General features: G+C 65.3%; 53 protein-coding genes (2 of these 53 running past the window's edge). 18 read left to right on the forward strand and 35 right to left on the reverse strand.

From position 1 onward, the window contains the following. The 9 genes from atpD to ACREB4_RS02190 all read right to left on the reverse strand — a co-directional run. Window positions 1-598 carry the beginning of a F0F1 ATP synthase subunit beta gene (atpD, locus tag ACREB4_RS02150; RefSeq protein WP_431586545.1) on the reverse strand. Its footprint begins 815 nt before the window's first position, so the window shows 598 of its 1,413 coding nt (coding positions 1-598); the start codon lies at window positions 596-598; its stop codon lies beyond the left edge, outside the window. 29 nt (window positions 599-627) lie between these two features. Continuing rightward, complete coding sequence (atpG, locus tag ACREB4_RS02155) at window positions 628-1,494, reverse strand: F0F1 ATP synthase subunit gamma (protein ID WP_431586546.1); 867 nt, start codon at window positions 1,492-1,494, stop codon at window positions 628-630. A gap of 13 nt (window positions 1,495-1,507) precedes the next feature. Beyond that, window positions 1,508-3,061, reverse strand: coding sequence for a F0F1 ATP synthase subunit alpha (gene atpA / locus ACREB4_RS02160; RefSeq protein ID WP_431586547.1), 1,554 nt, complete (start codon window positions 3,059-3,061; stop codon window positions 1,508-1,510). Window positions 3,062-3,157: 96 nt separating this feature from the next. After that, window positions 3,158-3,691, reverse strand: a complete 534-nt coding sequence (locus tag ACREB4_RS02165; protein WP_431586548.1) for a F0F1 ATP synthase subunit delta — start codon at window positions 3,689-3,691, stop codon at window positions 3,158-3,160. Window positions 3,692-3,693: 2 nt separating this feature from the next. After that, window positions 3,694-4,164, reverse strand: coding sequence for a F0F1 ATP synthase subunit B (locus ACREB4_RS02170; protein WP_431586549.1), 471 nt, complete (start codon window positions 4,162-4,164; stop codon window positions 3,694-3,696). A gap of 37 nt (window positions 4,165-4,201) precedes the next feature. Beyond that, window positions 4,202-4,450, reverse strand: coding sequence for a F0F1 ATP synthase subunit C (gene atpE / locus ACREB4_RS02175; RefSeq protein WP_230180239.1), 249 nt, complete (start codon window positions 4,448-4,450; stop codon window positions 4,202-4,204). Between the two features lie 72 nt (window positions 4,451-4,522). Further along, a complete protein-coding gene (gene atpB / locus ACREB4_RS02180) occupies window positions 4,523-5,413 on the reverse strand; it encodes a F0F1 ATP synthase subunit A (RefSeq protein ID WP_431586550.1) in 891 nt (296 codons plus the stop codon). A 12-nt stretch (window positions 5,414-5,425) separates the two neighbouring features. Next, window positions 5,426-5,947: an ATP synthase subunit I gene (locus ACREB4_RS02185; RefSeq protein ID WP_431586551.1), complete on the reverse strand. Its 522-nt coding sequence runs from the start codon at window positions 5,945-5,947 to the stop codon at window positions 5,426-5,428. 105 nt (window positions 5,948-6,052) lie between these two features. Then, entirely contained in the window at window positions 6,053-6,568 is a 516-nt protein-coding gene (locus tag ACREB4_RS02190) for a GNAT family N-acetyltransferase (protein ID WP_431586552.1), read from the reverse strand. Window positions 6,569-6,778: 210 nt separating this feature from the next. Between ACREB4_RS02190 and ACREB4_RS02195 the strand changes: the two genes are divergently transcribed. The 3 genes from ACREB4_RS02195 to ACREB4_RS02205 all read left to right on the forward strand — a co-directional run bounded on the left by ACREB4_RS02195 (window position 6,779) and on the right by ACREB4_RS02205 (window position 10,450). Further along, the gene (locus ACREB4_RS02195) at window positions 6,779-7,654 is read left to right on the forward strand and encodes a hypothetical protein (RefSeq protein ID WP_431586553.1); all 876 of its coding nucleotides are present in this window, start codon (window positions 6,779-6,781) and stop codon (window positions 7,652-7,654) included. Between the two features lies 1 nt (window position 7,655). Then, window positions 7,656-9,290 (forward strand): GH3 family domain-containing protein, encoded by a 1,635-nt coding sequence (locus ACREB4_RS02200; protein ID WP_431586554.1) that lies wholly within the window; start codon window positions 7,656-7,658, stop codon window positions 9,288-9,290. A gap of 62 nt (window positions 9,291-9,352) precedes the next feature. Further along, window positions 9,353-10,450 (forward strand): hypothetical protein, encoded by a 1,098-nt coding sequence (locus tag ACREB4_RS02205; protein ID WP_431586555.1) that lies wholly within the window; start codon window positions 9,353-9,355, stop codon window positions 10,448-10,450. A 10-nt stretch (window positions 10,451-10,460) separates the two neighbouring features. On the opposite strand, the gene ACREB4_RS02210 is transcribed toward ACREB4_RS02205, so the two are convergent. Next, complete coding sequence (locus ACREB4_RS02210) at window positions 10,461-11,831, reverse strand: hypothetical protein (protein ID WP_431586556.1); 1,371 nt, start codon at window positions 11,829-11,831, stop codon at window positions 10,461-10,463. A gap of 116 nt (window positions 11,832-11,947) precedes the next feature. Here ACREB4_RS02210 and hemE point away from each other — a divergent pair, with 116 nt between their 5' ends. Next, on the forward strand, window positions 11,948-13,054 hold the full coding sequence (gene hemE, locus ACREB4_RS02215; protein ID WP_431586557.1) for a uroporphyrinogen decarboxylase: 1,107 nt from the start codon (window positions 11,948-11,950) through the stop codon (window positions 13,052-13,054). A gap of 31 nt (window positions 13,055-13,085) precedes the next feature. Here hemE and ACREB4_RS02220 read toward each other — a convergent pair whose 3' ends face one another. Together ACREB4_RS02220 and ACREB4_RS02225 are read right to left on the reverse strand one after the other, a co-directional pair. Continuing rightward, on the reverse strand, window positions 13,086-13,955 hold the full coding sequence (locus ACREB4_RS02220; protein ID WP_431586558.1) for a DMT family transporter: 870 nt from the start codon (window positions 13,953-13,955) through the stop codon (window positions 13,086-13,088). Beyond that, window positions 13,955-14,989 (reverse strand): septal ring lytic transglycosylase RlpA family protein, encoded by a 1,035-nt coding sequence (locus ACREB4_RS02225; protein ID WP_431586559.1) that lies wholly within the window; start codon window positions 14,987-14,989, stop codon window positions 13,955-13,957. The genes ACREB4_RS02220 and ACREB4_RS02225 overlap by 1 nt, the downstream gene beginning before the upstream one ends. 167 nt (window positions 14,990-15,156) lie before the next feature. Here ACREB4_RS02225 and ACREB4_RS02230 point away from each other — a divergent pair, with 167 nt between their 5' ends. Then, a complete protein-coding gene (locus tag ACREB4_RS02230) occupies window positions 15,157-16,368 on the forward strand; it encodes an alpha/beta fold hydrolase (protein WP_431586560.1) in 1,212 nt (403 codons plus the stop codon). A 74-nt stretch (window positions 16,369-16,442) separates the two neighbouring features. Here the strand turns inward: ACREB4_RS02230 and ACREB4_RS02235 are convergent, their stop codons facing one another. Continuing rightward, window positions 16,443-17,087: a PEP-CTERM sorting domain-containing protein gene (locus ACREB4_RS02235; protein WP_431586561.1), complete on the reverse strand. Its 645-nt coding sequence runs from the start codon at window positions 17,085-17,087 to the stop codon at window positions 16,443-16,445. Between the two features lie 198 nt (window positions 17,088-17,285). On the opposite strand from ACREB4_RS02235, the gene ACREB4_RS02240 reads away from it, so the two are divergent. From ACREB4_RS02240 to ACREB4_RS02250, 3 genes are all read left to right on the forward strand, one after another. Next, complete coding sequence (locus ACREB4_RS02240) at window positions 17,286-19,481, forward strand: ATP-dependent helicase (protein ID WP_431586562.1); 2,196 nt, start codon at window positions 17,286-17,288, stop codon at window positions 19,479-19,481. A gap of 82 nt (window positions 19,482-19,563) precedes the next feature. Then, window positions 19,564-20,184 carry a PEP-CTERM sorting domain-containing protein gene (locus tag ACREB4_RS02245; RefSeq protein ID WP_431586563.1) on the forward strand — a complete coding sequence of 207 codons (621 nt, stop codon included), beginning with the start codon at window positions 19,564-19,566 and terminating at the stop codon, window positions 20,182-20,184. Between the two features lie 243 nt (window positions 20,185-20,427). After that, window positions 20,428-20,850, forward strand: coding sequence for an OsmC family protein (locus ACREB4_RS02250; RefSeq protein ID WP_431586564.1), 423 nt, complete (start codon window positions 20,428-20,430; stop codon window positions 20,848-20,850). Window positions 20,851-20,872: 22 nt separating this feature from the next. Here ACREB4_RS02250 and coq7 read toward each other — a convergent pair whose 3' ends face one another. From coq7 to ACREB4_RS02280, 6 genes are all read right to left on the reverse strand, one after another. Then, on the reverse strand, window positions 20,873-21,544 hold the full coding sequence (gene coq7, locus ACREB4_RS02255; RefSeq protein WP_431586565.1) for a 2-polyprenyl-3-methyl-6-methoxy-1,4-benzoquinone monooxygenase: 672 nt from the start codon (window positions 21,542-21,544) through the stop codon (window positions 20,873-20,875). Between the two features lie 10 nt (window positions 21,545-21,554). Beyond that, complete coding sequence (rodA, locus tag ACREB4_RS02260) at window positions 21,555-22,715, reverse strand: rod shape-determining protein RodA (protein ID WP_431586566.1); 1,161 nt, start codon at window positions 22,713-22,715, stop codon at window positions 21,555-21,557. Further along, window positions 22,712-24,769, reverse strand: a complete 2,058-nt coding sequence (gene mrdA, locus ACREB4_RS02265; protein ID WP_431586567.1) for a penicillin-binding protein 2 — start codon at window positions 24,767-24,769, stop codon at window positions 22,712-22,714. Before mrdA ends, rodA begins: the two co-directional genes overlap by 4 nt. 22 nt (window positions 24,770-24,791) lie before the next feature. Further along, the gene (mreD, locus tag ACREB4_RS02270) at window positions 24,792-25,307 is read right to left on the reverse strand and encodes a rod shape-determining protein MreD (RefSeq protein WP_431586568.1); all 516 of its coding nucleotides are present in this window, start codon (window positions 25,305-25,307) and stop codon (window positions 24,792-24,794) included. Beyond that, a complete protein-coding gene (mreC, locus tag ACREB4_RS02275) occupies window positions 25,304-26,320 on the reverse strand; it encodes a rod shape-determining protein MreC (protein WP_431586569.1) in 1,017 nt (338 codons plus the stop codon). Before mreC ends, mreD begins: the two co-directional genes overlap by 4 nt. A gap of 62 nt (window positions 26,321-26,382) precedes the next feature. After that, entirely contained in the window at window positions 26,383-27,426 is a 1,044-nt protein-coding gene (locus tag ACREB4_RS02280; protein WP_230180222.1) for a rod shape-determining protein, read from the reverse strand. 287 nt (window positions 27,427-27,713) lie between these two features. On the opposite strand from ACREB4_RS02280, the gene gatC reads away from it, so the two are divergent. From gatC to gatB, 4 genes are read left to right on the forward strand one after another with little or no spacing between them, the layout of a single operon-like run. Next, window positions 27,714-28,013 (forward strand): Asp-tRNA(Asn)/Glu-tRNA(Gln) amidotransferase subunit GatC, encoded by a 300-nt coding sequence (gene gatC / locus ACREB4_RS02285; protein WP_431586570.1) that lies wholly within the window; start codon window positions 27,714-27,716, stop codon window positions 28,011-28,013. Further along, the gene (gene gatA, locus ACREB4_RS02290; protein ID WP_431586571.1) at window positions 28,010-29,518 is read left to right on the forward strand and encodes an Asp-tRNA(Asn)/Glu-tRNA(Gln) amidotransferase subunit GatA; all 1,509 of its coding nucleotides are present in this window, start codon (window positions 28,010-28,012) and stop codon (window positions 29,516-29,518) included. The genes gatC and gatA overlap by 4 nt, the downstream gene beginning before the upstream one ends. Beyond that, window positions 29,515-30,366, forward strand: a complete 852-nt coding sequence (locus ACREB4_RS02295; protein ID WP_431586572.1) for a metal-dependent hydrolase — start codon at window positions 29,515-29,517, stop codon at window positions 30,364-30,366. Before gatA ends, ACREB4_RS02295 begins: the two co-directional genes overlap by 4 nt. A 31-nt stretch (window positions 30,367-30,397) precedes the next feature. Continuing rightward, the gene (gene gatB, locus ACREB4_RS02300) at window positions 30,398-31,885 is read left to right on the forward strand and encodes an Asp-tRNA(Asn)/Glu-tRNA(Gln) amidotransferase subunit GatB (protein WP_431586573.1); all 1,488 of its coding nucleotides are present in this window, start codon (window positions 30,398-30,400) and stop codon (window positions 31,883-31,885) included. Window positions 31,886-31,900: 15 nt separating this feature from the next. Here the strand turns inward: gatB and ACREB4_RS02305 are convergent, their stop codons facing one another. Genes ACREB4_RS02305 through pyrE form a run of 3 tightly spaced genes read right to left on the reverse strand, consistent with a single transcriptional unit; the run spans window position 31,901 to window position 33,841 of the window. Continuing rightward, window positions 31,901-32,596, reverse strand: coding sequence for a hypothetical protein (locus ACREB4_RS02305; protein ID WP_431586574.1), 696 nt, complete (start codon window positions 32,594-32,596; stop codon window positions 31,901-31,903). Continuing rightward, window positions 32,583-33,137: a hypothetical protein gene (locus ACREB4_RS02310; RefSeq protein ID WP_431586575.1), complete on the reverse strand. Its 555-nt coding sequence runs from the start codon at window positions 33,135-33,137 to the stop codon at window positions 32,583-32,585. Before ACREB4_RS02310 ends, ACREB4_RS02305 begins: the two co-directional genes overlap by 14 nt. A gap of 26 nt (window positions 33,138-33,163) precedes the next feature. Continuing rightward, window positions 33,164-33,841, reverse strand: a complete 678-nt coding sequence (gene pyrE / locus ACREB4_RS02315; protein ID WP_431586576.1) for an orotate phosphoribosyltransferase — start codon at window positions 33,839-33,841, stop codon at window positions 33,164-33,166. A 14-nt stretch (window positions 33,842-33,855) separates the two neighbouring features. On the opposite strand from pyrE, the gene ACREB4_RS02320 reads away from it, so the two are divergent. The 3 genes from ACREB4_RS02320 to ACREB4_RS02330 all read left to right on the forward strand — a co-directional run bounded on the left by ACREB4_RS02320 (window position 33,856) and on the right by ACREB4_RS02330 (window position 37,761). Further along, window positions 33,856-34,668 (forward strand): exodeoxyribonuclease III, encoded by an 813-nt coding sequence (locus ACREB4_RS02320; RefSeq protein WP_431586577.1) that lies wholly within the window; start codon window positions 33,856-33,858, stop codon window positions 34,666-34,668. A gap of 249 nt (window positions 34,669-34,917) precedes the next feature. Continuing rightward, window positions 34,918-35,586: a hypothetical protein gene (locus ACREB4_RS02325; RefSeq protein WP_431586578.1), complete on the forward strand. Its 669-nt coding sequence runs from the start codon at window positions 34,918-34,920 to the stop codon at window positions 35,584-35,586. Window positions 35,587-35,808: 222 nt separating this feature from the next. Further along, window positions 35,809-37,761, forward strand: a complete 1,953-nt coding sequence (locus ACREB4_RS02330) for an ATP-binding protein (protein ID WP_431586579.1) — start codon at window positions 35,809-35,811, stop codon at window positions 37,759-37,761. Here the strand turns inward: ACREB4_RS02330 and ACREB4_RS02335 are convergent. Next, window positions 37,744-39,909 (reverse strand): ATP-binding protein, encoded by a 2,166-nt coding sequence (locus tag ACREB4_RS02335; protein ID WP_431586580.1) that lies wholly within the window; start codon window positions 39,907-39,909, stop codon window positions 37,744-37,746. The genes ACREB4_RS02330 and ACREB4_RS02335 overlap by 18 nt on opposite strands. Window positions 39,910-40,004: 95 nt before the next feature. Here ACREB4_RS02335 and ACREB4_RS02340 point away from each other — a divergent pair, with 95 nt between their 5' ends. Then, window positions 40,005-41,498 carry an amidase gene (locus ACREB4_RS02340; RefSeq protein ID WP_431586581.1) on the forward strand — a complete coding sequence of 498 codons (1,494 nt, stop codon included), beginning with the start codon at window positions 40,005-40,007 and terminating at the stop codon, window positions 41,496-41,498. Window positions 41,499-41,500: 2 nt separating this feature from the next. Here ACREB4_RS02340 and ACREB4_RS02345 read toward each other — a convergent pair whose 3' ends face one another. The 5 genes from ACREB4_RS02345 to ACREB4_RS02365 all read right to left on the reverse strand — a co-directional run bounded on the left by ACREB4_RS02345 (window position 41,501) and on the right by ACREB4_RS02365 (window position 47,023). Further along, a complete protein-coding gene (locus ACREB4_RS02345; protein ID WP_431586582.1) occupies window positions 41,501-42,694 on the reverse strand; it encodes a GGDEF domain-containing protein in 1,194 nt (397 codons plus the stop codon). Continuing rightward, window positions 42,691-43,836, reverse strand: coding sequence for a GGDEF domain-containing protein (locus tag ACREB4_RS02350; protein ID WP_431586583.1), 1,146 nt, complete (start codon window positions 43,834-43,836; stop codon window positions 42,691-42,693). The genes ACREB4_RS02345 and ACREB4_RS02350 overlap by 4 nt, the downstream gene beginning before the upstream one ends. 78 nt (window positions 43,837-43,914) lie before the next feature. After that, window positions 43,915-45,339 (reverse strand): DHA2 family efflux MFS transporter permease subunit, encoded by a 1,425-nt coding sequence (locus ACREB4_RS02355; RefSeq protein WP_431586584.1) that lies wholly within the window; start codon window positions 45,337-45,339, stop codon window positions 43,915-43,917. Then, window positions 45,339-46,100, reverse strand: coding sequence for an ABC transporter permease (locus ACREB4_RS02360; RefSeq protein ID WP_431586585.1), 762 nt, complete (start codon window positions 46,098-46,100; stop codon window positions 45,339-45,341). Before ACREB4_RS02360 ends, ACREB4_RS02355 begins: the two co-directional genes overlap by 1 nt. Beyond that, on the reverse strand, window positions 46,097-47,023 hold the full coding sequence (locus tag ACREB4_RS02365; RefSeq protein WP_431586586.1) for an ABC transporter ATP-binding protein: 927 nt from the start codon (window positions 47,021-47,023) through the stop codon (window positions 46,097-46,099). The genes ACREB4_RS02360 and ACREB4_RS02365 overlap by 4 nt, the downstream gene beginning before the upstream one ends. A 217-nt stretch (window positions 47,024-47,240) precedes the next feature. Between ACREB4_RS02365 and ACREB4_RS02370 the strand changes: the two genes are divergently transcribed. Further along, complete coding sequence (locus tag ACREB4_RS02370; RefSeq protein ID WP_431586587.1) at window positions 47,241-49,094, forward strand: ATP-binding protein; 1,854 nt, start codon at window positions 47,241-47,243, stop codon at window positions 49,092-49,094. 69 nt (window positions 49,095-49,163) lie between these two features. Further along, entirely contained in the window at window positions 49,164-50,057 is an 894-nt protein-coding gene (locus ACREB4_RS02375; protein ID WP_431586588.1) for a DMT family transporter, read from the forward strand. Here ACREB4_RS02375 and ACREB4_RS02380 read toward each other — a convergent pair. The 7 genes from ACREB4_RS02380 to ACREB4_RS02410 form a co-directional block, all read right to left on the reverse strand. Next, on the reverse strand, window positions 50,054-51,193 hold the full coding sequence (locus ACREB4_RS02380) for a sensor histidine kinase (protein ID WP_431586589.1): 1,140 nt from the start codon (window positions 51,191-51,193) through the stop codon (window positions 50,054-50,056). The genes ACREB4_RS02375 and ACREB4_RS02380 overlap by 4 nt on opposite strands. Window positions 51,194-51,205: 12 nt before the next feature. After that, window positions 51,206-51,925 carry a response regulator transcription factor gene (locus ACREB4_RS02385; RefSeq protein ID WP_431586590.1) on the reverse strand — a complete coding sequence of 240 codons (720 nt, stop codon included), beginning with the start codon at window positions 51,923-51,925 and terminating at the stop codon, window positions 51,206-51,208. Beyond that, window positions 51,900-52,235 carry a 4Fe-4S dicluster domain-containing protein gene (locus tag ACREB4_RS02390; protein ID WP_431586591.1) on the reverse strand — a complete coding sequence of 112 codons (336 nt, stop codon included), beginning with the start codon at window positions 52,233-52,235 and terminating at the stop codon, window positions 51,900-51,902. Before ACREB4_RS02390 ends, ACREB4_RS02385 begins: the two co-directional genes overlap by 26 nt. Then, window positions 52,232-52,669 (reverse strand): Spy/CpxP family protein refolding chaperone, encoded by a 438-nt coding sequence (locus ACREB4_RS02395; protein WP_431586592.1) that lies wholly within the window; start codon window positions 52,667-52,669, stop codon window positions 52,232-52,234. Before ACREB4_RS02395 ends, ACREB4_RS02390 begins: the two co-directional genes overlap by 4 nt. 73 nt (window positions 52,670-52,742) lie before the next feature. Beyond that, complete coding sequence (locus ACREB4_RS02400; RefSeq protein WP_431586593.1) at window positions 52,743-53,420, reverse strand: GntR family transcriptional regulator; 678 nt, start codon at window positions 53,418-53,420, stop codon at window positions 52,743-52,745. Window positions 53,421-53,442: 22 nt separating this feature from the next. Next, the gene (locus ACREB4_RS02405) at window positions 53,443-54,891 is read right to left on the reverse strand and encodes an efflux transporter outer membrane subunit (RefSeq protein ID WP_431586594.1); all 1,449 of its coding nucleotides are present in this window, start codon (window positions 54,889-54,891) and stop codon (window positions 53,443-53,445) included. Then, window positions 54,888-55,684: the 3' portion of an efflux RND transporter periplasmic adaptor subunit gene (locus ACREB4_RS02410; protein ID WP_431586595.1), read on the reverse strand. Its footprint extends 394 nt past the window's final position; only the last 797 of its 1,191 coding nucleotides appear in the window; its start codon lies beyond the right edge, outside the window — the gene reads right to left on this strand; the stop codon is at window positions 54,888-54,890. Before ACREB4_RS02410 ends, ACREB4_RS02405 begins: the two co-directional genes overlap by 4 nt.

Consider the following 55,684-nt stretch of genomic DNA (forward strand, 5'->3'; position numbering starts at 1 on the left):
CGGAATCGGCCATCTCGTGATAGAAGTCGTTGCCCTCACGGGTACGCTCGCCCACACCAGCGAACACCGACAGACCGCTGTGGGCCTTGGCGATGTTGTTGATGAGTTCCATCATGTTCACGGTCTTGCCGACGCCGGCGCCACCGAACAGACCCACCTTGCCGCCCTTGGCGAACGGGCACACCAGGTCGATCACCTTGATGCCGGTTTCGAGCAGCTGTTGCGAAGGCGACAGCTCGTCGTACGCGGGAGCCTTGCGGTGGATGGAGGCGGTTTGCGCCTGGTCCACGGGACCACGCTCGTCGATGGGCGCGCCCAGCACGTCCATGATGCGGCCCAGGGTCGCGGGACCCACGGGCACGGTGATCGCCGCCTTGGTGTTGTACACCATGATGCCGCGGCGCAGGCCGTCGGACGAGCCCAGCGCAATGGTACGCACCACGCCGTCGCCCAGCAGTTGCTGGACTTCCAGGGTCAGTGCCGAACCGTCCATCTTCAAGGCGTCATACACCTTGGGCATCTGGTCGCGGGGAAACTCCACGTCCACCACGGCGCCAATGCACTGAACGACCTTACCTACAGCTTGAGTGTCAGCCATTTTGGTTCCTTCAATCAATTAAATCTGGGTCAGACCGCAGCCGCACCGGCCACGATTTCGGACAATTCTTTGGTGATCGCCGCCTGGCGGGTCTTGTTGTAGATGAGCTTGAGCTCAGCGATCACAGAACCAGCGTTGTCGGTTGCGGACTTCATGGCCACCATGCGCGCCGATTGCTCGGACGCCATGTTCTCGGCCACGGCCTGGAAGATCAGCGCCTCGACGTAGCGAATCAGCAGGTCATCGATCACCGACTTGGCATCGGGTTCGTAGATGTAATCCCACTGATGGGCAGGCTCGGAAGCCAACGTCTCGGCTTTCAAGGGCAGCAACTGTTCGACCAGGGCTTCCTGCTTCATCGTGTTGATGAAGCGGGTGTAGCAGATCTGAACCGAAGCCAGCTCGCCCGCCGCGTAGGCGTCGAGCAGCACCTTGACGGGACCGATCAGCTTGTCGAGGTGAGGCGTGTCACCCAACTGGGTCACGTGGGCCACCACCTTGGCGCCGATGCGGTTGGCAAAGCCGAAGCCTTTGTTGCCAATGGCCACGATCTCGGCAGACTTGCCTTGCGCGTCCAGCTCTTTCAGCGTCGTCGTCACACCACGCAGCACGTTGGTGTTGAGGCCACCGCACAGGCCCTTGTCCGTGGTCACCACGATCAACCCGACCTTCTTGGCGCCGGTGTTGGCGATTTGGAAGGGGTGGATGTACTCGGGGTTGGCCTTGGACAAGTGCGCTGCGATGTTGCGCACCTTTTCAGCGTAAGGGCGGGCGGAACGCATGCGTTCCTGCGCCTTGCGCATCTTCGAAGCCGCGACCATTTCCATGGCCTTGGTGATCTTCTTGGTGTTCTCTACGCTCTTGATCTTGCCGCGTATTTCCTTGCCTGCCGCCATGGCGTGCTCCTAATCAGGCGAACGACTTCTTGAACGCGACGATGGCAGACTGAAGCTCGGCTTCAGCGTCCTTGTCGAGAGCCTTGGTCTGTTCGAGTTTGGCCAACAGGGCAGCGTGGCTGGTCTTGAGGAACTGGTGCAGGCCAGATTCAAAAGCCAGGATCTTCTTGACGTCGACGTTGTCCATGTAGCCCTTGTTCACGGCGAACAGAGTGGCGCCCATCAAGGAGATCGGCAGCGGCGAGTACTGAGCCTGCTTGAGCAGTTCGGTCACGCGGGCACCGCGGTCCAGTTGCTTGCGGGTGGCTTCGTCCAGGTCGGAAGCGAACTGCGCGAAGGCAGCCAGTTCACGGTACTGGGCCAAGTCGGTACGGATACCACCGGACAGGTTCTTGATCAGCTTGGTCTGGGCAGCACCACCGACGCGCGACACCGAGATACCGGCGTTGATGGCGGGGCGGATACCGGCATTGAACAGCGACGTTTCCAGGAAGATCTGGCCATCGGTGATCGAGATCACGTTGGTGGGCACGAAGGCCGACACGTCACCGGCTTGCGTTTCGATGATGGGCAGTGCCGTCAGCGAACCCGTCTTGCCCTTGACTTCACCCTTGGTGAAGGCTTCGACGTAGTCGGCGTTCACGCGGGCTGCACGTTCCAGCAGGCGCGAGTGGATGTAGAACACGTCGCCAGGGAAGGCTTCGCGACCGGGGGGGCGGCGCAGCAGCAGCGACACTTGGCGGTAAGCCACGGCTTGCTTGGACAGGTCGTCGTACACGATCAGGGCGTCTTCGCCGCGGTCGCGGAAGTACTCGCCCATCGCGCAACCCGAGTAGGGAGACACGAACTGCATGGCGGCAGATTCGGAAGCCGAAGCGGCCACGATGATGGTGTATTCCAGGGCGCCGGCGTTTTCCAGGGCGCGCACCACGTTCTTGATCGACGAAGCCTTCTGGCCGATCGCGACGTAGATGCAGGTGACGCCTTGGCCCTTCTGGCTGATGATGGCGTCGATCGCGACGGCGGTCTTGCCGGTCTGGCGGTCGCCAATGATCAGCTCGCGCTGGCCACGGCCCACGGGCACCATCGAGTCGATGGACTTCAGGCCGGTCTGCAGAGGCTGCGACACGGATTCACGGGCGATCACGCCAGGGGCGATCTTCTCGATGGGCGAGGTGACCTTGGCGTTGATGGGGCCCTTGCCGTCGATCGGCTGACCGAGGGCGTTGACCACGCGGCCGATCAGTTCGGGGCCCACGGGCACTTCCAGGATGCGGCCCGTGCACTTCACGGTGTCGCCTTCGGAGATGTGCTCGTACTCGCCCAGGATCACGGCGCCGACGGAGTCGCGCTCGAGGTTCAGGGCCAGGCCGAAGGTCGGGGTGCCGCTGGCGGTGGCTGGGAATTCCAGCATTTCGCCCTGCATCACATTGGACAGGCCATGGACACGGACGATACCGTCGGTCACCGACAGAACGGTGCCTTGGTTGCTGAGGTCCGTCGAGGTGCTCAAGCCCTCGATGCGGCTTTTGATCAGTTCAGAAATTTCGGCGGGATTCAATTGCATGCTTAGCTCCCAGTTGGGTCAATCTGTCTCAAGTGCACACCTGAGACAACCCGACGGATAAGGTCGATCCAGTTGTGTCGATGCGGCGCGGCGCGATCAGGCGGTCAAGGCGGCCTTCATGCGTTCCAGTCGGGCTTTGACCGAGGTGTCCAGGGCTTCGTCACCGACGACCACACGGATGCCACCGATCAATTCGGGCTCGACTTCCACGGTGGCGACCAGCTTGCGGCCAAAGCGCTTTTCGAGCGCGCTGACCACGTTGGTGAGCTGAGCCTGGTCCAGCGGATAAGCGCTGAAGATCTTGGCGTCAGATACACCGGAACTGGCGTTCACCAAGGCGTGAAACTGCCCGATGATTTCAGGCAACGCTGCCAGACGGCCGTTGTCGATCAGCACATGCAGGAAGTTCTGCAGTTGCGGATCAAGCGGCTGGTTGGCGGCGGCCGTCAACACATCGAACACCTGCGTGGGCAGGGTCTTGGGGTTGTCGGCGAACGCACGCAGCTGAGCATCAGCCGCGACGTTGGCCAGCGCCTCCACCTGCCCAGTCCAGCTTTTCAGATCACCTTTGCGGGCGACCTGAAAAAGGGCTTCGGCATAGGGGCGCGCGATGGTTGCCAGCTCAGCCATGGTCAGAGCTCCGTCTGCAGGCGGGCCAACAGGTCGGCGTGAACGCCAACGTTGACTTCCTTTTGCAGGATCTGCTCGGCGCCCTTGACGGCCAGCGTGGCCACTTGTTCGCGCAACGCTTCACGGGCCCGGATCACTTGCTGCTCGGCCTCGGCCTTGGCAGCAGCGATGATCTTGGCGCCTTCGTCTTCGGCGCGCTTTTTCGCGTCGTCGACGATGGCCTGGGCACGCTTTTCAGCGTCGGCGATGCGCTTCGTGCTCTCTTCGCGGGTCTGGGCGAGTTGCTCCTCGACACGCTTGTTGGTCACGGCCAGTTCGGACTTGGCTTTGTCAGCCGCAGCCAGACCGTCCGCGATCTTGCGAGCACGTTCGTCCAGGGCCTTGGTCAAAGGCGGCCAGATGAAGCGCGTGGTGAACCACACCAGGATCGCAAAGACGATGGCCTGGAGGAAGAGTGTTGCGTTGATATTCACGGCGCGAGCCTTTCAGTCGTGAAAGGTTCGGGGTGACTCAAGCCAGCACGAACGGGTTGGCGAAAGCAAACAGCAGGGCAATGGCCACGCCGATCAGGAAGGCAGCGTCGATCAGACCAGCCAAAATGAACATCTTGGTTTGCAGTTCGTTGATCAGCTCAGGTTGACGAGCCGACGACTCGAGGAACTTGCCGCCCATCAAAGCGATACCGATCGAAGCGCCGATAGCGCCCAGACCAACGATGATGCCGCATGCCAGTGCCACGAGACCGAGAACATGTTCCATGATGACTCCTAAGTAGAAAAATGAAAGAGAACGAAAGGGAAAGGGAAAACCGGAAAAACGACGACAGATCGATCAGTGATGATCGTGTGCCTGACCCACGTAGATCAGCGTCAGCATCATGAAGATGAAGGCTTGCAGCGTGATCACGAGGATGTGGAACAGGGTCCAGATGGTGCCGGCGGCCACGTGGCCGATGCCCAGCCAGAAGTAACCTTCGGTCGGGTTGAACTGCCAGGACCAGACGCCACCCATCAAGGCGATCAGCATGAACACCAGTTCGCCAGCGAACATGTTGCCGAACAACCGCATGCCGTGCGAGACGGTCTTGGCGGTGAATTCGATCAGCTGCATCAGGAAGTTGATGGGGTACAGCAGGAAGTGGTCACCGAAAGGCGCGGCCACGAGTTCGTGGGACCAGCCTCCGACGCCCTTGATCTTGATGTTGTAGAACAGGCAGATCAGCAGCACGCTGGACGACAGGCCCAGGGTGGTGGACAGGTCGGCCGTGGGCACGACGCGGAAATACTGGTCGTAGCCCAGCGCAGGACCTGCGTGGTGCCAGGCTTGCGGCAGCAGGTCGACCGGCAGCATGTCCATGAAGTTCATCAGGAAGATCCAGACGAACACGGTCAGGGCCAGGGGCGCGACGATCTTGCGGCTGTTGGCGTTCTTGATGATGCCCTTGGCCTGGTTGTCGACCATTTCGAACAGCATCTCGATGGCGGCCTGCGCACGGCCAGGCACACCGGAGGTGGCGCGGCGCGCGATCGACCACAGCAGGAACGAACCGATCACACCGATGAGCAGCGACCAGAACAGGGAGTCGATGTTGAAGACGGTGAAGTCGACAATCTTGGCCTGCTTGACATTTGCCCAGTCGAAGTTCTTTTGCAAGTGCTGCAAGTGGTGCGTGATGTAACCACTGGCGGTCAGGGCGTGCTCTTCTTGTCCTTCAGCTGCCATCGTTGATCTCAGTTAGCGGTTGTCGCTCGCGACGTTTTTCTTCACCCGACCTTGCATGAACAAGGCCAGCCAATTCAGCTTGATGCACACAACCAGGGCCACCAGAAAGGCAGGCCAGCTCAATTGCGGCACCACTTTGATGGCGGCCACCAGCATGATGACTGCCACACCTATCTTCACAAACTCCCACAGCATGAAGCCGAAGACGGCCACACCGGGATTGATCGCAGACACCTGCCGGCCCATTCCGTAGGCGAACAGCGCACCAGGCACCACCACGCAGGCCGCACCGTATAACGCTGACCAAACCACATTGCTGCGGTACCCACCAAGCCACCAGGACACCAAAGCGAGCAACACGCCCGCCAGCACCTGGATTCCAAGCACCCGCCACAAGGACACGACCGGCTGCCGGGCCTTCAGGGCCGCGACTTCATCGCGAGTCCATGGCCTGATCGGAGGTTCCGAATCCTCGTTGGAGTCTTCAAAGACTTCCTCGATTTTTCGGCTGTCATCCAAGGCTGACGAGTTCATGGTGTCGACAAAACCTAAAGATTATACGCGCTTACTTATGTTGAATCCAGTCTTACGTCATACACAAGACAAGAACCCCTCAAGCGCGGGTCGAACCACACTGGATCAGTAGCGGCTGATCGCCCCATCCAGGTCGACGCGGAAGTAGTGCGCCCCGGGCAGTGGGTTGAAGTAATAAGGCTCGGTGGGCTCGAAGCCCAGGCTGCTGTAGAGCTCCCGGGCCGCCTCCATGTCGCTGAGGGTGTCCACGAACATGGTGCCGAAGCCGGACTCGCGCGCTCGGTGCATCAAGGTCTCCACCAGCATCCGCCCCAAGCCGAAACCGCGGAAGGCAGGACGCACGTACAGGCGTTTCATTTCGCAGGCATTGGCCACGTCCACATCGGCCAGGGCCCGAAGGGCGCAACACCCAGCCACCGCGTCATCGACCGTGGCAAGCAGGAAGACTTCATCGGCGCCCGAATAGCTCCCCGCCAGGTCGGCCAGTTCGCCCTCGAAAGATTGGAAAGCGAGGTCCACCCCCAGGGAGGCGCCGTACTCGGCCAGGATGTCGGCGGCGTGCTCCCAGTCTTGTTGAGTTTGCGCGGCGCACAGGAAAATTGAGGGGGTGTAAGCATCCATGTGTGATGGTCAGTGTATATCGGACAACCCCCTCGATTGGGGGGTCTCCTCGGGCAAGCCCCATGCCGAATTTTGGACAAGAGCGGCATCCTGATCAACAGGCAAGTAATTGCAACATTTTGTTTCCCAGCCGACCCCACACACCTCCGCCATCGGGGAGGTTGCCGGGTTTGTTGTCCTGACCCTGGGCGCCCCGGTGGAGTGATTTTTATGTCCGCAGCAATCAAAAAAGAGAAGGTGAGCACCTTCTTCAGGCCCATCAGCTCCGTGACGGTCACCAACATCAAGCAGATGTACGACCTGTACGCGAAGTACTACGAGAACACCTCGCTCGACGTCTTCCTGAGCGACTTGTCCAAGAAGTCTGGCGTGATCCTCGTGACACGCGCCGTGGACGACCAGATCGTGGGCTTCTCGACCCAGACTTTTTTCGACCTGAAGGTCGACGGCAAGCGCGTGCGCGGCATCTTCAGCGGCGACACGATCATCGAGCAAGCCTACTGGGGCAACAACGCCCTGGCCAACACCTTCTACCGCCGCCTGATCATCGAGCGTCTGAAGCGCCCCTTCGTGCCGTTCTACTGGTTCCTCATCTCCAAGGGTTACAAGACCTATTTGCTGATGACGAACAACTTCTACAACTACTACCCGAACGTGAATGGCAAGGACGACCAGTACCGCCGCGTCACCGAGGCGTATTGCCAGCAGCTGTTCCCCGATGCCTTCGACCGCGAGAAGATGCTGCTGGACTTCGGCGAAAGCTATGTGCGCCTGAAAGGCGACGTGGCCTCGATCACGCCCGAACTGGTGGCCGCCAACCCGCACATCGCCTTCTTCGAGAAGGTGAACCCGAGCTGGCGCCGTGGCACCGAGGTGCCTTGCCTGGCCGCCTGCGATTACGAAAGCCTGTTCCGCTCCATCGTCGACGTGCCATGGAAGTGGATCAAGAAGCACATCCTGGGCACGCACCGCCCGGAAGGTCTGGAACTGGCCAAGCGCCAGGCCGGAGCCTCATCGAACAGCGACAGGAACACATGGCTGGACGTGGACGCCGACGAGGCGATCGAGCGGACCAAGGCCTCCTGACATGGGGGCCAGTCATACCCTAGGACACCACCTTCTCAAACTGCTGGTCGCTCCAGGCCGGCGCCGTTTTGAACGGCATCTTGGCGAACTGGAATCCATCCAGCGCGCCAGGCTGTCGCGTTGGTTGTCGGCCGCCTCGCGGTCACCTGAAGGCCAGAAGCGCGGCATCCGCGCGGACTGGTCCTGGGAAGAGTTCGCGCGCCAGCAGCCGGTCACCGCCTACAGCGACTACGCCGACCTGCTGCTGCAGCAACGCGAGCGCAAGCAGAGCTTGCTGATCGATTCGCCGGTGATGCGCTACCAGCCCACCAGCGGCTCGACCTCGGCGGTGAAGTGGATCCCCTACACCAAGATGTTCCTGGACGAGCTGGACCAGGTGATCACGGCCTGGGTGGGCGACCTGTACCGCCAGTTCCCCGGGCAGGCCAATGGCACGCACTATTGGTCGCTGTCGTGGATCCCCACCGACATGCGCAGCCAGACCGCTGGCGACATCAACGACGACATGAAGATGCTGTCCTGGGGCAAGCGATTGCTGGCCTACTTGACGCAAGCCGCGCCGCAAGAGATTGCGCTGGCCGAGACCTCGGACGATTCGCTGTTCGCCACACTGGCCTACCTGGTGGCCGACGAGGCGCTGGGCTTCATCTCGGTGTGGAGCCCCACCTTCGGCCTGGGCCTGCTGGAGCAGATGGGCCGCTGGCGCGAGGAGCTGGCCGATGCCTTGTCGCGCGGCCACTGGGGCGCACGCACTTCGCACATGGCCGGCCTGCCGTGCCCGCAGTCGCCACGTGCCGCGCAACTGCTGCGCGAGTGGAATGGCGCGATGAACGCCGAGTTCTTCGCCAAGCTGTGGCCGCAACTGGCCGTGCTCAGCGCGTGGGACACGGCCGCCGCAGCTCCCTGGGCCCAGAAGCTCAAGTCGCTGATGCCGCACGCCAACTTCCAGGGCAAGGGCTTGTGGGCCACCGAAGGCGTCGTGACCTTTCCCTTCCAGGGCCGGTACCCGCTGTCCTACCTGAGCCACTTCTACGAGTTCCAGGACGCGCAGGACGGCCGCGTGCTGGCCCCATGGCAACTGCGCGAAGGCCAGGACGTGATTCCCATCATGACCACTGGCAGCGGTTTCTCGCGCTACAAGATGAGCGACGTGATCCGGGTCGATGGCCACCTGGGCCAGGTGCCCTGCTTCACCTTCCTGGGCCGCAACGACGGCGTGGACCTGGTGGGCGAGAAGATCAGCGCCACCACGGCGCAACAGGTGCAGGACGGCCTGCTGATGGGCAATGCCTTGCCCGTGACCCTGCTGGCCCTGGACCACAGCACGCACCAGTCGCCCGGCTACGTGCTGCTGGTGGAATGCGCGCCCGAGGTCGACCGCGATGCGCTGCAGCAGTCGCTGTCCATCCAGCTTGAGAAGGCGCTGCAAGGCAACTTCCATTACAAGCTCGCGCGCGAGCTGGGCCAGTTGCAACCCGCCGCCTGCATCGCCCTGCCCCACATGCGCGAGATCTACCTCGACCAGTGCCGTGTGCGCGGCATGATCGAAGGCAACATCAAGATCGAACCGCTGCGCCATTGGCGTGGAGAAGTGCCGGCCGTGCTGCGCGACGTGCTGGACGCGGTCACCATCTGAGCGCTGCGACGCGCTGATCTGCTTCAGAATCCACTCAACTCAAGCTTCATTCTCATCAAGCCATGGCCATCACCGTAAGACTGGGCACGCCCGCCGACAACGCCAAGATGCAGGACCTGATCACCAAGATCACGATGCCGGGTGTGGCGCAGATGTGCTTCCAGCGGGACCCGGACTTTTTCGTGGGCGCCAAGGTGATCGGCGACGAGTTCGTCCTGACGGTGGCCGACGATTCGGAGCGCCCCGACGTGCTGGCAGGCCTGACGGTGATCTCGGGCCGCGAGCTGTTCATCAGTGGCAAGAAGCGCCGCGTGTACTACTCGGGCGACACGCGTGTTGATCCGTTCTACCGCCGCCGCGGCATCGCGTCCAACCTGTTCATCGAGCAGAAGAAGTTCCGCTCGACCGAGGACCTGCTGCAGGGCATTGTGCTGAAAGAGAACACCGCCCCGCTGGACGCCGCCGCCAACTCGGCCGATGGCGTGCTGTTCCGCTACTGGATCAGCCACGCGATCGAGACCAGCTTCATCTTCACGCGCAAGATCAAGCCGCGCATCCCCAACGGCGTGCAGATCCGCGCGGCCACCACGGCCGATGTGCCGGCCATGCAAGCCTTCTTCGACCGCGAGGCACCGCGCCGCAACGGTTACCCGGTGTACGACTTCAGCAAGCTGGTGGCGGGCGATCCCTACTATGCGGGCCTGTCGATCGGTGACTTCGCCCTGGCCACGCGCAACGGCGAGATCATCGGCTTCCTGGCCGGATGGAACCAGAAGGCCTACAAGCAGACGCGCATCGTGGGCTTCAAGCCCATCGTCAAGCTGTTGCGCCCGCTGTACAACCTGTACGTGGGCGTCACTGGCGGCTTCAAGCTGCCCGCCATTGGTGGCACGCTGAACTACCTGTCGCTGTACAACATCCTGGTGGCCAAGGACGACCCTGAGGTGCTGCAAGGCCTGATCGACTGGATCATGGCGAACCAGGGCCAGAAGTACGACGCGCTGGCCATCGGCATCACACAGACCGATCCGCTGGCCGAGGTGCCGCGCCGCTACAAGCGCCAGAAGCTGTTCTCCAGCCACTTCTGGCTGAGCTATGGCGAAGACCCGCGCCCCGGCATCGACGACCGGCCACTGTACGTGGAGCTGGGCCGCCTCTGATCGAAGCGGGTCAGGCGGGATCGATGCCCGCCTCGCGCACCAGCCGGACGATGGTCTGGTCCAGGCGGGCGGTGTAGGCGTCGATCTCTTCGACCGTGTTGTCGCTGCGCTGCCAGGACACGGGCATGTAGAAGACGCCGTCCAACTCGGTCATCACCATCAGCAGCGCGATGCTGGTCACGATGGGGATGAACTCGGTGACCTTGATGGCCGCGCCCGGCGCGTTGATGTGGCTCACGTCGCCCAGGCTGGTGCAATGGCAGCTGATCTTGGGGAAGCGGTTCTTGCGCTTGAGCTGGTGGGCGATGTGGCCGATCAGCGTGCGGCCCAGCAGGGGCATGGACTCTTCGAGCAGGTAGGTCCAGAACATCTCGCGCCGGGTGAAGCGGTCCAGGCCCTCCTTGACGTGGGCGCCCACGGACTTCACCCGCTCGGGCAATGATTTGCGCGGGTCGTCTTCGGTCACGAGGAAGGCACCGACGTGGTTGCCCCACAGCGGGCCGAAGCCGCGCGACTCGGGATAGTGCTTGCGCATGTCCACCGAGATGCGGATCACGGCGGCGGCCTGGGGATCGTCCTTGGCCAGGTCCAGGAAGCTCTGCGCCACGGCCGACACCATGAAGGTGTTGAGCGACACCCCCAGCTTGCGCGCGGCCTGCCTCAGCACGGCCGACCCCACGCTGACGCGGTAGTGGCGCATCGCGTTGACCGAGAAGTGCGGCGTGACGCGCATCGGCAATTGCTGGATGTGCAGGCCGGCCTGGCGCTTGGCTTCGTTGACCTTGTGCTGGCGTGAACGCCACATCTGCACCGGCCATTGCCACCCATGCGCGGGCGCCGCCGCGCCGACCATCGACGGGGTCTCGACCGGCTGCATGTCGATCGCCTGGCCGTTGAGCAGCTTGAGCAAATCGGCCACCAGCTGCATGCACGTGCGGCCATCGCCGAACAGGTGGTGCAGGCAGATGAAGATGACCGGCGTGGACATGTGCGGGATGAAGCGCATGTGGAAGCTCAAGCCCCGCTCCAGCGGCATCACCTCGTTGAGCATCTGGTTCTGGTAGGCCTCCAGCGCCGTGCCGTCCAAGGCGTCGATGTGGGCCTCGACCCGGTACGCCACGCTGAACAGCTGGTCCACCAACTCGTCGTCCGGCAGGATGCGCAGGCGGCAAAAGTATTTGCCCGGCGCCACCACGCCCCGCAGGCGCGGGTGGTGCGTGACCAGCGAGCGCATGGCACGACGGACGTCGGCTTCGGCCACGGGCGTGTTCAGCCGGAGCAGGTAGGGCTGGACCATGGTGCCGGCCGCGCCGTCGATGGCCGCGTAGCCATGCTCGGTCCGGTTGAGAGGGTAAGTGGTGTCATCGACTGCGTGGGCCATGGGGAGATCCTGCCAGAAGGCAGCCAGCCACCACCTTATGACTTGTGCGGAGATCAATGCACATTTACCGCGCAAGCCCGCTTTCGATCAACGGACGCCGCTGCCTACAATGCGGGATGACCACCGCCACGCCCAAGCTCCCCTCCCTGGCCAATGACCGCTTCCTGCGGGCCTGCCTGCGCCTGCCCACCGATGCCACGCCCGTGTGGCTGATGCGCCAGGCGGGGCGCTACCTCCCCGAGTACCGCGCCACGCGCGACCAGGCCGGCAGCTTCATGGGCCTGGCCACCAACCCAGAGGCCGCCTGCGAAGTCACGCTGCAACCGCTGGCACGCTACGACCTGGACGCGGCCATCCTCTTCAGCGACATCCTGACCGTGCCCGATGCCATGGGCCTGGGCCTGAGTTTCGCGGCCGGTGAAGGCCCCAAGTTCGCCCACGTGGTGCGCGACGAAGCCGCTGTCGCCAAGCTGGCCGTGCCCGACATGGACAAGCTCCGATATGTGTTTGACGCGGTCGGCACCATCCGCAAGGCCTTGTCTGACCAGAACGGCGTGGGCCGCGTGCCGCTGATCGGCTTCTCGGGCAGCCCTTGGACGCTGGCCTGCTACATGGTCGAAGGCGGCGGCTCGGACGACTACCGACTGGTCAAGACCCTGATGTACCAGCGCCCCGACCTGATGCACCGCATCCTGGCCATCAACGCCGACGCCGTGGCCCTGTACCTCAACACGCAGATCGAGGCCGGCGCGCAAGCGGTGATGGTGTTCGATTCCTGGGGCGGCGTGCTGGCCGATGGTGCCTTCCAGGAATTCAGCCTGGCCTACACGCGCCGGGTGCTGGCGCAACTCAAGAAAGAGCACGAAGGCTACCGAATCCCGCACATCGTGTTCACCAAGGGCGGCGGGCTGTGGATCGACCAGATCGCCGATGCCGGCAGCGATGTCGTCGGCTTGGACTGGACCGTGAACCTGGGCCAGGCCCGCGCCCGCGTGGGCAACCGCGTGGCCCTGCAAGGCAACCTCGACCCCAATGTGCTGTTCGCCAACCCGGATCAGATCCGGGCCGAAGTCATCAAGACGCTGGACAGCTTCGGCGTGCCCGGCCATGGCAGTGGTCACATCTTCAACCTGGGCCACGGCATCAGCCAGTTCACCCCCCCCGAGCACGTGTCGGTGCTGGTGGACACGGTGCACGAGCACTCGCGCCGCCAGCGCGGCTGAGGCCAGCCAGTCCGGTCAGCCTTCTTCTGCTTCACGCCGCGTGGGCCGAGGTGCTCTCGCGCGTGGCCAGGACGGCCGCCAGCAAGATCAACCCTCCACCGATCATCACCGTGGCGGTGAGCACCTCGCCGCCCCACCACACGGCCGAGCCCGCGGCAAAGACGATTTCGGTCAGCATGACCACCGAGCTGATGCTGACCGGCACGCGCGAGGCGCCGTACTGCAGCGCCATGTTGCCGCAGAACATGGCCAGCCCCAGGGCCAGGGCGCCCAGCAGCCAATGCGGATCGAAAGACGGCAAAGGTGGAATGGCACCTTGCGCCGACAAAACCATGGCCAGGGTGCCCGGCAACAGCAAACCACCCGTGAACATGGCCAAGGCCCGCGCCGACGTGTCCTGGTGCGCCTGGCGGCGCAGCACCACATTGTTGACCGCGAAGCCCAGACCACCCACGATGCCCAGCACATCGGGCAGCCCCGTGAAGACCGGCCAGGCACCATCGGCGGGCTTGAGCACCAGGACGGCGCCCAGCAAGGCCAGGGCCACGCGCCACAGGGCCGCCGCCGTGGGCCGCTCACCCAGCGCGAGCCAGGCCAACAACACCGCCCACACCGGCATCAGGTAGAACAAGAGCACCACGCGCACCACCTCGCCGATGCTCACGCCCCAGTTGAAGGCCGCGTTGGTGCCACCCGCCGCCAAGGCCAGGAGCCACAGCGCTGGCGTGCGCATCAGCACGCCCAGGGCCGATGGCCGCCAAAGCAGGATCAGGCACACGCTCATCACGAAGAAGATGGCCGTGGCCCACAAAGGGTGCAGCCCCATGGACTGCAGCTGCCGCAAGGGCCACCAAGACAGCCCCCAGATCATGGCGTTGCACACCAGCGCGAGGTAAGGCATCAGCGTCGCTCGATCACCATCGGGGTCAAGGCCAGCGCCTCACGCACGGCACGCGCCACGCCTTGCGCCTGCTCGCGGCTTTCGTAAGGCCCCACCTGCAGGCGGAACAAGGCGGCTTCCTTGAAGACCGCCATGAACGGCACCAGCGACGCCAGTTCGGCGTTGACCCGCTGCTGCAACTTGTCCACGCCATCGCGCCGGCCGAGCGCGGCCAGTTGCACCCAGAAACCACGGGCCGCCGGGGTGTAAGCGCGGTCGGGCGAAGTGGACGCCGCCACGGGCGTGGTGTCGGCCGCCGCCTGGCCCGTGTCGGACGGGGGCGAGGCCAGTGCCACGACGGCCGCCGTGGGGGTCACCACGGTGGAGGTGCTCGAAGAAGCCAGCGCCGTGATGGGGTCATCGCCCGTGGCAGGCACCTCCGCCGTGCCAGGCGTGGCGTTGCGCCGCCAGGCGCCTGTGCGGATGTCGTCGAAGGTCAGGCGCTCCAGTTCGACCTCGGCACTGCCCATGGACACGATGCCCAGCTTGAGCGCCGCCGCGTAGCTCAGGTCCAGCACACGGTTGGAATGGAAGGGGCCGCGGTCGTTGACCCGCACGATCACCTCCTTGCCCGACGCCACATGGCGCACGCGCACATAGCTGGGAATGGGCAGGGTGCGGTGCGCGGCGGTCAGGCCATACAGGCTGAACAACTCGCCACTGGCCGTGCGCCGCCCGTGGAACTTCTGGCCATACCAGGACGCCAGGCCGCGCTGCTTCCAAGGCACGTCGGCCACCATGGGCTCGTAGCTCTGGCCCAGCACGGTGTAGGGCTTGTTCGGCCCGCCCTGGCGAATGGGCTCGACCCGGGGCTCCGGATCGGGCGTCTTGGCCAGGTCGGCCGGCCTCACCGCGGGCGGGCCATCCCGCCCACCGGGCGTCGAAGGCGAACGGGCGCCGGAAGGGCCCGGGCCGGACGCGCACCCCGCCAGGATCAGCAAAGCCAGCAGGCTGGCCGAGGCGGCAAAAAACGAGCGGGACGCGAAGGCAAGCATGGCCCGCACCATACACGACCTTGCCGAACACTTTGAAACGGCCAAACGGGTTTTCATCAGGCGCGAAATCGCCCGCAAGCGCGGCACAATGAAGGCATCGAACTTTGAACTGCGCTGCCATGTCCTCCGCCCTCGAACACCCCTTCGACCACCCTTTTGAGAGAGGCATGCGCAACCGCCGCGCCGCCCTGGGCGATGCCTGGGTGGACAGGTCGGTGGCCAAGGCCAACGAGTTCAACGCCGAGTTCCAGCACTTCATCACCGACTACGCCTGGCATGGCGTCTGGGGCCGCCCCGGCCTGGACTGGAAGACCCGCCGCATCATCGTGCTGGCCGTGACCAGCGCCTTGGGCCGCTGGGACGAGTTCGAGATCCACCTGCGCGGCGCCCTCACCCCTGGCAACGCCCACACCCTGAGCGTGGAAGAAGTGCGCGAAGCCCTGATCCAGATCGCCATCTACGCAGGGGTACCCGCCGCCAACACCGGCTTCGCCCGCGCCCTGGGCATCATGAAAGAATTGGGCATCGAGCCACCACCCCACCCTGCCACCGATGCCTGGCACCCGGGCGTCGGCAAAAGCGTCTTCACCAGCACCCGGCCCAAGCTGCACGCCACCGTGCGCGAACCGCGCAATGGCCACGAAGACGCGCCCACCGTGGTCCTGAGCCACGCCCTGGGGCAAGACGGCAGCATGTGGGACGCCGTCGCCAACGACCTGGCCGCCACCTGCCGGGTCATCTGCCCCGACACCCGCGGCCACGGCCGTTCACAGATCCCCAACGACCCGCTGAGCCTGGCCGAACTCGCGGCCGATGCCGCGCGCTTGATCGACGAAATCGCCCAGGAGCCCGTCATCTGGGTCGGACTGTCCATGGGCGGCATGATCGGCCAGGAACTGGCCATCCGCCACCCCGACAAGGTCAAGGCCTTGGTGCTGTCGAACACCACCAGTGCCTACCCTGAAGCGGGCCGCGCCGCCATCGGCCAACGCATCGCCACGGTCGAGTCCCATGGCCTGAGCGCCATCAGCACCGGCACCATGGCCCGTTTTTTCAGCGAAGACTTCCGCCAGCACCAGGCTGCTGCCGTGGCACGCCACCAGCGCCTGCTGGAGGCCACCGACCCGGAAGGCTACATTTCCTGCGCGGTGGCCATCTGCGAGATCGACACGACCACGCAGTTGAACCAGATCCGCGTGCCCACCCTGGTCATCGCGGGCGAGAAAGACGAAAGCACGCCGCTGGACATGGCCCAGGTGCTGGCGCGGGGCATCCCCCGGGCGCAGCTGGTCACCCTGAGTGGATGTGCGCACCTCAGTGCCGCGGAGAACCCATTGGCTTTTTCAGAGGTGGTGGGCGAATTCGTGGCCAGCCTTTGACTTTCGCTGGCCCATGAAAAAAGCCCCGCCAGAGCGGGGCTTTTCAACGAGGAAGAACAGCTCGTGCTGATCAATCAGGCAGCGCGGCGAGCGCGGCGGCTGACCAAGGCCACACCGGCCAGGCCCAGACCCATCAGCGCGTACGTGCCGGGTTCGGGGATGGCGGCGGGCAGCGTGCCGATGAAGGACACTTTGCCACCCGACAGGAAGGTGTTGTACGCACCACCCACGCCAGACAGTTCGATCATGGGAATGTTGCTGGACTTGGCGAAGTTGTACGCCGTCACGCCATTGCCCGTGATGGTGAACGTGGCCGAATTGCCCTCGGTGATGCCCGTGCCCGCAAAGTTGATGCTGCCGTTGTAGATGTAGCCACCATCACGGAAAATGGTGGGCAGGCTCAGGAAAGTGGCGCCGCCGGAAACACCGCCGCCAGCCACATTGCCCCAGGTGCCGTTCAGCCACAGGCCATCCACCAAAGTGCCGGCCGTGGTCTTTTGCGGGAACGCCGTCAGGTTCTCGGTCAACTTGACGGTCACGCCCGTGATCACGCCACTGCTGTTCTTGTTATTCGTGATGGTCAGGGAGGCCACCGAATAGTCCAAGGTCTTGGTGTCGAAGACGTTGGCAATGGTCGAGGTGTCGTAGAACGTCTTGAAGCTGTAGGTGTAGCTGTCAAGGTTCGCAACAGCAGCATTGGCCGAAGAGGCAATTGCCATCGCCGCCAGTCCCGCCGCCACTGCTATTTTTCGCAGATTTTGTGTCATAAAAAAGGCTCCTCTCCTCGCGGAAGATGTCGGGCTTGGTGACTGGGTTGATTTCATGTGGTATAGCCCCGACCATGTAAATATTAGCTGTGCAACGCTGCACGACCAAGAGGGTTTTGCCGACCCCCTGATCAAGGGGGATCACGCCAAATGGGCACCCAGCCACCCCGACCTCTGGTCGTCACTCGCGCGTCCAACAAGTTCAACTGTGCACTATGCTGTGCGGCCCGTGTCCCCCGAGAATCAGTGTTTTTCGTGTCCGCATCTCCCAGCCCAGTTTCCACCCTCAACCCGGCCCAGATGGCCGCCGTGCTGCACCTTCATGGCCCCTGCCTGGTCCTGGCCGGCGCCGGATCGGGCAAGACGCGGGTGATCACGCAGAAGATCGCGCGGCTGCTGCAACCCGGTGACGGCGCCGACCTGGCCCCCTCGCAGATCGCGGCCATCACCTTCACCAACAAGGCCGCACTGGAAATGCGTGAGCGGGCCAAGGCCCTGGTGGGCGCCAAGGCAGCGGGCAAGCTGCTGGTTTGCACCTTCCACTCGCTGGGCGTGCGCCTGCTGCGCGAAGATGGCGAGGCCCTGGGCCTCAAGCCCAAGTTCTCGATCCTGGACAGCGACGACGTGCTGGGCATCATCCGTGACGCTGGCGGCACCACCGACCCCAAGCAGGCCCGCCACTGGCAGTGGACCATCAGCAGCTGGAAGAACCAGGGCCTGAACAGCGCCCAAGCGGAAGCTGTGGCCGAGAACGACGACGAACGCGTCTGCGCCCGCGTCATGCGCCTGTACGAGGAGCGCTTGATGGCCTACCAGGCGGTCGACTTCGACGACCTGATCGGCCTGGCCATGAAGCTGCTGGCCGAGCACGAGCACGTGCGTGCCAAATGGCAGCGCAACCTGCGCCACGTGCTGGTCGACGAGTACCAGGACACCAACGCCACCCAATATGACTTGCTGAAACTGCTGGTGGGCGAACGTGGCATCTTCACCGCCGTGGGCGACGACGACCAGTCCATCTACGGTTGGCGCGGCGCCACGCTGGAGAACCTCAAGCGCCTGCCACAAGACTTTCCGCAACTGAAGGTGATCCCGCTGGAGCAGAACTACCGCTCCACCAGCGCGATCCTGCGCGCCGCCAACAACGTCATCCAGCTCAACCCCAAGCTGTACCCGAAAACTTTGTGGAGCGACCTGGGCGAAGGCGAGCCGGTCAAGGTGGTCGAGTGCGACAACGAAGAGCACGAGGCCGAGCGCGCGGTGGGCCGCATCCTGGCCTTGCGGGCCGGCAATGCCGGAACCGCGGAGGGCATCGCCGCCCCCTGGAGCGACTTCGCCATCCTGTACCGCGCCAACTTCCAGGCCAAGGCGTTCGAGAAGGCACTGCGCAAGGCCAACGTGCCTTACAAGGTGTCCGGCGGCCAAAGCTTTTTCGACCGCGCCGAGATCAAGGACCTGTGCGCCTGGCTGCGCCTGCTGGTCAACAACGACGACGACCCGGCGTTCTTGCGCGCGGTGACGACCCCCAAGCGCGGCATCGGCCACCAGACGCTGGGCGCGCTGGGCGAGTTCGCCGGCAAATGGAAGGTCAGCCTGTACGAGGCGCTGTTCGCCGAATCGCTGTCGGCCTCGCTGAACGCGCGGGCGATCGCCTCATTGCACGAGTTCGGCCGCTTCGTGAACGAGTTCGACCACCGCGCCCGCACCACCACCGGCGGCGAAGATGCCAAGGTGCTGCTGATGGAATGGCTCAAGGACATCGGCTACGAACAGCACCTGTACGACGAGGCCGAGACCGAAAAGGTGGGCGCCAGCCGCTGGGCCAACGTCCTGGATTTCATCGATTGGATCGCCAAGCGCTGCGGTGGCGAGATCGAGAACGACGGCGGCATGACGGTCGAGACCGAGAAGAAAAGCGTGATCGAGGTGGCCCAGACCATTTCCCTGATCACCAGCCTGGCAGAACGTGGCGGCGACACCAATGTGGTCACCCTGTCGACCCTGCACGCTTCGAAAGGCCTGGAGTGGCCGCACGTCGTGCTGGCCGGCGTGAACGAAGGCTCTTTGCCGTTCAACAACGAAGAAAACGAGATCACACCTGACCGGCTGGAGGAAGAACGCCGCCTGATGTACGTGGGCATCACCCGCGCGCGGCTGACCTTGTCGGTGAGCACGCTCAAGCGCCGCAAGAAAGGGCGCGAGCTGGTCGTCGCCATTCCCAGCCGCTTCATCGCCGAAATGAAACTGGGGGAGGGTGGCCCCGTGGAGAACCCGCGGGAGAAACTGCGGCGGCTGCGCGAGGAGATGGCGGCCAAATCGGCCAGCACCCGCTTGCCTGACGCCTGAACGGGGGGCTCCGCCGATTGACCGCCGTGCAATTTGCACGCGAGAATGAACGGCTTTCATTCAACAATCCAAGGGAGTCCTCATGATTTCTGTCCGAAACATCGGCGCCGCACTGGCCGTCATTTGCGTGACCACCGCCGCCACCAACGCCACCGCCGCGTTCACGCAACCTTCTTACGACTTCGGCAATGTCTCGACATTCGCCACCGTGGCCGTGCCCACCAGCAGCGGCACGTTCAGCAAGGAACTGACCTTTTCGCTCAGCAGCGCGGCAGACATTCGGATCGACGCCCGCCTGGTGGGCTCAAGCTACAAATACGACGGCGCCACCTCCTACCTGTCCAACCCGGCGTTCAACCTGTTCGACAGCAACCACACCCTGATCGGCACCTCGGTCCTCGACAGCACCTTCGCGCAAAGGGATGGCAATGGTTGCACCTTCACGCAGTGCTTTTTCAACCAAGGGGTGACGCTGGCCCAGAACCTGGCCGCAGGCAGCTATTCCATCGAATTTTCAAGCTTCGTGAGCGGCACCCGCGCCAATCAACTGCATTTCGGCGTGTCCAAAAACGAAGCCTCGGTGATCAGCGCCTACCTGACCCAGGTGACGCCCGCTGGTGCCGTGCCGGAAGCCTCCACCTGCGCCATGATGTTGCTGGGTTTGGCTGGGCTGAGCCTGGGTGTGCGCAAACAGCGCGTTTAAACTTCGAGACCCGCCAAAGAAAAAGCCCGGAACCAGAGATTCCGGGCTTGAAATCCGCCAAAAAAATGGAGGAGTGGAGGAGACAAATGAAACAAGCTGGGTGTCTGATGACGGAACCGGTAAAAAGTTCCACACCCATGCATCAAATTGTATTCTTTACCAGAATCTGACACAAGGGGATTCCCGATAAATTGTTTCCTTGTGCAAAATTCAACCCCTCTCAAGATTTCTGGAATTAACAGCATGGAATGCACCATTCATTGGCAACCCTCGGCGGGCATGGCTTTTCTGGCTGAAACCGGCAGCGGCCACGTGCTGACCATGGACGGCGCCCCAGACGGTGGCGGCCGCAACCTGGCCCCCCGCCCCATGGAAACCGTGTTGGCGGGCACCGGCGGCTGCACGGCCTACGACGTGGTGCTGATCCTCAAGCGGGGCCGCCACGATGTGCGCGGTTGCCAGCTCAAGCTCACCAGCGAGCGGGCCGACACCGACCCCAAGGTCTTCACCAAGATCCACATGCACTTCGTGGTGACCGGCGTGAACCTGACCGAAGCCGCGGTTCAGCGCGCAATCCAGATGTCGCACGAAAAATACTGCTCGGCCAGCATCATGTTGGGCAAGACGGCCGACATCACGACCAGCTTCGAGCTCGTCGCGGCCTGAAAAAAACGCGCCGCTTCTCTGCTCAGAGGTAGTGCGCCGTGGTCGTCATGACTTTGGCGGCCAGGCGCATCAGGCCGCGCACGGGCGCCGGCAACTCGGCACCGCCGGCCTTCATGGCGGCGTCGGCGTGGGCGGTCTCGTCGTCGCGCATCTGGGCAACGATGGCCCGCGAAGGGTGATCGCCCGCGGGCAATGAAGTCAGGTGCCCATCAAGGTGCTGCGCCACCTGCCGCTCGGTCTCGACCACAAAGCCCAAGCTGACCGAGTCGCCGGCCCGCGCGGCCAGCCAACCCAGGCCGAAGGCCCCGGCGTACCACAGCGGGTTGAGCAGGCTGGTGCGACCGCCGAGTTCTCGCAGGCGCTGTTCGGTCCAGGCCAGGTGATCGTTTTCTTCGCGGGCGGCCGCGTCGAACTGGGCTTTCACCGACGCGTCGCGGGCCCCCAGTGCCTGAGAGGCGTACAGGGCTTGCGCGCAGACCTCACCCACGTGGTTGACACGCATCAGCGCAGAGGCATGGCGTTTTTCGGCCTCGGTCAAGGGCGTGCTGTCCACGGTCAGGGACTGCGGGCAGGGCTTGGAGGCACTGTGTTCGGCGAACACCGTGCGCAGGGCCGAATCCAGGGCGATCAAGACGTGGTCGACCGGAGAGTGGTCGCGGCCCACGGTGGCCGATGAAGCGGAGGGTGAAGTCATGCCGGACATGTTAGCGCCGCATCAGCCCCCGACTCTTGGCAATGGACATCAGCATGCCCAGCGCCAGGCCCAAGGTGACCATGGCCGTGCCCCCGTAGCTGATGAAGGGCAAGGGCACCCCCACCACTGGCAGGATGCCGCTGACCATGCCCATGTTGACGAAGGCATAGGTGAAGAAGCTGAGCGACATGCTGCCTGCCAGCAACCGCGAGAACAGCGAAGGCGCCTGCGAGGCGATCACCAGGCCGCGGAAAATCAGGGCCAGGAAACCCGCCATGAGCAACAGCGCGCCGATCAAACCCTGCTCTTCGGAGAAGGCCGCGAAGACGAAGTCGGTGGTGCGCTCGGGGATGAACTCGAGGTGGGTCTGCGTGCCCTTCATGAAGCCCTTGCCGGTGACGCCGCCCGAGCCGATGGCGATCATGCCCTGGATGATGTGGAAGCCCTTGCCCAGCGGGTCGGTGGTGGGATCGAGCAAGGTGCAGACGCGGTTCTTCTGGTAGTCGTGCAGGCCCACCCATTCGACGCCAGGCTGGCAGATCTTGTCTTCGGACAGGACCAGCGTGGTGATGCCCGCCGCCGCCACCAGGACCACCGGCACGATGAGCTTCCAGTTGAGGCCCGCGAAGAAGATCACGTACAGGCCGCCCGACAAGACCAGCAGGGAGGTGCCCAAGTCGGGCTGTTTCATGATCAAGCCGACGGGGATGGCCAGCAGCAACCCAGCCACCGCGAAATCCAGGCCCCGCAACTGGCCCTCGCGCCGCTGGAACCACCAGGCCAGCATCAAGGGCATGGCGATCTTGAGGATCTCGCTGGGCTGGATGACCATGCCCACGTTGAGCCAGCGCGTGGCGCCTTTCTTGGTGATGCCCACGTGCGGCAAGGCAGTGATGATGAGCAGCAGCACCCCGACCACGTACAGGGGCACGGCCAGGGCCATCAGGCGCTGGGGCGGCACCTGCGCGGCCACGAACAGCACGACGAAGGCCAGCGCCATGTTGCGCGACTGGTCGATGAAACGCGTGCCATGGTCGTAACCCACCGAATACATGGTGAACAGGCCCAGGCCGCACAGGAAGAGCACGGCCAGCAGCAGGAAGGGGTCGAAGCCCTGGAAAATGGGCTTGACGCGCTGCCACAGAGAAGGTTGTCCAAACGATCCGGTCATGGCGCACTCGCGGGTTTGGGAAGGGAGGCAGGGGCCGAGGCGGCCGCGGGAGCCGATGGGGCCGAAGCCGCACCTGGCAAGGGCACGTCGCCCCCAAAGGCATCCAGCCCGTGGGGCAAGGGCACCTCGGACGCCTTGCGTGGCGTGCCGATGGGCGCCCCGGCCTTGCCTTGGCGAACGGCCTCGATGTCTTCCTCGCTGGGGTAGACGCCGGCCAGCAGGTAGTCGAGCACGCGCCGGGCGATGGGCGCGGCGGCGGCGGCGCCGAAGCCCGCGTTCTCGACGATCAGGGTCAAGGCCACGCGGGGCGCGTCAGACGGCGCAAAGGCCTCGTACAGCGAATGGTCGCGCCGGTATTCGTCGATGTTGGCGGCCTTGTATTTCTCGTTCTGCTTGAGCGTGACCGACTGGGCCGTGCCGGTCTTGCCCCCGCTCTGGTATGGCGCCCCCAAAAACACCCGCGATGAAGTGCCCTCCTGCGCCACCGCCGACATGGCCGACCGGATGAAGGCCGCGTGCTCGGGCTTGATGGGCACGGGCGGCATCGGGTGGCCCGAGATGTCCACGCGGTGCCGGGTCACCACGTCCTCGATGCCCCGCACGATGCGTGGCTGGAAGCGTTGGCCGTCGGACACAAGCGTGGCCAGGGCCGAGGCCATCTGCACCATGGTGAAGCTGTTGTAGCCCTGGCCGATGCCCAGCGAGATGGTTTCGCCCGCGTACCAGCGCCGCTGTTCCGGCCGGCGGTAAGCCTTGCGCTTCCACTCGGTGGACGGCAGGATGCCGGTGACCTCGCCCTTGAGGTCGATGCCGGTCAGGCGGCCGAAGCCCAGCGGCTCCATCTGGTCGTGGATGGTGTCCACGCCCAGCTCATTGGCCAGCGAATAGAAGTAGACGTTGCTCGACTCCACGATGGCGCGGCGCATGTCCATCGCGCCGCCGCGTTCGTTCTCCGGGCTGCGGAAACGGTGGCCGCCGAACATGAACACGCCGTTGTCCATGATGATGGTGCTGGGGTGGCGTTTGCCGGTGCTCAATGCCGCCAGGGCCATGAAGGGCTTGTAGGTGGAGCCCGGCGGGTAGGTGCCACGCAGCGCGCGGTTCAGCAGGGGCTTGTCGGGTGATTCGTTCAGGTCGCGCCAGCTGTCGCTGTCGATGCCATCGACAAAGAGGTTGGGATCGAAAGTGGGCTTGCTGACGAAGGCCAGCACCTCGCCATTGCGCGGGTCGATGGCCACCAGGGCACCGCGGCGGCTGCCGAAGAGCTTCTCGATCAGGTCCTGCAGCTTGATGTCGAGCGACAGGGTGAGCGTGTTGCCCGGCGTGGGCGGCTTGGACCGCAGGCGGCGCACGGCCCGGCCACCCGCGCTGGTCTCGACCTCTTCCACGCCGGTCAGGCCATGCAGCTCGCGCTCGTAGTACTGCTCGATGCCGAGCTTGCCGATGTAATCGGTGCCCCGGTAGTTGGCCTGGTCTTCGTCCGGCCACTCCTCGATGGCTTCTTTTTCGCGCTGGTTGATGCGGCCGATGTAGCCCAGCACGTGGCTGGCCAGCTCGCCATAAGGGTAGTGGCGGAACAGGCGCGCCTGGATGTCGACCCCCGGGAAGCGGAAGCGCTGCGCGGTGAAGCGCGCCACCTCGGTGTCGGTCAGGCGCGTGCGGATGGGGATGGACTCGAAGCTCTTGGATTCTTCGCGCAGGCGCTTGAAACGGCGCCGATCGCGCGGCGCCACTTCCACGATCTTGGACAAGGCTTCGATGGTGGCCTCGACGTCCTCGACCTTGGAGGGGGTGATTTCCAGGGTGTAGGCCGAGTAGTTGTTGGCCAGCACCACGCCGTTGCGGTCGACGATCAGGCCCCGGTTGGGCACGATGGGCACGACCGCGATGCGGTTGTTCTCGGCTTGGGTGGACAACTCATCGTGGCGGGCCACCTGCAGCACCACCAGCCGCGCGATCAGGAGGCTGAAGCAGAACAGCACGAAGCCAACCGCCGCCCACAGACGGGCGCGAAAACGCCCCAGTTCCTGTTCAAGGTTCTTGATCTCGGTCATGAAACGGCCATGCCCCGGTCGCTCACAGCGGACGGTTCTTGTCGCGGTCCGGCGCGCGGCGCTGCGGGGCCAGCAGCAGGAAGGTCACCACGGGCCACAAGGCGGACTCCAGCAAGGGCGACACCATCAGGGTCCAGCCCGGGAAGCCGGCGCCGGCGATCAGGCGCACCAGCAGCGACACCATGTGCGCCGCGATGAACAAGGGCAGGATCTGCACGGCCTGCGAGCCCACCGTGAACCACAGCAGGCGGCGGTGCACGGCGATGGCCGAGTAGCTGAGCAGGGTGTAGGCCAGGGCATGCTGCCCCAGCAAGGCGCCCTGGTGCACGTCCATGAACACCCCGAAAGCGAAGGCCACGCCCACGCCCACGCGGCGCGGCTGGTGCACGTTCCAGAACACCAGCGCCACGGCCAGCAGGTCGGGCACGGCGCCCGTGCGCCCCATCGGGATCAGGTTGAAGGCAAAGGCCAGCAACAGTGACACCCAGATGAACACCGGATTGACCGGCATCAGCAGCGGACTGCCACGCGGCATCATGGCTTGGCTCCCGAGGTGGCCGAACTGCCGGCATGGGCCGCGCTGGGCTTGCGGCCGGCGTGCGCGGCGGATTCGGGCTTGGCGTGGTGCGCACCGCTGGCCGCGGCGGAAGACACGGCGGCCATGGCGGCGGCTTCGGCTTCCGAAGGCCGCTCCGGCAGCTGGTCGGACACAGGGTGCAGCAACAGCACGTGCCGCGAGTTGTCGGGCTGCGACCGGGGTACCAGCACGATGCGGGCAAAAGCCGAGTCGGCGCGGCGGTCCACCTGCGCCACCTTGGCCACCGGCAGGCCCGCGGGATAGACGCCATCCAACCCGGAGGTCTGCAATTCATCGCCCACCTGCACGTCGGCATTGCCGGCCATGAAGCGCAACTCCATGCCCAGCACCTGCGGCGTCCCGTAGGCCACGCCACGCTGACGCGTGCGGCTGTTGACCACCGGGACGGCCGCGTCCTTGTCGGTCACCAGGGTCACCTCGGAGGTGAGCGGGTAGACCCTTGTGACCTGGCCCAGCACCCCGGCATCGTCGATCACGGGCGAGCCCAGCACCACGCCATGGCTGCTGCCCTGGTCGATCACGACCTTGCGGGTGAAGGGATCGGGTGCGTCGTACAACACCTCGGCAGCCTGTGATTGCACATTGACCCGGGGACGCAGGGCCAGCAGTTCGCGCAAACGGGCGTTTTCGCGCTCCAGTTGGTCGACGCGCATCACGCGCTCGGCCTGGGCCGCGGCCTTTTTCTGGGAATCGTGCAAAGTCAGCCTGGCCTGCTCCAGGCCCGAGGTGTAATGCCCGGCTTCGGCCCACCAGGCCTGCGGAGCCAACAGCACGCTTTGCATGGGTTGCAGCATGGTGGCCACCACGGCGCGCAAAGGCTGGGTCACCTTCCAGCGCGTGTCGGCCACCATCAAAAAGATGGCCAGGGCCGAGAAAAACATCAGCCGTGTGAACGCCGACGGCCCTTGCTTGAAGAAGGGCGGTGGCGAACGATCCAGTGTGACCAGGGGCATGCAGCGGTTCCCGCGCAAAAGGGCGGGCGCCGCCAGCCTGCGGCGCTCACCGTGTCACCAGCTTATTCCGATGTAAAGATGCTGCCCAGGCGGTCCATGCGCTCCAGGGCCATGCCACAACCGCGCACCACGCAGGTCAGCGGGTCTTCGGCGACCAGCACCGGCAGGCCAGTTTCCTCGGCCAGCAGGCGGTCCAGGTCGCGCAAGAGGGCGCCACCGCCGGTCAGCATCATGCCGCGCTCGGCGATGTCGGCGCCCAGCTCGGGCGGCGTCTGCTCCAGCGCGTTCTTGACGGCCGACACGATCTGGTTGAGCGGATCGGTCAGGGCTTCGAGGATTTCGTTGCTGGAAATGGTGAAGCTGCGGGGCACGCCTTCCGACAGGTTGCGGCCCTTGACTTCCATTTCCTTGACCTCGGAGCCTGGGAAGGCCGAGCCGATGCTCTTCTTGATGGCTTCGGCCGTGGGCTCGCCGATCAGCATGCCGTAGTTGCGGCGGATGTAATTGATGATGTGCTCGTCGAACTTGTCGCCGCCCACCCGCACGCTGCCCTTGTAGACCATGCCGCCCAGCGAGATCACGCCGACCTCGGTGGTGCCGCCGCCGATGTCGACCACCATGGAGCCGGAGGCTTCGGACACCGGCAGACCGGCGCCGATGGCCGCGGCCATGGGTTCCTCGATCAAATAGACCTCGGAGGCGCCAGCGCCCAGTGCGGATTCGCGGATGGCGCGGCGTTCGACCTGGGTGGAGCCACAGGGCACGCAGATGATGATCCGCGGCGAGGGCTTCAAGACCGAGCGCGGGTGCACCATCTTGATGAACTGCTTGAGCATCTGCTCGGTGACGGTGAAGTCGGCGATCACGCCGTCCTTCATCGGGCGGATGGCCTCGATGTTGCCGGGCACCTTGCCCAGCATGGCCTTGGCCTCGGTGCCGACCGCCTGGATGGTTTTCTTGCCATTGGGCCCGCCCTCGTGGCGGATGGCGACCACCGAAGGCTCATCGAGCACGATGCCCTTGTCACGCACGAAAATCAGCGTGTTGGCGGTGCCCAGGTCGATGGCCAGGTCAGTGGAGAAATACTTGCGAAACGTTCCGTACATGCGACAACTCTCCGGCTAGCCTCATCAGGTGAAAGACCACCCGCCGTGCCGCATGACCGCACGCGCCGAATCGCCCCAAACCCGAGAAAAGCCTTTGTGCAAATTTTGCAAACAAGATGCGCCGCGCGGCGACACGGCACCGGCGACGATCAGAAATGGCGTTCAACCCCACAGCGGCCACATGCCCAACGGTTGTGCATTCGCCGCTGATGGATAACCTAGGATAATACCCCAAGCCCCGGTGAAATCTCCCTGGGCGCCGCCTTTGCTACCCTTGGATGGAACCCATGGCCCTGACCCCCGCTGACGTCAGCCGGATTGCCCAACTCGCGCGCCTGGAACTGCGCGATGACGAGCAAACCGCCATGCTGACCCAATTGAATGACTTTTTCGCCATCGTCGAGAAAATGCGCGCCGTGGACACCTCCGGCGTGGCGCCCCTGTACACGCCCCTCTCGGCCATCGAAGACGTCACCTTGCGCCTGCGCGAGGATGCCGTCACCGAATCCAACGACCGCGACGCCAACCTGCGCAATGCCCCCGCCCAGGAAAACGGCCTGTTCCTCGTGCCCAAGGTGATCGAATGAGTGCACCGTCTTTGCATGACTTGACACTGGCCCAGTCCGGCCAGCAGTTGGCCGCCGGCCAAACCACCAGCGTGGCCCTGACCCGCCACGCGCTGGAGCGCATCGCCGCGCACAGCGGTTTGGGGGCGTTCCTGCACGTGGATGCCGAGGGCGCACTGGCGCAGGCCTTCGCGGCCGACACCCGCCGCGCCGAAGGTAAAGCGCTGGGCCCGCTGGACGGCATCCCGATCGCACACAAGGACATCTTCGTCACGAAGGACCAGCCGACCACAGCCGCCTCCAAGATCCTGGAGGGTTACGTCAGCCCGTTTGACGCCACCGTGGTGGCCAAACTGAAGGCGGCCGGCACCGTCACCGTGGGCAAGCTCAATTGCGACGAGTTCGCCATGGGCGGCGCCAACGAAAATTCCGCCTACCAGCTGGCGCGCAACCCCTGGGCCACCGACCGCATTCCGGGCGGCTCGTCCGGCGGCTCGGCCGTCGCCGTCTCGGCGCGCCTGGTCGCGGGCGTCACCGGCACCGACACCGGGGGCTCGATCCGCCAGCCAGCCGCCCTGACCGGCATCACCGGCATCAAGCCCACCTATGGCCGCTGCTCGCGCTACGGCATGATCGCTTTCGCCTCGTCGCTGGACCAGGCCGGCCCGCTGGCCCGCACGGCCGAGGACTGCGCCTTGCTGCTGCAGGCCATGAGCGGTTTCGACGAACGCGACGCCACCAGCGCCCAGCAAGGTGTGCCCGACTTCGTGGCAGGCCTGCGGGCACCCCGCACGCACGCCACCGCCGAGCAACCATTGCAAGGCTTGCGCGTGGGCGTGCCCAAGGAGTTCTTTGGCGAAGGCGTGGCCCCCGGCGTGCTCGACGCCACCAAACAGGCCCTGGCCCAGCTTCAGAAGCTGGGCGCCACCCTGGTGGACGTCAGCCTGCCGCGCACCGAGCTGTCGATCCCGGTGTACTACATCATCGCGCCGGCCGAGGCCTCGTCCAACCTGAGCCGCTTCGATGGCGTCAAGTTCGGGCACCGCGCCAAGCAGTACACCGACCTGGCCGACATGTACCGCAAGACCCGCGCCGAAGGCTTCGGCCCCGAGGTCAAGCGCCGGATCATGATCGGCGCCTACGTGCTGTCGCACGGCTACTACGACGCCTACTACCTGCAGGCGCAGAAGCTGCGCCGCATGATCGCCGACGATTTCCAGTCGGCTTTTCAGCACTGCGACGTGATCGCCGGGCCGGTGTCGCCCACCGTGGCGCGCCCCATCGCCGCCGACGGTGGCCGCCAGGCGGACCCCTTGGCCGAGTACCTGGCCGACATCTTCACCTTGCCCGCGTCGCTGGCCGGGCTGCCCGGCATGAGCGTGCCCGCCGGCTTCGGCGAACATGGCCTGCCCGTGGGTCTGCAACTGATCGGCAACTACTGGCAGGAAGGCACTTTGCTGCACGCGGCGCACGCCTTCCAGCACACCACCGACTGGCACCAGCGCGTGCCCGCGAGCCTGGCATGAACAACAGCGCCACCGCGTCACCCCATGACATGACCATCCGCCACCTGGACATCGATTTGAGCCAGGGCTTCGAAGCGCATTGGAACGGGGGCGACGCCTACCGCTCCACGGTGTTCAACGCCCTGTCCTTCATGTTCCCGGTGGGCGAGCAATTCTTCATCGACGCGGTCCGCCACTTCCTGCCCGAGGTCGAGCGCCAAGGCAACACGACGCTGGCCAAGGACATCAAGTTGTTCGCCGGCCAGGAAGCCACGCACCGCCACCTGCACCAGCAGTACAACGACCACCTGCTGGCCATGGGCTACGACGCCTGGATCGAACGCACCCTCAAGCGCGTCATGCACCTCACGCGCCACTCGTCGCCACGCTTCAAGCTGGCGATCACGGTGGCTTACGAACACTTCACCGCCGTGTTGGGCGATGGCCTGCTGCGCCGCACCAGCTGGACCGAACGCATGACACCCATGATGCGCGCCCTCTGGACGTGGCACGCGGCCGAAGAGTCCGAGCACAAGGCCGTGGCCATGGACACCTACAACGCCGTCGGTGGCACCTACCTGATGCGCGTGGCCATCTTCCTGCTGATCTCGATCGAGTTCAACATCTGGGTGGCCATCCAGACCAGCAAGATGTTGCGCCGCGACGGCATGCTCTTCAAGTGGTCCACGCACCGCAGCGCGCTGGGCTTCTGGTTTGGACGCGATGGCGTGGCCTGGCACACCCTGCCCCACTGGCTGGCCTATTTCAAGCCCCGCTTCCACCCCTGGCAACACGACAACCAGGCCCTGCTTGCGCGCTGGCGCCAGCAGAACGCCCAGAGCTACCGAACCGTCGGCAGCCGCCCCTGAACCTGAATCCATTCTTCACGCTGAACGCCCCATGACCCCACCTGCCCTCATCCGCGGTTACGAAGTCGTCATCGGCCTGGAAACCCACGCCCAGCTGTCGACCCAATCCAAGATCTTCTCGGGGGCCTCGACCCAGTTCGGCGCCGCCCCCAACACCCAGGCCTGCCCCGTGGACCTGGCCCTGCCCGGCACCCTGCCCGTGATGAACCATGGCGCCGTCGACCGCGCCATTGCCTTCGGCCTGGCCGTGGGCGCCACCGTGGCCCCGCGCTCCATCTTCGCGCGCAAGAACTACTTCTACCCTGACCTGCCCAAGGGCTACCAGATCAGCCAGTACGAAATCCCGGTGGTGCAAGGCGGCGCGGTGCGCTTCTTCATCGGCGATGTCGAGCACACGGTGCAGTTGACGCGCGCCCACCTGGAAGAAGACGCCGGCAAATCGCTGCACGATGACTTCGTCGGCTTCAATGGCGAGAAGTCCAGCGGCATCGACTTGAACCGCGCCGGCACGCCTTTGCTGGAAATCGTGACCGAGCCCGACATGCGCTCCAGCGTCGAAGCGGCCGAATATGCGCGTGCGTTGCACGCCCTGGTGGTGTGGCTGGGCATCTGCGACGGCAACATGCAAGAGGGGTCCTTCCGCTGCGATGCCAATGTGTCGGTGCGCAAGCCCGGCGCGCCTTTCGGCACGCGCCGCGAGATCAAGAACCTGAACAGCTTCAAGTTCATCCAACAGGCGATCGACTACGAGATCCAGTGGCAGATCGACGAGATCGAAGACGGCCGCAGCATCCAGCAGGCCACCGTGCTCTTCAACGCCGACACGGGCCAGACACGCGCCATGCGCACCAAGGAAGACGCGCACGACTACCGCTATTTCCCCGACCCTGACCTGCCACCCCTGGTGATCGCCCCCGAGTGGATCGAGCGTGTGCGCGGCGACATGCCCGAACTGCCACGCGCCATGGCGGCACGCTTCCAGGCCGACTATGGACTGCCAGCCTACGACGCGGCGCTGATGACGCAATCCAAGGCCGTGGGCGCCTTTTTTGAATCGGCCGCCAAGGCCAGCGGCCAGCCCAAGCTGGTGTCGAACTGGGTCATGGGCGAGATTTCGCGCCGCCTGAACGCGGCCGAGCAGACCATCGAACAAAGCCCGGTCGGCGCCGAACTGCTGGCCGCCTTGATCGGCCGCATCAGCGACGGCACCATCGCCAACAATGGGGCCAAGCAGGTGTTCGAAGTCTTGTGGACCGAATCGCCTTCTTCAGACGATTCACCCACCGTGCGCATCGATGCCATCATCGAGGCCAAGGGCCTCAAGCAGATGAGCGACACGGGTGAGCTGGAAAAGATCCTGGACGAAGTGCTGGCCGCCAACGCCAAGTCGGTCGAGGAATTCCGCGCTGGCAAGGAAAAAGCCTTCAACGCTCTGGTCGGCCAGGCCATGAAGGCGACCAAGGGCAAGGCCAACCCGGCCGCCGTCAACGAACTGTTGAAGAAGAAGCTGGAAAGCTGAGCTGAAGAAGGCGCCTCAGCGCGGCGCGGTGCCCGATGCCACGGCGGGGGGCACCGACCCCAGGGGCGCACCGGCCCACAGGCGCCGCAGGCGGGCCAACTCGGCATCGTAGAGGGCGTTGATCCGCACCATCTCGGCCTTCTGGTTGGCGATGATGTCGCGCTGCGCCTGTTGCGTGGCCTCGTTGTCTTCGATGCGCGAGCGCAGCTTGAACGGCATGGACTTGCCCTTGAAGAACTCGGCCTCGGTCATCAGGGTCTTGCGGTCGGCCTGCAGTTCGGCCACGCGCTTTTCGGAAATGGCGATGGCCTTGCGCAGGTCGTCCAGTGCCGCCACGCGACCCTTGTTGTGCGCGGCTTCGTTGGGAAAGCGCAGCATCAGGTTGCGGTCCCGGCGCACGGCATCCTTGCGGGCGGCCTCCTGGGCCTGCTTCACACGCTGCTGCTCTTCGAAAACGGCTTGCTCCTCGGCGTTCATGCGCGGGGGCACGGTGTCTCGGTGCGAGCCATCCTTGTTGAGCAGGCGCTGCTCCCGGTCCAGGCACTCCTGGATGGGGCGGTCGGACGTGAGCTTGTGGCCCTTGCCGTCATCGCACGAATAAATGGTCGACGCCGCCCAGGCGGAGTTCGCCCCCAGGATCGCCGAGGCGCTCAGCAGGGCCAGGCCCCAGGACCTCATCCGGTCCACGCCGATGATGTCAGCAACCCGCATCACGCCATGCCTTTGCGGCCGCTTGCCGCTGTCGATTGTTGGGGTCGGTCTCGGCGTCCACTTGCCCCTTGAGCACTTGGCAGATGTTGGCCAGGCCGGTGGTGGGCGCCTTGGCCGCCATGCAGTCCGTTTCGACGCCGTGGCGAACCTCCAGCGAGGTGCCACGACGGCTGTACACGTCGGAAATCAGGCGGCGGGCGTCCTCGGAAGTGGCCGCGGCCAGCTGGACTTCGGCGGTCTTGCCCGATTCCTTGGCCCACACGATCTGCTTGGCGCGGTTGCCCATTGCCGCACACTCGGCATCGACCCGGGCAAGCACTGGCACAGGGGCCGGCACGGCGGCCGGCGCCGACGTCGGGGCGGACACCACATGTTCGCGCGCCACGCCACTGCCACCAATCACCTTGGCGGGCTGGCCTGCGTCACAAGGCCGGTCTTGGTAGGAACTTCCGCAGCGGAACATGGTGCCGGCCAGCACGGGCGAGCACAAGGTGCCCAGCAAGGGCACCAGCCAGAACAGACTTCGCGGGGATCGTTGCATGGATGGGTGAGTCTCGAAGCGCCACTTCAGACCCCGTAGCGCTGCCGATAGGCGGCAACCGCAGGATGGAATGAAGCCAGCGCAGGGTCCGATTGATGACTCAGATATTGCAACAGGTCGGCCAGGCTCGCAATGGAAACAACCGGGAGTTGATAGTGCTGTTCGACCTGTTGAACGGCACTTTCCGGACATTCTTCACCATTCAGCGTGGCTTTTTCCTGGCGGTCCAGCGCGATGGTGACGCCGCAGGGGGTGGCACCGGCCTTGGCGATCAGGTCGATGGACTCGCGCACCGAAGTGCCGGCCGAGATCACGTCGTCGATGATCAGCACCCGGCCCTTGACGGGCGCCCCCACCAGGGTGCCGCCCTCGCCGTGGTCCTTGGCTTCCTTGCGGTTGTAGGCGAAAGGCACATTCTTGCCCAGGCGAGCCAATTCGATCGAAACAGCCGCCGCCAGGGTGATGCCCTTGTAGGCCGGCCCGAACAGCATGTCGAACGCCAGGCCCGACGCCACCAGCCGCTGTGCATAGAATTGCGCCAGGCGGCCCAGCTTGGCGCCGTCATCGAACAGGCCGGCGTTGAAGAAATAGGGCGACAGCCGCCCCGCCTTGGTTTTGAATTCCCCGAACCGCAACACCTGCGATTGAACCGCGAAGGCCACGAATTCCTGGGCCAGTGCGCTGTTGGAAGGGGTGTTGCTCATCTTGAAAGTACCTCGTGTTTCGACTCGTCTCACTCAACCTGAACGGCATCCGTTCCGCCGCCAACAAGGGCCTGATCCCCTGGGCTGAAGAGCTTGCGGCCGATTGTATGGGCGTGCAGGAACTCAAGGCGCAGGCCGCCGACATGACCCCTAGCTTGTCGGCCATGGCCGGCATGCAGGGTTATTTTCACCATGCCGAAAAGAAAGGCTACTCCGGCGTGGGCGTGTACAGCAAGCACGAGCCCTCGGATGTGCTGATCGGCCTGGGCACGCACGACACCACCACCGAGTTCGACGCTGAGGGCCGCTGGGTAGAGGTGCGCTTCGACAAGCCAGGCCGCAAGCTCTCGCTGATCAGCTGTTACTTTCCCAGCGGCTCCAGCTCGGAAGACCGCCAGCAGGCCAAATTCCGCTTCCTGGGCATGATCGCCCCGCACCTGGCCCGCCTGAAGGCCGAGCGCGAATACATCCTGGTGGGCGACGTCAACATCGCCCACCACGAAAAGGACTTGAAGAACTGGAAGGGCAACCTCAAGAACAGCGGTTTCTTGCCCGAGGAACGCGCCTGGATGACGACCCTGCTCGACCCGGACCAGGGCATCGGCCTGGTCGACGTCTACCGCCAATTGCACCCCGACACCACCGACGAGTGCTACACGTGGTGGAGCAACCGGGGCCAGGCCCGGGCCAAGAACGTGGGCTGGCGCATCGACTACCACCTGGCCACACCCGGCCTGGCACCGCTGGCCCGGCAGGCCTCCATCTACAAGACGACCTGGTTCAGCGACCACGCACCCTTGATCGTGGATTACGACCTGACGCTGTGAGCCCGGCCAGATCGGCACATGCCATGGGTGGGGACCACTTGGACGCCAGCCTGAAGGCCATCCACGGCGCCCTGAAAACCGGCGGCATGCTCGGCGTGGAGGATCACCGTGAAGGTGGGGTGAACCGCGTGCGCTCGCATTGACACGGTCTGGTGAAAAGCCAGGTTTTCACCAGGCTTTGCTGGCCATGGTGCCAAGAAAATCCTGCCTACAGTAGCAGGCTAGCTTGAACACACCAGGACGAGACCCATGACCGTGAACCACCGCTTCGCCTTCGTGCTGACCACTTTCGTGGCCGGCTTGACCGCAGGGACCGCCCAGGCCGGCGAGGTCTACGGCAACCTCGGCCTGCCCGGCGCCATGCTGGGCTATGCCCACAGCGTGAACAGCAGCTGGGGCCTGCGCACCGACGTCTCCACGCTGGGCAGCATTCGCCGCGACTTCACCGAATCCGGCATCACCTACCAAGGCACCCTCAAGGCCAACCGTCTGGGCCTGTTCGCCGACTACTTTCCCCTGCAAGGCGGTTTCCGTCTGACCGGCGGCCTGACCTTTGGCGACATGAAAGCGCGGTTGAAATCGCGGTTCGATGGCGCGACGCCGGTCACGGTGGGCAACCAGACCATCACCCCGTCGGCCAACGACTACTTCAACGCCGAGGTGAAGTTCCCGCGCACCATGCCTTACCTGGGCATCGGCTGGGGTCACCAAGCCCGCGAACAGGGTTTCGGTTTCGTGGCCGACCTGGGCGCGATGCTCGGCAAGGCCAAGGTCACCACGTCGCAGAATGTGGTGGCCAATCACCCTGGCGTCATCAGCCAGGCAGACGTGGACGCCGAAACCCAGAAATTGCGCGATGGCGTGGGCGACCTCAAGGTACTGCCCCAGGTCAGCCTGGGCCTGAGCTACCGCTACTGATCCCTCGAGCAATGAATGGCCAGCCCGCATCAAAGCAGGGCTGGCACCGCCCTGGCTTTTCATCGGACACCGACAAAGGCAAACAACACAGGGCTGGGTGCGAACCCCGGTGCCGGTGATGGAGTCCATCGCCGGCATTTGTCGTTTCGAGCCCGAAACAGCAACTTGCGACGGGCTGGACGCAGGTCCATACTGGCGGGTCATACCTGGGGGAACACCAGCATGGGCCAATCTGCAGTTCACCTGGAGGGAGCAGCCTCGACGCAGCACCTCCAGAACACCTTCGAGCAGTTGACCGAACGAAAACGCATGCTGCGCTCCATCCTGGACGGCATCCCGGGCATGGTCGGCTACTGGGACCAGGACCTGCGCAACCGCTTCTCCAACCGCGCTTACCTGGCCTGGCTGGGCACCGACCAGGAAATCACCGGACAACACCTGCGCGATGTCGTTGGCGAAGAAGTTTTCTTCCAGGACCGCCACCACATCGAAGGCGTTCTGCGCGGGCAGGCGCAGCAGTTCGAGCAGACGCTGCATGGACACGGCCGGCAAGGCGAGCTGCATGCCCAGGTCCACCTGGTGCCGGACATGGTCGATGGCCAGGTCAAAGGCTTCTTCGCCATGGTGTTCGACGTGACCAAGATCAAGAACGCCGAGGCCAAGGCCGAAGCAGGCAGCCAGGCCAAGAGCGAGTTCCTGGCCAGCATGAGCCACGAGATCCGCACACCGCTGCACGCCGTGCTGGGCTTGGCACAGGTGGGCGAACGGGCCACGACCGACCCACGCGCCGCCCAGACTTTCAAGGACATCCTGGAATCCGGCCAACACCTGCTGGCCTTGGTCAACGACGTGCTCGACTTCTCCAAGATCGAGGCGGGCAAGATCGTGCTGGAGGCCGACCGGGTCGACTTGGGCCAGGTCATCGAACAGGCCATGAACATGGTGGCCGCCCGCGCCCAGGCCAAGGGCCTGGACCTTCGGATGGAGCAAGGCCCTTCGGTGCCCCACTCGTTCAAGGGTGACGAACTGCGGATCACCCAGTTGCTGATCAACCTGCTGAGCAACGCCGTGAAGTTCACCGAACAAGGCAGCGTCACCCTGCGCGTTGAAAGCCGGCTCAACTGGCTGATCCTGCAGGTGCGTGACACCGGCATCGGGATGTCGCCCGAGGTGCAGTCCCACCTGTTCCAGCCTTTCGTGCAGGGCGATGGCACCAGCACGCGCTGCATTGGCGGCACGGGCCTGGGCCTGTCGATCTGCAAGCGCCTGCTGGACATCATGGATGGCGAGATCCGCGTCAAGAGCGCGCCTGGCCAAGGCAGCACCTTCGAGATCCACCTGCCCTTGTTCGGCGCGCAACACGGCGACCAACCCTTGCGGCACATCGACCCCCGCCAGACGCAGCCCGGCCTCAAGCTGCCGGCGGGCCCCCGCCTGCCAGGCTTGCGCGTGCTGGTGGCCGAAGACCACCCGGTGAACCAGATGGTGCTGAACGACTTGCTGACCACCGAAGGCGCCATCATCACCTGCGTGGACAACGGCGCGCTGGCGGTCGACGAGGTGCGCGCCGGCAAGGTCTTCGACGTGATGCTGTGCGACATCGAGATGCCGGTGATGGACGGCTACGAAGCCACCCGCCAGATCAAGGCCTTGTGCCCTCAGTTGCCCATCATCGGGCTGACCGCCCATGCCTTCGACGTGGCACGCCAGCAAGGCATGGCCGCCGGCATGACCGACTACCTGACCAAGCCCTACATGATCGATCAGCTGGTCAAGAACATCGCCCGACACGCGCTCAAACCGGCGGCCGAGGCGGCTTCAACGCCTCTTCAACCATCGCCATCGGCCGGCTTCCAGATCGACCGCCAATCACTGATCGACCACTACCCGCAGGGCGCCCAGTTCATCGACCGCCTGTTCGTCACCATCCGGGACACCAGCCTGAGCCTGCCCGACCAGTTGCGCGAGGCCGCCACCCAGCGGGACCCCGAACGCCTGCGCGCCTTGGCGCACAACACCAAGGGCATGGCGGCCAACCTGCTGGTCAACGACCTGCGCTGGCTGGCCAGCCACCTTGAAGACCAGTGCCGCAAGGACCCCGAAGCCGCCTTCACCTCGGCCGCCTCGCTGGCCAGCGCCGTCGAGGCCATGATCGCGTCACTCGGCCTGGATTGAGGCGGCCTGCGGCTGCCGGGCCAGCCGGATCTGGGTCACCAGGCGCGCCAGCTTGTCGAAGGCGTACGGTTTGCACAGGATGTGGTCGACACCGGCCTCGCGCCAGGCGGCGTGGCACTCGGCATTGACCTCACCGCTGATCAGCACGATGGGCAGGCGAAGCCCACCTTGGTCGGCCTCGCGCTGGCGGATCGCCCGGGTGGCGGCCAAGCCATCCATCTCAGGCATGTGGTAGTCCATCAACAGCAGGTCGAAACGCCGGGCCTCGACCGCTTGGACGGCGGCCAGGCCGGTTTCCACCACGTGGGGCAAAGCCTGGCAATGGGACAGCATCTCACTCAGCAAGGTGCGGTTCAATTCGCTGTCTTCCGCCACCAGCACCTGCAAGGCCGAGTCCGGCAAGGTGGTCGGCCTGGACGCGGGCTCGGCAGGCGCCACCAACTCCGGCAACACGCCATTGAGCCAATCGACCAAAGCCTGGGCGCGCAGGGGCTTGTACAGGTTCAGCACCGCAGCGGGCAAATCGCCGGGAGCCGGCATCGCGTCCACCGCCGAGGACACGATGGCCTTGGGCTGGCCAGGGGCCCCCCAGGACCACAGGCGGCTGTCGCTCGCGGCGCAGGCCGCCGCGTCCACCAGCACCGCGTCCACCTCGGCATCGGTGGCCCCTTCGGGGGCCAGCACCAAACCCAGGTCATCGGCGAGCGAGCGGACCTGGCGACGCAAGCCCGCGCTGCCCGTCACCAGGCGCAAACGCTGCCCATTGAAGACGGGCACGGGTGAATCGCCACCAGCACCAGACAGGCGTTCCAGGGGCACACGGACCACGAAGCAACTGCCCACACCCACCCGGCTGGACACCACGATGTCGCCCCCCATGCACCGGACCAGCTCGCGGCTGATCGACAGGCCCAGGCCCGTGCCGCCGTACTGGCGCGTGGTGGACTGGTCGGCCTGGCTGAAAGGCTGGAACAGGTTGGCGACTTGCCCCGAACTCATGCCGATGCCCGTGTCCTGCACTTCGATGCGAACCCACAGGCGGTGATCGGGCTGTGCCGCGTTGGCCGCAGGCGGCGGATCACCGGCCAGGTGCACGTGCACCCCGCCCCGCCGCGTGAACTTCACGGCGTTCGAGACCAGGTTGTTGAGCGCCTGCCTCAACCTCATGTCGTCGCCCATCAGCAACTCGGGCACCTCGGGGTCGAAGCTGCAGGTCAGCTCCAGCCCCTTGTCGAATGCCGTGACCGCGAACAGATCGGCGCTGTCGGCCAGCAGGTCACGCAGGCGCACCACTTCCTGGCGCACCTCCAGTTGGCCGGCCTCCAGCTTGGCCCAGTCCAGCACGTCGTTGAGCAGGCTGAGCAGGGTCTGCGAGCTGTGGTCCAGCAGGTGCAGCATTTGCCGTTGCTCCTGCGGCGGCAGGTCTTTTTGCCGCAGCAGCGAGGCGGTGCCCACGATGCCATTGAGCGGCGTGCGGATCTCGTGGCTCATGATGGCCAGGAAGCGCTGCTTGGCCTCGTTGCCGCGCTGCGCCTGCTGGTGCGAGACCTCCAGCACCTGGTGGACCTGCGCCCGCCAACGCACCGCGATCCAGCCAAAGACCGAGAACAGCACCACCGAGCCGATCGTGGCCACCACCGATTGGGCGTGCGCATCGGGCAACACCATGGGCCGCAGGGCCGCCAGGTAGGGCGGCTCGTAGAAAGACATCACCAGGATCTGCGCGACGAAGGCCACGCAGAAGGCCAGGCCCAGGCGCAGGTTGCCGGCCACGATGGCGATGATGGGCAGCACCGCCAGCCAGCGCAAGGCCGGCGCCTGCAGTCCCCCCTGCATCCAGGCCACTGCCGCCACCTGGGCGTACATGATCGACAGGCCGATGCCGAGGTAACGCGAAGCGCCGGTGCGGCTGGTCCAGACCCGCCAGGCACACCACAGCACGGTCGCCAGTTCGAGCACCCCCAGCAGGCCCACGACCTGGCCGCCCATGAGCAACCAGGCCAGCTTCACAGGAATGAGAATCAACACGCTGCAAGCCGCCAGGAACCAGAAGGTTCGGCGAACCAGGGCTTCCTCCAAATCTTGTGCGGTGATCAAAACCTTGGACACCGGCGACCCGAAAGTCGACTCACCATCTCTTGCAGCCATGCATTTCTTCTTGCGTTCACTCCCCGGCAGTATCCGCGAAAGCCCGCACGTTCCACTGCCTAGAATGCCGGCTTCGCCCCGACCGAAAGTGCTTCATGACGTTTGACGAATACCAGGCGCACGATGCGCTGGCCCTGGCCGATCTGGTGGCCCGGGGCCTCGTGACACCCAGCGAACTGCTGGAAGCCGCCCTGGCCCGCGCAGACGCCGTGAACCCCGCCTTGAACGCGGTCGTGCGCCGACAGGACGAGGCCGCGCGCGCCCTGGCAGCGGGGCCGCTGTCCGGCCCCTTCGCCGGCGTGCCCTTCCTCGTCAAGGACCTGCTCCAGGAAGTCGCGGGCGTGCCCTGCAGCTATGGCAACCGCGCCATGACCGACCAGACCGCGGCGGAAGACAGCGACGTGGTCAAGCGCTGGCGCCAGGCCGGGCTGGTGATCTTCGGGCAGACCAACACGCCGGAGTTCGCGTCCAAGAACGTGACCGAGCCGGACCACTGGGGACCCGCCCGCAATCCCTGGGACCTGGGGCGCACACCCGGTGGCTCATCGGGAGGCGCCGCGTCGGCCGTGGCCGCGGGCATCGTTCCGGTGGCGGGGGCCAACGATGGCGGCGGATCGATCCGCATCCCGGCAGCTGCCTGCGGGCTGTTTGGTTTCAAGCCGGCACGGGGCCGCGTGTCCAGCGGCCCTTTGATCAGCGAAGGCCTGTTCGGGGCCGCCGTGCAGGGCGTGGTCTCGCGCAGCGTGCGCGACAGCGCGGCCATGCTGGACGTGCTGCAAGGCCCGGAGCCACACGCTCCTTACTGGATGCCACCGTCCAGCCAGTTGCCCCAAGGCGGCTACCTGGCCGCCCTGGCACAAGCTCCACGTCCTCTGCGCATCGGCTTCAGCACGGCATCGCCCCTGGGCACCCCGGTCGATTCCCAGGCCGTGGCCGCGGTGGACGACGCTGTGCAATTGTTGAGGTCCTTGGGCCATCAGGTCGAGCCCGCCGAACCGGCCATGGATGGCCAGGCCCTGGCCAAGGATTTCCTGCAGGCCTGGTTCTGCATGCAAGCCGTGTTCATGGACGAGGTCCGGGAACGCACAGGCGCGTCCGGCTCCAACTTTGAAACCGACACCCGCATCATGGCGGCCGTGGGTCGCGCCACTTCGGGCCCGGCGCTGCTGCAATGCCAGATGCGCTGGAACGACTACACGCGGGCCTTGGCCGATTTTCACCAACGGCACGACCTGTGGCTGACCCCGACCTTGAACGGCCCCGCCCTGCCCATCGGCCAGAACGCCACGCCCGCCTTGCTGGAGCTGGGTTCACGCTTGCTGTTGTCCTTCGGCCTGGCCGGCTTGCTGCGCTACACCGGCATCCTGGACGCCCTGGTCCTCAAGACCCTGGCCTGGACGCCTTACACGCTGGTCGCCAACCTCACGGGCCGGCCCGCCATGTCGGTGCCGCTGTACTGGACGCCGCAAGGCTTGCCCCTGGGCGTGCAGTTCGTCGGCCCGCTGGACAGCGAGGTGGGAATGCTGCAGTTGGCCCGCCAGCTGGAAGAAGCGCGCCCCTGGTTCCACCGCAGGCCCGCGGTGGGCTGAAATCACTTCAGCGAACAGGCTACTTGCGAATCCGCCTGCCCGGCGGCTTGCACGATCGACGCCACGATCCGGTCCCTCCCCTGGCGTTTGGCGATGTACAGGTTGTCATCGGCCAAACGCATGGCCGCGTCGCCATCGCCATCGTTGGTCTGGGCCACGCCCACGCTCTGCGTGACGCTGAACTGCTGTCCATCGAAGCTGAACACCTGGGCGCGCACCCCCGAAGACATCAGTTGGGCCACGCGCTGCGCCTGCTCCAGGCCAGTCTCGGGCAAGAGCACGGCGAACTCCTCGCCGCCGATGCGCGCCGCGGTGTCGATCTGCTCACGCGTGGTGCTCTTGAGGATGCGGCCCAAGGCCACCAGCACGGCGTCGCCGGCCGGGTGGCCCCAGGTGTCGTTGATCTTCTTGAAGTGGTCCACGTCGCACATCACCAGGCTGAAGGGACGCTTGGAGCGCGCATGGCGGTGCGACTCGATCTCCAGTTGGGTCATGAACGTGCGGCGGTTGGCCAGGCCGGTCAGCATGTCGGTGCGGACCAGGGTCTCCAGCTCGCGCCGACGTTGGCCCAGCGTGGCGAACAGGAAGAGCACCATGCCCAGGAAGGACACCAGGCAGAAGTCCAACACGACACGGCACCAGATCTGCCACCACCAGGCCAGCTCTCCGCCCGAGAACACCGGCTTGATCAGCAATGGCGCGTAGGACATCATCCCCAGGCGGACCAACACCTCGTGCGCGAGCACCATGCCGGCACCGATCATGAGGCTGGGGGCCAGGACCCTGAAATCGAACAGGGCGCGGCCGAGCATGATGGCCGTCAGCACCGCCAGACTGATCGGCGTGTCCTTCAGGCCATGCGCCACGGCCAGGCCCATCAGCACGACCAGGGTGGGTGTGACGGTCAGCACCGGCAGCCAGTTGCAGGCCACCTCGGTTTTGCGTTTGCCCCAGCAGTAATGGGCCACCAGGCCCAGGCCGAGGATCACCGCCACCAGGAAGGCTTGCCCAGCCACCAGCGCGGTGGGATGGTAGAACGTCAGGGCCCGAGGATCGAGCAAGGCATAGGTCTGCAGCCCCACGAACACCATCAGCAAGGAGATGGCGCCTGCCGAGAACAGCAGGCAACTGATGACAGGCCGGCGGTCCAGCAACTGTTCCGCCAACCAGGTTTTCACCGAACCCAGCGACCTCATGGCGTCACCCCCGTCACGGTGGAATAAACAGCCTGGTCACGGCCGCCTTGCTTGGCCTTGTACAGGTTGCGGTCGGCCTGCTGCCAGGCCGCCTCGATGGATTCGCCACGGCACTCGACCACGCCCATGCTGATGGTCAGGTGGAAGGCCTCGCCATTGACGTTGAAGGTGTGGCGGCGCAGGCCATCGGCAATGCGGCGGCAGACGATTTCGGTGGCGGCCAGCGAGGTGTCGGGCAACAGCACGGCGAACTCTTCGCCACCGATGCGGGCCGATTGGTCGGTGGGCGTGCGCACGCCTTCGATCAGGATCTGGGCCAGGCGGCGCAGGACTTCATCGCCGGCATGGTGGCCATAGCGGTCATTGATGCTTTTGAAGTGGTCCACGTCCACCAGCACCAGGCTGTAAGGCGTGCCGGAACGGGCAAAACGGCGTGACTCGGCGGTCAGGCGCTCCATGAAATAGCGGCGGTTGGACAGACCCGTGAGCACGTCGGTGTACGACAGCTTGGCCAGTTGCAGGTGCAGGGCGTCCAGTTTGGCAAAGAGCAGGAAGATCAGGCCCAGGATGATGGCCCAGCTGACGTAGAACACTGTGTCGCGCCACAAGGACCACCACCAGCTTGGCAAGCCGCCTTCGAAAGCCTGGTCGGTGATGGCCGGCGCGTAGGGGATCCAGCCCAGCATGATCATCACGTCCTGGCCAATGTAGATGGCCACGCACAGGATGATGACCCGCAAGACCACCCCGACGCTGAACAGCAAAAGGCCCACCGCGACCACGCCCAGCATCACCAGGCTCATGTTGGAGGTGAAGGTGCCCGCCGCGATCATCAGGATCAGGTAGCCCAGACCGATGTTGGTCGCGACCGTCATGTTCGCGCGGGGCACGGCATCGGCCAGCTTGCGCCGCGCCCACAACCAGCGCCCCATCACGAAGCTCACCAGCAGCACGGCGCTCAGGCCGGCTTGCAAAGCCAGGAGCACATCGTGACGGATGCCACGAGAGATGTCGGCGTTGAAGAAGGCCAGCGTGTTGGCGATCCAGAAGATGCAGAACCACGGCACCGACACCAAGACCGCCAGCAGGCAGCGCTGGGCAGGCGTGGAGGTGTCCAGTAAACGGTCAAGCGTTTGGCGCATACGGCCTTATCGACCCGGGCGGACAAAGCTTGAGCGATTCCTGTCCTTTTCAAGCGGTGCAATGGACCCGTGCGTGCCCTAGGCACGGGCGGGCGCATCGCCCCGGGTCACGCTTTCGCCATCGCTGGAACGCAAGGTCCAGAACGAGAGCGAAGACAGGATGGTCAGGCCGCCCAGGGTCAGGAAGGCATGGTGCAAGGCGTTCGTGACAAAAGCACGCTCGGTCTGCGGCAGGTCCCCCAGGTACCAGGCCGTGATGAGCGATCCACAGGCCAGGCCGAAGCTCATGGACATCTGCTGCAAGGAACTGGCGATGGTGCTGGCCATGCTCGAATCCTTGGACTCGATGTCCGCATAGGCCATGGAGTTCATGCTGGAAAACTGCAGCGAATTGAAGAAGCCCAGGCCCAGGCTCATCAGCACGATGGTGGCCAGGTGCGTGGACGAGTCCACCAGGGCATAGGTGCCGATGGTGAGCCCGATCATCACGGTGTTGGCCACCAGCACGCGCTTGTAGCCAAAGCGGCGCAGCAGCCTGGAGGCCACCAGCTTCATGCCCATGGCGGCCAGCGCGGTCGGCATCATCATCAGGCCGGATTGCCAGGCCGGCAGGCCCAGGCCCAACTGGTACAACAAGGGCAAGAGGAAAGGCAGGCCGCCAATGCCCAGACGCGTGAGGAAGCCGCCCACCACCGACACGCGGAACGTGCGCACGGTGAACAGGTCCAGGCGGAGCAGCGGGTGCGGCGCCTGGCGCGCGTGCCACCAGTAAGCCCCCAGCAGGCTGAAGGCCAGGATGAACAGCACACCCGCCGAGGTCACGTCCAGCCGGTGGTCGCCGAAGATCTCCAGCAACCAGGACAGCAAGGCCGTGCCCGCGCCAAACAGCACCAGGCCCACGACATCGAGCGGACGCGGCGCTTCGCCGCGGTAGTCGGGCATGTGCCGGTGGATCAGGTACAAGGCCAGCAGGCCCACCGGCACGTTGACGAAGAAGATCTCCCGCCACGACAACCAGTGCACGATCAACCCGCCCACCGTGGGCCCCAGCAGCGGCCCGATCAGGGCCGGGATGATGACGAAGTTCATCGCCCGCAGCAGTTCCGACTTGGGAAAGGTGCGGATGATGGTGAGGCGCCCCACCGGCATCATCATGGCCGCGCCGATGCCCTGCAGGATGCGCGTGGCCACCAGCATGGGCACGTTCACCGCCAGGCCGCACAAAATGGACGAGACCGTGAAAATGCCCACGGCCGTGGCGAACACCCGCCGCGTGCCGAAGCGGTCGGCCATCCAGCCGCTCATGGGAATGCACACCGCCAGCGCCAGGATGTAGCTGGTGACCACGGCCTTCAGGCTGAGTGGCGTGACGTTCAAGCTGAGCGCCATCGAGGGTACCGCCGTGTTGACGATGGTCGAGTCCAGCTGCTCCATGAACAGGGCCGTGGCCACCACCCAAGGCAGGAAGGTCTTGACGTTCGACGACGCCGGCGCGCTGCTCATCACTTCTTCAGCTTGTAGCCCGTCTTGAAGATCCAGGCCACGATGGCCACCGACACCAGCATGAAGGCCAGCGTCATGGCGAGGCTGATGCCCACATCCACGTCGGCCAGGCCATAGAAGCTCCAGCGGAAGCCGCTGATCAGGTAGACCACCGGGTTGAACAGCGCCACGGTCTGCCAGGCCTCGGGCAGCATCTTGATGGAATAGAAACTGCCCCCCAGGAAGGTCAGCGGCGTGACGATCAACAGCGGCACCACCTGGAGTTTCTCGAAGTTATCGGCCCACAAACCGATGATGAAGCCCACCAGGCTGAAGGTGACCGAGGTGAGCACCAGGAACAGCAGCATCCACACCGGGTGCTCGATCCGCAAGGGCACGAACAGCCCCGCGGTGGCCAGGATGATCAGCCCCAGCAGCAGGGACTTGGTGGCCGCCGCCCCGACGTAACTGAGCGTGATCTCGAAGTAGGAAATGGGCGCCGACAGCAGCTCGTAGATGGTGCCGGTGAACTTGGGAAAGTAGATGCCGAAAGACGCGTTGGAGATGCTCTGGGTGAGCAGGGACAGCATGATCAAGCCCGGCACGATGAAAGCGCCGTAGCTGATGCCATCGACCTCCTGGATGCGCGAACCGATGGCCGCGCCGAACACCACGAAGTAAAGCGAGGTGGAGATGACCGGCGAAATGATGCTCTGCATCAGCGTGCGCCGGGTGCGCGCCATCTCGAACGCGTAGATGGCCTTGACGGCGTGCCAGTTCATGCGGGGTCCTTCACCAGGTTGACGAAGATGTCTTCCAGCGAGCTTTGCCGCGTCTGGATGTCCTTGAACTTGAGCCCGGCCTGTTGCAAGGCCGCCAGCAGTTCACCCGCATCGACGTTGTCGTCCTGCGAATCGTAGGCATAGGTCAGCTCCTTGCCCTCACCCGCCAAAGTGAGCGCGTAGCCGGCCAGCTCGGGGGGCACCTGCGCCAGCGGCTGCAGCAATTGCACGGTCAGTTGCTTCTTGCCCAGCTTGCGCATCAGCTCGTCCTTGTCTTCCACCAGCACCATCTCGCCTTTGTTGATGACGCCGATGCGGTCGGCCATCTCCTGGGCTTCCTCGATGTAATGCGTGGTCAGGATGATGGTCACGCCCGACTTCTGCAGCTGGCGCACCAGGTTCCACATGTCGCGCCGCAGGTTCACGTCCACCCCGGCGGTGGGCTCGTCCAGGAACAGGATCTGCGGCTCGTGCGACAGGGCCTTGGCGATCATCACACGGCGCTTCATGCCCCCGGACAAGGCCATGATCTTGTTGTCCTTCTTGTCCCACAAGGACAGGTCCTTCAGCACCTTCTCGATGTAAGCCGGGCTGGCCTTCTTGCCGAACAAGCCGCGGCTGAAGGACACCGTGTCCCAGACGGTTTCGAAGGCGTCGGTGGTCAGTTCCTGCGGCACCAGGCCGACCAGGTCGCGCGCGGCCCGGTAGTCTTTGACATTGTCGTGGCCATCGACCCGCACGCTGCCTTCGCTGGCGGTGACGATGCCGCAGATGATGCTGATCAGGGTGGTCTTGCCAGCGCCGTTCGGCCCCAGCAGGGCCAGGATCTCGCCACGGCGGATGTCCAGCTGGACGCTCTTGAGGGCCTGGAATCCGGACGCGTAGGTCTTGGACAGGCGATCGACTTGGATGATGTGGGGCATGGCGGCGACGATACCCGATGTGGCATCGGCTTGCCGGGCCAGGGTTGGCGACAACCCTCATGGCGGCCGCCTGGGCGCCCCTCATTCAGGGGTGGGTAAATCCGCAATTTGTCATGAAGCGCCGATTTGGCCTGCCGCACTCGCCTTCCCAAAAAACCGAGGCACGGCGACACTGAAAGCCGCATACCCGACGTTTTACTCACGCCATCAGCAGTCCGTGATTTCGCCCTCCCGCCCCTCTCTGTCCTTGCCGCACACCACCTCGCTGGATCCCGAGCTGGACAAGCGCGTGAACGAGAGCCGGCAGCGGTCGCTGCATGAAATGCTGCCGTTCTCGATGCTGCTCGGCCTGGTGACGGCACTGGGCGTGGTGGCCGTGCTGCAGGACCGCCTGCCCCTGGGCCTCCTGATCGGGTGGTTCACCACGCGGCTGCTGATCTCCGGGGCCCGCCTGGCCGATTGCTGGCGCTGCGACCTGGGCCGCCGGCCCGTGGGCCCCCACGACCTGCGCATCTACCGGGTGCTCGCGACCCTCGATGGCATCGCCTGGAGCGCCTTGGGCTGGGGCATCACGCCCATCCACGAGATGGACGTGGCGGTGGTGAGCATCGGCGTGCTGATCGGCGTGGCCGCCTTGGGCACCTGCATGCTGCATTTCGATGCCCTGACGTCCACTTTGTTCGTCACCCCGATTCTGCTGCCCAACGCGGTCTACGCCTCCACACGGCACGACAAGCTGGGCTGGTTCTGTGCCCTGGCGACCACGGGGCTGGCGTTCGCCCTGCTCCTGGAGGCGCGCCGATCCAACCTGCGCATCATCGAACTCACGCGGCTGCGCCTGCAGAGCGAACAGGTCGCCAAGGCGCAAGCCCAGGCCTTGAAGCAAGCCCAGATGCTGAGCGACACCAAGGGCCGCTTCCTGGCCACCATGAGCCATGAGATGCGCACGCCCCTGCACGGCATGCTGGGCCTGGTCCGCCTGCTGCGCCAACGGGAGCAGGATGCGCAGGCCGTGCACAGGCTGGACCTCGTGCGTAGCTCGGGCGAACACCTGGTCAGCGTCATCAACGACATCCTCGACTTTTCCAGCATCGAGGCGGGCCACCTGCCCTTGCACGAACGGCCCTTCAAGCTGCATGCCTTGCTCAATGAAGTGGCGGGCACCAACAGCGTGAGCGCCTCCGACAACGGCCTGACCCTGCAAGTCGAACTCGACCTGGACCGGGACGAGATGGTGAACGGCGACCCCGTCCGCATCCGCCAGGTGCTGCACAACCTGCTGGGCAACGCGGTCAAGTTCACGGCCAAGGGCTTCGTGCGGGTCCACGCCAAGCGCGATGCCCAGAGCGGCCATGTGCACATCCATGTCCAGGATTCGGGCATCGGCATCCCCTCGCACGAGCAGAGCCGCATCTTCGAAGCCTTCCACCAGGCCGAAGGCACCTACCAGCGCCGCGCGGGCGGCACGGGCCTGGGCCTGGCCATTTCACGCGAACTGTGCCGGGCCATGGGCGGCGAGCTGACCTGCCACAGCGAAGTCGGCCTGGGCTCGACATTCACCTTCCACCTGCCCTTGCCCACCGTGCCCGACCAGCAGCCCAGCCAGCCCGCTGCACTGGCCAGCATCGATGCCATGACCGAAGCCTCCAGCCTCCGCCAACCCAGACAGGAAGGCCTGCGCGAGGCCCACGTCCTCCTGGTCGAGGACAACCCGGTGAACGCGCTGGTGGCCCAGGCCGAGCTGCAATTGCTGGGGGTCAAGGTGAGCATGGTCGTCAATGGCCGCGAGGCCGTCGATTGGCTGGCACGACAGCAGGCCGACCTGGTGCTGATGGATTGCGAGATGCCGGTGATGGATGGCTACGAAGCCACCCGGCAGATCCGCGCGCGCGAGCGCCACACGGGCTTGTCCCCTGTCAGCATCGTCGCGCTGACGGCCAATGGCACGGAGGCCTGCGGCGACCGCTGCCGGGAGGCTGGCATGAACGGCCAGCTGGGCAAGCCTTTCAGGCCTCAGGACCTGGCCCAGGCCCTGGCGCTGTACCTGCCAAAAGCTCCCCAACCGGCCTGACAAGGCCATTCGCCAGCCAGGCTGGACACGGCTGGTTAAGCTGCGGCCCTCGGCACCAGCGATCCCTCCATGAATCAACGCGAACAAGTCCAGGGCTACCTGGCCGCCATCGGCACCGTGGCCATCTGGTCGGGCTTCATCGTCGTCTCGCGCCTGGGCGGCAAGAGCGCGCTCACGCCCTTCGACGTGCTGGCCCTGAGGCTGGGGTTCGCGGCCATCCTGTTGTTGCCCTTCGTGGGCAGCCTGCCCGAGGGCAGTTGGCGCAACCCGCGCCTGTGGGCGCTGACCTTGAGCGGAGGCGTGGTCTACGGGCTGGCGGTGTACGCGGGCTTCAAGTACGCCCCGGCCAGCCACGCGGGCATCCTGCTGCCGGGCATCCAACCTTTTCTGATCCCACTGGTGGGCTGGATGTTGCTGGGCACGCGTGTGCAACGCCAGCAGTTGCTGGGCTTGTTGCCGATCGGGATGGGCGTGCTCTGTGTGGCTTCGCCATCGTTCGTGCATGGGGATTGGGACCGGCAGGTGTTGCTGGGCGACCTGCTCTTCTTCACATCGTCGGTGGTCTGGGCCTTGTACAGCGTGCTGGCCCGGCGCTGGGGCTTCCACCCCTGGGTGCTGACGCGCGTGCTGGCCATCGGCTCGGCGGCGCTGTACCTGCCGATTTACGTCGCGCTGCTGCCGCGCAACCTGGCCGCCGCACCGCTGTCGACCATCTTGCTGCAGGGGCTGTACCAGGGGGTCGGGGCGACCATCGTGGCCATGCTGCTGTTCCTCAAGGCCGTGTCCACCATCGGACCCGCGCGCACCGGGGCGTTGATCGCGCTGGTGCCGGTGCTGGCCGGCGTGGCGGCCGCCCCCTTGCTGGACGAGCCTTTGACCCCCGAGCTGATCGCCGGCCTGGTGTTGGTGTCCATCGGGGCCTTCGTGGCGGCACGGCCCGCCAAGGCCGTGGCAGCGGCCTAGCCTTTCACGTTCACCGGCAACTCGACGCCGGCCTCCAGACCAGGCTGCGCGTTGCGCAAGGTCAAGGTGCCACCATGTGCCTGCGCGATCTGCTTGCACAGGCTGAGGCCCAGGCCCACGCCACCGCTGCCACGCGTGCGGGCGGAATCGGGCCTGAAGAAGGGTTGGCCCAGCTTGGGCAGGGCATCGTCGGGCACGCCTGGGCCCCGGTCGCGAACGGTGAGGCGCACGCCACCGGTTTCCGATTCGGCCACCGTCAGCACCACGGGGCCTTGCGCGGCATCGTGGTGGCGCAAGGCGTTGTCCAGCAGATTGCCCAGCAATACCTGCACACGGGTGATGTCCAGGCGCATGGCCGGCAGCCCATCGGCCAGGTCGGCCCGCAGCTGACCACCGCTCATGGCCCCGGCAAATCGGCGTTGCAAGAGTTCATCGACCAAAGCCGGCCAATGGGCCTCTTCCAGGCGAAGGGCACTGTGGCCAGAATCCAGGCGCTCGCGTTCCAGCAGGTCTTCGATCAGGTCGCGCATCTCGCCCAACTCTTTCACCACGGCCTGCTGCGATGGGCCTTCGTCCATCAGCTCGGCATTGAGGCGGGCGCGGGTCAAGGGGCTGCGCAACTCGTGGCTGATGGACAGCAGCAGTTCACGCTTGGCATCGAGCATGGCTTGAATGTCGTCGGCCATCTGGTTGAAACGGTCGGCCACGTCGCCGATCTCGTCGCGGTGGAACACGCGGATGCGGTGCGACAGCTCGCCCCGTCCAAAGGCGGCCGCGCCATGCGACAAGGCGCGCAAAGGCCAGAGCATGCGGCGGATGCTGCCATAGGCCAGCAAGGTGATCAGCCACAGGCCCGCCAGCATCCAGCCCCAACCCAGGTGTTGCTGCACGGTCTGGTAGACCAGCAGGCCGCCCGCGCCACCCAGCAGCAGGAAGATGAAGGCCAGCCGCGCGCCCAGCGAATGGCGAAAGCGCCGGTGCAGCGAATATCGGTGCCAGCGCAACTCGTGGAAGGCATGGTGCGCCTTGAGCCACTCATCGCGGTCGGCCGGGTGTTGCCAGCGCAGGCCATGGGCCTCGAAATGTCGGCGCAGGCGCCGCTCGTGGCGGGCCATGCGGTCGTGTCGGTTGAACATGGTGATTCGTCCTCAGGCTCGGGGCGCCAGGGCCAGGCAGTAGCCGGCGTTGCGCAGGGTCTTGACGGCGTCCAGCGGCGCGAGCTTCTTGCGCAGGCGGCTGACCAGGATGTCGACCGAACGCGTGTACAGGTCGGCCTCCTGGCCGCGCAAGTGATTGAGGATCTCGTCGCGGCCGAAGACCTTGCCGGGCTGGGTGGCCAGCATCAGGAGCAGCTCGTATTCGGTGCTGGTGAGGTCGACGGTGGCCTCGCGGGCTTCGTTGGCAACCCGCACTTCGCGCCGGTCCAGGTCGATGTTCAAGCCATCGAAGCGCTTGAGCTTGGCGGTGCCTTGCGCGGCCAGGCCGCGGCTGGGCTGAAGGGCGCGGCGCAGCAGGCTTTGCAGGCGGGCCGCCAGCTCGCGCGGCTCGAAGGGCTTGGCGAGGTAGTCGTCGGCGCCCAGTTCCAGGCCGACCACGCGGTCGGTCAGGTCGCCGCGCGCGCTCAGCATCAGCACGGGCAGGTGGCGCCACGCCTCGTTGCCGGCACGCAAGCGTTTGCAGAACTCGAAGCCATCGACCTCGGGCAGCATGCCGTCCAGGATCAAGGCGTCGAAGGACTCGGTCTGCAGGCGTTGCAGGCCTTCGCTGGGCCGCACGGCGGCCACCAGCTCGAAATCGAAGCGGGCCAGGTACTGCGCGAGCGGCGGGGCCAGCGCTTCGTCGTCATCGATCAGCAGGATGCGGGGCATGGTGTGGGTGATTGTGCCCGGAGCCGACGCGCACCAGGGTGATGGCGTCTTCCGGGCAGGCGCGGACACAGTGTCCGCAGGCCTCGCAGGCTTCCAAGTTGGGCGTGAAGGCCTGCTGCCAGCCATGGGCCCATCCCTTGAGGCGACCTCGCAAGGACAGGCCCACGCGCTCGTCGGCGGGCAAAACACCCAGGCTGAAGACCTGGACAGGGCAGACGTCGACACAATCGCCTTTGCCTTCGCACCGGTTGCGGTCGATGCGGGGAGCGAAGGTGCCGGGCGCCTGGCGGCACTCCCGGCTGGCCATCATTGCTCGCCGCGGCGGCCGAAACGGCCAAAGCCGCGTCGGCGCAAGCGCATCACGAAGCGCAGGGCCTGCTGCTGCTCGGCGTCGAGCGTGTCGTAGAAATCGGCCAGGGCGTCGACCAGGGCGGGCACGGCGGCTTGCGCGGTGGCCAGGCGTTCATCCACCAGTTGGCGGGTGGCAGCGCGGTCCAGGGTGCTGCCGGCGAGCAGGCCGGTGATGTCCTCGAACAGGGCTTCGCGGCGCAGGGCCTGGCGTTGTTGCTGCACGGCCGAGAGCAGGGTTTCGAGCTTGGCCTGCTGTTCGCCGTTGAGGTCGAGACGGTGGCTCAGTTTGCCAGCCAGGTGGTCGGCGAAAGAAGAGGCGCCGTCTTCATGGCGATGGTGATGGTGGGCGGAATGGCGACGGTGAGCGTGAACGAGGGCGTGGAAGGGATTCATGTGAAGCATCCTTGGTGGTTGATGCCTCCATCATCGGAAAACACGGGCCATGCCGGGTTTCAACGCGGTCTCGCTAGGTATCGTTTTGTTTCGCGCTTGGTTTCGTCCGTGGGCGGGGCACGTCGATGCTGTCCAGGAAGGTCTCGTTGTGGTGGCGCAGCACCTTCCCCGCGCCGGTGCCATCGCCAGCCTTCAGCAAATCAACGATGGTCTGGTGCTCGGCCACCGCGTCGTTGAAGCGGCTGTCTTCGTGCACCACCTGGATGGCCATGCGCGCGCGCACCTCCCAGCCCAGCGAATCCCACACGCGCAGCATCACGCCGTTGCCGGACATGCAGATGATGCGGCGGTGGAAGGCCAGGTTGTGCCGGGCAAAGGCCTCCAGGTCCTTGGCCCAGGCGGCCACGACCACGGCATCGACATCGGCCTGCAGCAAGGCCAGGTCTTCCATCGACGCCGGCACGGCCAGTTGCGCGGCGGTCTCTTCCATGCAGGCGCGCAACTGGTAGGCCTCGCGGGTTTCCTGCGGGGTGATGTGGCGCACATAGGTGCCACGGTAACGCTCTGACTGCACCAGGCCCAGGGATTCAAGCTCGCGCAGGGCCTCGCGCACAGGTGCCTGGCTGACCTGGAACTCGCCGGCCAACTCCAGCTCTTTCAGCCGGGCACCGGGTGCGTAAGTGCCATCCTGGATGCGCGACACCACGACGTCGCGAATCTGGTCGCGCATGCACAGGCGGGGAAGGTTCATCTCGAAAAGGGGCGGTCTCGGTTCAATGGCGGGCCTGGGTGTCGGGTGGTGGGGCATGCCAGTCACCGCCCAGGGCCTTGATCAATTGGACCCGCGCATTGAGGCGAGCAACCTCGATGTTTACCCCAGCCTGGCTGGCTTGCAGCAAAGCGGTCTGCGCGGTGACCACCGAGAGGTAGGTGACCAGGCCGCTGTCGTACTGGCGGCGCGATTGGGCCAGTGCGCGCGTGGCAGCGGCTTCGGCAGCTTGCTGGCTGATGGATTCGAGGTCGAGTTGGCGCACGGCGGCCAAGCTGTCTTCGGCCTCGCGGTAGGCGGTCAGCACCGTCTGGCGGTAGTTGGCGGCGGCCTCGTCGAAGGCAGCGCGCGAAACCCGGATGTTGGCATCGGTGCGGCCGCCATCGAACAGGTTGAGCAAGGCCTGCGGGCCCACGGACCAGAAGCGGCTGGGTGCCTCGAACCAGTTGGACGAGGCGGCGGACTGGAGGCCCAAGGTGCCCCCGATGCTGAAGGTCGGGTAGTAGGCCGCGCGGGCCACGCCAATGTCGGCATTGGCGGCGAAGACGCGGCGCTCGGCGGCGGCCACGTCGGGCCGGCGTTCCAGCAACGATGAAGGCAGGCCAGCCTGGATGCGGGCATCCAGCGCCGCCTTGGGGAAGTCGCCACCCGGCACACCGAAGCCTGGCGCGGGCTCGCCCACCAGCACGGCGATGGCGTGGACCAATTGCGCGCGCTTGAGCTGCACATCGGCCAGGGTGGTGCGGGTGTTCTCCAGTTGGAGCCGCGCCTGGTCCACGTCCAATCCGGTCACCAGACCCCCGTCGAAGCGGCGTTGGGTCAGGGCCAGCGCTTGCTCGTAGGCGTCGAGCACATGGCCCAGCAATTGGGCCATGCGTTCCTGGCCGCGCAAGGCGAAGTAGTTGCTGGCCAGTTCGGCCTGCAGGCTCAGGCGCAAAGCCTCCAGGTCGGCGGCGCTGGCCTGCACGCGGGCATCGCCCGACTGCGCGGCGTTGCGCACGCGGCCCCACAGGTCCAGCTCGTACGACAGGTTCAGGCCCAGGCTGTGGTCGCTGCTCAAGGGCGATCCGGCCGGGGCCTTGGCCGAGTTCTGCGAGGCGCGTGCGCGCGTGGCCGAAACCGTGGCGTTCAACAGCGGCAGCGAGGGCGCGCGGGCGATGTCCGCCAAGGCCCGGGCCTGGTCGTAACGTGCCAGCGCGGCCTTGAGGTTCTGGTTGGACACGGTCACGCGGGCCTGCAGCGTGTTCAGGGTGTCATCGCCAAAGCGCCTCCACCAATCGCCACGCGCCTGGTCATCGGCGGGCTGGGCAGCCTGCCAACCCGGCGGGATCTCCTGGAAAGCGGCGGGCTGGGCCACCTCGGGCCGCTGGTAGACGGGCGCCATCGAGCAGGCCGACAACGCGGCCAGCACCAGCGCCGTCACGGCGATGAAGGGCGTGCGGTGCCCCTTCACTTGGCCGCGCTCCCCGGTGCCGCCTTGGGCGCGAACACGGTCACGCGGACCGGCGTGCCGCTCAAGGCTGAATCAGGCGGGTTGAGCACGATGCGGTCAGTGGGCTGAAGGCCGCTCAACACTTCGACCTCCTTGCCGAAGTCGCGGCCTTGCGTGATGGTCTTGATCTGCAGCGTGTCTTGCGCATCGACGGTGACCACGCTCAGGCCATCGGCGCGGAACAGCAGGGCATTGCCCGGCACGCGCAAGGTGTCCACGCGCAAAGGCAGCTTGAAGTGCACCTCGGCATAGGCACCGGGCAGCAGGGTGCCGGCCGCATTGTCGATCTCCAGTTGTGTCAACAGCGTGCGCGTGCTGGCCGAGATGGCGGTCGAGGTGGCCATGACCTTGGCCGGGAAACTCTTGCCAGGCTGCGACACGAAACGCAGGTCGGCGTTCAGGCCAGGGGCGATGCCTGTGGCCAGACTTTCCGGGGTCTCGACATAGACGCGCAGCTTGCGGGTGGACGAGACGTGGAACAAGGCCTGGCCCGAGGCGCCACCGGCCACGACCAGCGCCCCCACATCGGTGTTGCGCGCGGTGACCACGCCATCGAAGGGCGCGGTCACGCGGGCGAAACCCTGCAGCTCGCGCAGGCGCTGCACATTGGCGCGCGCCGAGGTCACCGCGGCGGCCTTGGCCAGGCCATCGCCGATGCGGTCTTCTGCATCTTGCGGCGCCACAGACTGCGTGGCCAGCAACTGCTTGTAGCGCTCGGCCGTGCCTTGCGCGACCTTGCTGGTGGCCTCGGCCA

Origin of the sequence: Aquabacterium sp. (assembly GCF_050725395.1) — a bacterium.
Taxonomy (GTDB): Bacteria; Pseudomonadota; Gammaproteobacteria; order Burkholderiales; family Burkholderiaceae_C; genus Aquabacterium.

What these genes read in the sequence shown, in the direction of transcription:
- rodA (WP_431586566.1), bottom strand. Translation starts at nt 22,715, where the DNA reads ATGACCGGATCGTTTGGACAACCTTCTCTGTGGCAGCGCGTCAAGCCC.
- ACREB4_RS02220 (WP_431586558.1), bottom strand. Translation starts at nt 13,955, where the DNA reads ATGCCTTACCTCGCGCTGGTGTGCAACGCCATGATCTGGGGGCTGTCT.
- mreC (WP_431586569.1), bottom strand. Translation starts at nt 26,320, where the DNA reads ATGCCCCTGGTCACACTGGATCGTTCGCCACCGCCCTTCTTCAAGCAA.
- ACREB4_RS02250 (WP_431586564.1), top strand. Translation starts at nt 20,428, where the DNA reads ATGGAATGCACCATTCATTGGCAACCCTCGGCGGGCATGGCTTTTCTG.
- ACREB4_RS02400 (WP_431586593.1), bottom strand. Translation starts at nt 53,420, where the DNA reads ATGAACCTTCCCCGCCTGTGCATGCGCGACCAGATTCGCGACGTCGTG.
- ACREB4_RS02225 (WP_431586559.1), bottom strand. Translation starts at nt 14,989, where the DNA reads ATGCTTGCCTTCGCGTCCCGCTCGTTTTTTGCCGCCTCGGCCAGCCTG.
- ACREB4_RS02375 (WP_431586588.1), top strand. Translation starts at nt 49,164, where the DNA reads ATGAATCAACGCGAACAAGTCCAGGGCTACCTGGCCGCCATCGGCACC.
- ACREB4_RS02355 (WP_431586584.1), bottom strand. Translation starts at nt 45,339, where the DNA reads ATGAGCAGCGCGCCGGCGTCGTCGAACGTCAAGACCTTCCTGCCTTGG.
- ACREB4_RS02240 (WP_431586562.1), top strand. Translation starts at nt 17,286, where the DNA reads ATGGGCACCCAGCCACCCCGACCTCTGGTCGTCACTCGCGCGTCCAAC.
- ACREB4_RS02360 (WP_431586585.1), bottom strand. Translation starts at nt 46,100, where the DNA reads ATGAACTGGCACGCCGTCAAGGCCATCTACGCGTTCGAGATGGCGCGC.
- ACREB4_RS02325 (WP_431586578.1), top strand. Translation starts at nt 34,918, where the DNA reads ATGACCGTGAACCACCGCTTCGCCTTCGTGCTGACCACTTTCGTGGCC.
- ACREB4_RS02190 (WP_431586552.1), bottom strand. Translation starts at nt 6,568, where the DNA reads ATGGATGCTTACACCCCCTCAATTTTCCTGTGCGCCGCGCAAACTCAA.
- gatC (WP_431586570.1), top strand. Translation starts at nt 27,714, where the DNA reads ATGGCCCTGACCCCCGCTGACGTCAGCCGGATTGCCCAACTCGCGCGC.
- atpA (WP_431586547.1), bottom strand. Translation starts at nt 3,061, where the DNA reads ATGCAATTGAATCCCGCCGAAATTTCTGAACTGATCAAAAGCCGCATC.
- atpG (WP_431586546.1), bottom strand. Translation starts at nt 1,494, where the DNA reads ATGGCGGCAGGCAAGGAAATACGCGGCAAGATCAAGAGCGTAGAGAAC.
- gatA (WP_431586571.1), top strand. Translation starts at nt 28,010, where the DNA reads ATGAGTGCACCGTCTTTGCATGACTTGACACTGGCCCAGTCCGGCCAG.
- ACREB4_RS02385 (WP_431586590.1), bottom strand. Translation starts at nt 51,925, where the DNA reads ATGCCCCGCATCCTGCTGATCGATGACGACGAAGCGCTGGCCCCGCCG.
- ACREB4_RS02395 (WP_431586592.1), bottom strand. Translation starts at nt 52,669, where the DNA reads ATGAATCCCTTCCACGCCCTCGTTCACGCTCACCGTCGCCATTCCGCC.
- ACREB4_RS02200 (WP_431586554.1), top strand. Translation starts at nt 7,656, where the DNA reads ATGGGGGCCAGTCATACCCTAGGACACCACCTTCTCAAACTGCTGGTC.
- mrdA (WP_431586567.1), bottom strand. Translation starts at nt 24,769, where the DNA reads ATGACCGAGATCAAGAACCTTGAACAGGAACTGGGGCGTTTTCGCGCC.
- ACREB4_RS02235 (WP_431586561.1), bottom strand. Translation starts at nt 17,087, where the DNA reads ATGGCAATTGCCTCTTCGGCCAATGCTGCTGTTGCGAACCTTGACAGC.
- ACREB4_RS02340 (WP_431586581.1), top strand. Translation starts at nt 40,005, where the DNA reads ATGACGTTTGACGAATACCAGGCGCACGATGCGCTGGCCCTGGCCGAT.
- ACREB4_RS02380 (WP_431586589.1), bottom strand. Translation starts at nt 51,193, where the DNA reads ATGTTCAACCGACACGACCGCATGGCCCGCCACGAGCGGCGCCTGCGC.
- pyrE (WP_431586576.1), bottom strand. Translation starts at nt 33,841, where the DNA reads ATGAGCAACACCCCTTCCAACAGCGCACTGGCCCAGGAATTCGTGGCC.
- ACREB4_RS02390 (WP_431586591.1), bottom strand. Translation starts at nt 52,235, where the DNA reads ATGATGGCCAGCCGGGAGTGCCGCCAGGCGCCCGGCACCTTCGCTCCC.
- ACREB4_RS02205 (WP_431586555.1), top strand. Translation starts at nt 9,353, where the DNA reads ATGGCCATCACCGTAAGACTGGGCACGCCCGCCGACAACGCCAAGATG.
- ACREB4_RS02345 (WP_431586582.1), bottom strand. Translation starts at nt 42,694, where the DNA reads ATGAGGTCGCTGGGTTCGGTGAAAACCTGGTTGGCGGAACAGTTGCTG.
- ACREB4_RS02335 (WP_431586580.1), bottom strand. Translation starts at nt 39,909, where the DNA reads ATGGCTGCAAGAGATGGTGAGTCGACTTTCGGGTCGCCGGTGTCCAAG.
- atpB (WP_431586550.1), bottom strand. Translation starts at nt 5,413, where the DNA reads ATGGCAGCTGAAGGACAAGAAGAGCACGCCCTGACCGCCAGTGGTTAC.
- ACREB4_RS02245 (WP_431586563.1), top strand. Translation starts at nt 19,564, where the DNA reads ATGATTTCTGTCCGAAACATCGGCGCCGCACTGGCCGTCATTTGCGTG.
- ACREB4_RS02305 (WP_431586574.1), bottom strand. Translation starts at nt 32,596, where the DNA reads ATGCGGGTTGCTGACATCATCGGCGTGGACCGGATGAGGTCCTGGGGC.
- atpE (WP_230180239.1), bottom strand. Translation starts at nt 4,450, where the DNA reads ATGGAACATGTTCTCGGTCTCGTGGCACTGGCATGCGGCATCATCGTT.
- mreD (WP_431586568.1), bottom strand. Translation starts at nt 25,307, where the DNA reads ATGATGCCGCGTGGCAGTCCGCTGCTGATGCCGGTCAATCCGGTGTTC.
- ACREB4_RS02330 (WP_431586579.1), top strand. Translation starts at nt 35,809, where the DNA reads ATGGGCCAATCTGCAGTTCACCTGGAGGGAGCAGCCTCGACGCAGCAC.
- gatB (WP_431586573.1), top strand. Translation starts at nt 30,398, where the DNA reads ATGACCCCACCTGCCCTCATCCGCGGTTACGAAGTCGTCATCGGCCTG.
- ACREB4_RS02310 (WP_431586575.1), bottom strand. Translation starts at nt 33,137, where the DNA reads ATGCAACGATCCCCGCGAAGTCTGTTCTGGCTGGTGCCCTTGCTGGGC.
- ACREB4_RS02210 (WP_431586556.1), bottom strand. Translation starts at nt 11,831, where the DNA reads ATGGCCCACGCAGTCGATGACACCACTTACCCTCTCAACCGGACCGAG.
- ACREB4_RS02165 (WP_431586548.1), bottom strand. Translation starts at nt 3,691, where the DNA reads ATGGCTGAGCTGGCAACCATCGCGCGCCCCTATGCCGAAGCCCTTTTT.
- ACREB4_RS02230 (WP_431586560.1), top strand. Translation starts at nt 15,157, where the DNA reads ATGCGCAACCGCCGCGCCGCCCTGGGCGATGCCTGGGTGGACAGGTCG.
- ACREB4_RS02350 (WP_431586583.1), bottom strand. Translation starts at nt 43,836, where the DNA reads ATGCGCCAAACGCTTGACCGTTTACTGGACACCTCCACGCCTGCCCAG.
- ACREB4_RS02295 (WP_431586572.1), top strand. Translation starts at nt 29,515, where the DNA reads ATGAACAACAGCGCCACCGCGTCACCCCATGACATGACCATCCGCCAC.
- coq7 (WP_431586565.1), bottom strand. Translation starts at nt 21,544, where the DNA reads ATGACTTCACCCTCCGCTTCATCGGCCACCGTGGGCCGCGACCACTCT.
- ACREB4_RS02185 (WP_431586551.1), bottom strand. Translation starts at nt 5,947, where the DNA reads ATGAACTCGTCAGCCTTGGATGACAGCCGAAAAATCGAGGAAGTCTTT.
- hemE (WP_431586557.1), top strand. Translation starts at nt 11,948, where the DNA reads ATGACCACCGCCACGCCCAAGCTCCCCTCCCTGGCCAATGACCGCTTC.
- ACREB4_RS02195 (WP_431586553.1), top strand. Translation starts at nt 6,779, where the DNA reads ATGTCCGCAGCAATCAAAAAAGAGAAGGTGAGCACCTTCTTCAGGCCC.
- ACREB4_RS02280 (WP_230180222.1), bottom strand. Translation starts at nt 27,426, where the DNA reads ATGTACGGAACGTTTCGCAAGTATTTCTCCACTGACCTGGCCATCGAC.
- ACREB4_RS02365 (WP_431586586.1), bottom strand. Translation starts at nt 47,023, where the DNA reads ATGCCCCACATCATCCAAGTCGATCGCCTGTCCAAGACCTACGCGTCC.